A 41707-nucleotide genomic window follows, 5' to 3' on the forward strand; every position below is an offset into this window, starting at 1 on the left:
CCCACCCAACTGCCCCCACCCCCACCTCGCCGAACACCGATGCCAACCGCCCACCGCCGTCCTCTTTTAACCATTGGGAGACCCCGTGGAGCACGTCCGCCACAGAACGCCGCACGCCCCGGCGGACGAGGACCCCCTGACCCGGCCCACCCCCCGCGACGTCGAAGCCGAAGCGCTCATGACCGGGGTCATCATGTTCTCCGCCCAGGCGTACGCCGACTGCGCCGAGATCATCACTCGGGACGACATCTACCTCCCGGCCCACCAACTGATCTGGGACACCGTCGGCGGCATGATCGCCAGCGGGCGGGACCTCCACCCCGTCACCGTCAAAGCCGAGATCGGCAAGACCAAACGCCTCCGCGGAGTCGACGGTGGACGGCTCATCGACGCCCTCTCCCGCGAGACCATCACCGCGAGCATGGCCGGCGCCTTCGCCGAGCAGGTCGCCAACACCGCCCGCCTGCGCCGCCACCAGGAACACGCCACCCGCGTCCACGCCGCCGTACTACGCGGCGAGCAAGCCGACGTCCTCGACCAGATGCACGCCGAGTTCCAGCGCACCGAGACCGCCCGCACCACCGCCGACCCCGGCCACCTGACCACCGCGCTGCTGGACTGGCCCAGCTTCTTCGCCACCGACTTCGACACCGTCCAGCTCCTGCCCGGCCGTCTCCTGGCCCCCGGCCAGCAGATCACCCTCATCGGCGACGGCAAGGCGGGCAAGTCCCTGTTCACGCAGGAGTGGTGCTGGCGCATGGCCACCGGCCAGTCCTTCCTCGGCGACAAGCCGCAGGACCCGATCCCGGTGCTGTACGTGGACGCCGAGAACGGGCAGGAGCAGATCCAGGAACGGTTCCGCTCCTACGGCGCCGGGCCCGAGACCATGGGCCTGCTGCGCTACGCGTCCTTCCCCCATATCCGCCCCCTGGACACCGCCGCTGGCGGCGCGGACCTCCTCGCCCTCGCCCAGACGGCAGGCGCACAGGTCGTCGTGCTCGACACCGTCTCGCGGTTCATCTCCGGCGAGGAGAACTCCTCCGACACCTGGCTCGCCCTGTACCGGCACACGCTGCTGCCGCTGAAGCGCGCGGGGATCGCGTCCGTACGCCTGGACCACTTCGGGAAGGACAGCACCCGCGGCGGACGCGGCAGCAGCGCCAAGACCCAGGACGTGGATCACGTGTGGGAGTTGTCTGGGCAAGGCGGCGGGACGCTCGTCCTCAAGCGGACCCACACCCGTACCGGTATCGGCGCGGATCACTTCACGATCCTGCGCCGGGCCCTGCGCGACGGCGACGCCTGGCGGGCAGGCGGCACCCAGCACGTGCTGATGACGTGGGAGGACGAGCCCACCAGCGGGCTCGCCGCGGTGCCCGGCACGGTCGAGCACATCGTCGCGTCTCTGGACGCCGCTGGGATCCCGGATGGGGCGGGGAACAGGGTGGTGCGGCAGGCGCTCGCCGAGCGGCAGATACCCGGCGGCAGCGACAAGATCGCCGAGGCTGTCCGGCGCCGCAAAGCGCGGACCGAAATGCCCGGTATCGACGTTTCCGGAAACCGTTCCGCAGACCGTTCCGGACCACGTTTCCCGGAAACGTTTCCCGGAACGCACCCCGGAACGGAAGAAACCCCAGGTCAAACGTTTCCCGGAAACGTCCCGGAAAGATCAGGAACACCCCCCGTTCCTACCGTTCCCCCCTCGAAGAGGGGGAACGGAAGGGGAACGCCGGAACAGGTACACCCCGAAAAGCCCCTCTGCACCGTGTGCGAAACCACCCTCGACCCCGACTGGGCATCCCGCGGCCACGACACCCACATCGGCTGCGACCCCACCACAGGCAGCTACCCACCACCCGAGCCCGGCCCGTAGAACCGCGCCCGGCCCAGACCCGGTTCACCCCCGAACCGCACGCACGAGAGGACACCCGATGCCCGACCAGACCGGCACCACCCACACCGCGCGGCCCGCTCCCGAACCGCCCGCCGCCGCCCTTCCGCAGATCGCCATCGCCTGCCCGCCCGCGCCGGACGGCTGCGGCTCGCCCGCCGGCGTCCTGTGCACCAGCCACAGCGGCACCCGCCAGCGGAAGCGCAACGTCCACCAGGCGCGCACCGCTGCCTGGAACGCCGCCGTGACCGACACCAGCCCCAGCCCCACCGTCGAGGCACTGTCCGTGCGTGGCTACACGTCACGGCGCGCCTACCACCTGGATGTGCCGGACTACGCCCAGACCGTGCACGACGTGCCGGGCGCGGCGCCCATGCAGGAGCGTGCCGAGGCGCTGCGGGAGGAGATGAGGGAGCGGCGGCACGTGCGCTGGTACGGCATCCGCATCGTGCCCGTCACCAGCGAGGAGTCGACCCGATGACCGAGCCCTACTACCACGACGATCACGTCACCCTGCTCCTCGGTGACGCGCTCGACGTGCTCCGCACGCTGCCCGATGGCGCGGTCGACTGCATCGTCACCAGCCCGCCGTACTACGGGCTCCGCGACTACGGCACGCCCGGCCAGTACGGGCTGGAGCCCACCCCGGCCGAGTACGTCGAGCGGCTGCGGGCAGTGTTCGCGGAGGCCCGCCGTGTCCTCGCCGACGACGGGACGCTGTGGCTCAACGTGGGCGACAGCTACTACAGCGGCAAGGGTGCGCCGGTAGGCGTGGACAGACGGCAGCGGGCCCGCCGGTGGGGGGCCGTCCGCCCCCTGGACCGCGCCGGGATGGGCGTGCCTCGCAAGTCGCTGCTGATGGTCCCGGCCCGGGTCGCTCTCGCGCTGCAAGACGACTGGTGGACGCTCCGCTCAGAGATCATCTGGCGCCGTCCGGATGCTGCCCCCGAGCCCACTGCCCGAGATCGACCTGCCCGTACCACCGAGCGGATCTACCTGCTGACCCGCGGCCCCCGCTACGGGTACGAGCGCAGCGACACGGCCGCGACGGACGTGTGGACGATGTCCCCCGACCGGGGCCGTGAGTCCGGCGGCCACGTCGCGCCGTTCCCGATCGAGCTGCCGCTGCGCTGCATCAAGGCCGGCTGCAAACCCGGCGGGATCGTCCTCGACCCGTTCAGCGGGTCCGGTACGACCGGCGCGGCGGCCCGGCAGCTCGGCCGCCAGTACGTCGGCATCGACCTCAACGCCGATTACCACGACCTCGCCCGCAACCGCTTCGCACAGGGCATCCTCGACCTGGACGGCATCGCGTGACCGCCCGCCGCTGCGCGCACACCGACGCGCTCTACGGCCGCTGTGTCCGCCACCTCTACGACCACGACGGCGAATGCCTCCACGAACACCAGCCGCCCGACGGCGAGCAGCAGGCGGGTGAGGGCCGATGAACACCGAGCCCGACCTGTCCGTACTGACACCCCTCGCCAACGTCATCGCCCAGGCTGTGCATGCCACGCCCGTACGCCTCGGCGACCCGCGCGGCACTGATGACCTCGTCGCCGCCATCACCCTCGCCGTCGGCGCGTACATGGGCCGCCAGCTCGGCCCCTCGCCGGCCACACTCGCCCGGATCGCCAACGCCCTCGCCACCACACCCTTCGTAGACGGCGACCCACTCATGGAGGCACTGGCCACCGCGATCTGGGACCAGTGCCGCACCGAGGGCACCAGCCTCGTCATCGACGACCCCCGCAACATCGCCGCCGTCGCATCAGCAGTCGCCACCAACTGGCCCACCACACCCACCACGCAGGCCACACGGGCACCTGACGGCCCCATTGCGGCACAGGCGGACACGGAGACCTCCAGCACCCCCACAGGCCCGCAGACGGGCGCACAAGAGTTCAGAGTGGTCGACCGGGCCGCCGTGCTCGCCGAGCACCGTCCCGTCAACGTCGTCGCCTGCGCCGGCGCCGAGGAGCCGCCCGACTGCGCATGCGGCGCCAAATGGACACCCGCACATGCCAACTCCGAGGCGGGCGCACAGCGCCGCGAGCAGCTCGCCGTGCTCCTCTCCCGCATGCAGCGCGGTGTCCTGCTCCCGGCCGAACGCGGGCTGCTGCGCGCCGCTGTCGAGACGGAGCTGGCCGATGCGGACGCCGCGCACGCCCGCGCTGGCAGACCCCCGTGCTGAGCGTCCTCGGCCCACTCGTCGCCCTCGGCTGGCTGCCCGTCGCCATCTGCGCCGAGGTGTGGCGCTGGTGGCGACGAGACCCCGACCGCGCACTACGACGCCTCAACCGCCAACGAAGGGACCACCGATGACCCCCGCCGACGAGATCCGCACCGCAGCCGAGAAGCTGCGCACCCTCGCAGCCGCCGCAAGCACCAACTCCGACGGCACCCCCACCGCTCGCTGGAACACCGAACCAGTCCAGTCCGCCCGCGACGATGACAGCCGTCGCTTCCTCTACGGCGACTACCTCACCCGCGACGACGGTCGCCGCATCTCCTGGCCGCTCCTGCTACGCGGCGGCAGGCTGCACCAGCCGTCGTACATGCACAGCCAGCACGCCGAGTACGCCGCCGCCATGGGCCCGGCCGTCGGCGCCGCGCTCGCCGCCTGGCTGGAGAGCTGGACCGGCCTCGATGTCCGCGAGGACGCGGCCATGGCCGAAGACCTCCGCCACGCCCTCACCGTCGCCCGCGCCATCAACCAGCAGGACCCGACATGACCGATCACGCCCAGGCTCCTGACCCGATAACCGTCCTCGACGAACTCGAAGCCACCTGGACAGCAGCACAGCAAGCCCTCCCCGGCCGCGACACCCGACTCGACCACCACATCGATGAGTTCCTCACCGCCGCGCTCGTCCGCGTGGGTGTCGACCCCGACGAAGCGAAGCGGTCGATCTCCCGCACCCGGCAGACCGTCGAGGAACGGCACCGTCCCCACCCGCATCCGGAGTGATCATCGCTACGCACGAGGCCACAATCCGACCATGACGATCACCGTCCCGCGATGCCCCGCACGGCAACGCAACGGCCGCTACTGCTCCCAACCCGCAGGGCGCAGCACCAGCCACCCCGGCTACGGCTCCTGCGTCTGGCACCACGGAGCAGAACGCCACGTAGAGGAGATATGGGACATGGCGCACGAAGCCGCAGCCGAACAGGGCATCACCCCGCACGAGGCGCTGATCAGTCTGGTCGAGGTCGCCGCGGGGCGGGTCGCGTGGGTTGACACGATCATCCGCGAGGCCATGCGTGAGCACGTCGAGGGCGGGGGTGATCCGCTCAAGCCGCCCAAGGATGTCGCGCCGTGGCTGAAGGAGTCCCGCCTGGAGCGGACCCTCGCGGCACGCACTGCGAAGGCCGCGGTCGACGCCGGCGTCATGGTCGCCCTCGAACGCCGCCTCGACATGGAAGGGCAGCTCGTCGCCGACGCCCTGTCCGCCGCCCTCGATGTCCTCGGCCTCGACCAAGACCAGCGCATGGCCGCCCTCGGCGCCGCACAACAGCGCCTGCTGACCAGCGGCGACAGCTCCGGAACGACCAACGACTGAACGGTGCCACGATCCCGGCCATGCGGATCCTCCTCACCGGCGCCGCCGGCTTCGTCGGCTCCCACGTCCTCGCCCACCTGCTGGAGCACACCACCGCCGAGGTCGTCGTGCCGTGGACCCTGCGCCACCACGGCAACAGCCAGCGTCTCGCCGACGCCCTCGACTCGGTCGGCGCGGCCGACGCCGAGCGGGTCGTCACCTTCATGCACGACCTTGCCTGCCCCGTCCCGGAGACGCTCGCCGCCGACATCGGACCCGTGGACGCCATCCTCAACATCGCATCCGAGTCCCACGTCGACCGGTCCATCACCGACCCGGCCCCCTTCGTGCGGAACAACGTCGAGCTGATGCTGAACATCCTCGACCTGGCCCGCCAGGTGAAGCCCCGGATGCTGCTGCACATGGGCACCGACGAGGAGTACGGCCCGGCATACGGCGGCTACGCGCACCGCGAATGGGACACCGTCCTCCCCTCGAACCCCTACAGCGCGTCGAAGGCGGCGCAGTCCGCGCTAGCGACCGCGTGGTGGCGCACCTACGGGGTGCCCGTCGTCCTCACGCGCACCATGAACCTGATCGCCCCCCGCCAGTCCGGGGAGAAGTTCGTCCCCACCGTCATCCGGAAGATCCTCGCCGGAGAAACCGTGACCATCCACGCCTCCCCAGAGGGCGTGCCCGGGAGCAGGCACTGGATCGACGCCCGCGAGTTCGGCGCCGCCTGGCTCCACCTCCTCACCACCGTGACCCCGGCCATGTACCCGGACACCGACCGCCCCTCGATGTTCCACGTCGTCGGCGAAGAGCGCTCCAACCTGGAGATCGCCCAGACCATAGCGGGGCTCCTCGGCCGGCCGCTGAAGTACGAGCTGGAGTCCTTCCACAGCTCGCGGCCCGGCCACGACCTGCGCTACGCCCTCGACGGGGAGAAGCTCACCGACCACGGATGGAAGCCAGCCCGGCCACTGGAGGAGACCCTCGCCGACATCGTCGACTGGTACACCGCACGCCCCGCGTGGTTGGCAGCGTGAACGCCCCAACGTGGGCCGTGATCCCGAGTGACGGCCGGCCGTACCTGGCCGACTGCCTCTCCTCGCTGTCCGGTCAGGTCGACGGGATCGTCGTCGTTGCCAACGGCCCGCTCCGCGAGTCCGGTGTGCCGGGCACGGTCACCGTCGAGGACACCGGCACCGACCGCAACATCTCCCGCTGGTGGAACCTCGGCCTGGCCGCCGTCGAGCACGAGGCGCAGCGGGTCCGCGCGCCGCGTTGGAACGCGCTGGTGGTCAACGACGACATCATCGCCCCGCCCAACCTCGCGATCTCCCTGGCCGCTGCGCTGCGCTCCACCGGCGCCGCACTCGCCTACCCCAGCCAGCACGACAACGAAGCGCGGCTGCACACCGAGGCAGCCCCCGTCCCACTCGAACACCGCATCACCGGCTACGCATGGATGCTCCGCGGCGAGACCCAACTCCGCGCCGACGAGACCCTCGTGTGGTGGTACGGCGACGACGACCTCGACTGGCGAGCCCGCACCGCCGGCGGGGCCGCGCTGGTGCCCGGCTGTGCGGTCGAGCACCGCGCACCCAACGGTTACACCACGGCGTTCCCCGAACTGGCCGGGCAGGCTGGTCGGGACCGGGCCACGTTCATCACCAAGTGGCAGCAGGCGCCGCACTGATGCACCCCGAAGCCCACGCGGGACTCGCCCGCATGCTGGCCGACTCCGGCCTCACGCCCGACGCCCCCTGGCGCGTGCTCGACCTCGGCGGCCGGAACATCAACGGCTCGATACGAGCCCTGCTCCCCGCCGCCGAATGGACCGGCTGCGACATCGAACCCGGCCCCGGCGTCGACCTGCTCCACGACTGCACCACCCCCTGGCCCGCCCACGCCCCGCAGTTCGATGTGGTGGTGTGCACCGAGGTGTTGGAGCACGTCGAGCGGTGGCCTCTGCTGTTGGCGACGTGTGCCCAGGCTCTCGTCCGAGGCGGGCCGGAGCTGCTGCTGGTGACGTGCGCGTCGGACGGCCGGCCGCCGCACGGCGCCGCCGGGGCGCCCCAGCCAGCGGCTGGCGAGTGGTACCGCAACGTGCCGCCCCTCGCTCTGAACGCCACGCTGGGGCCCCTGTTCGAGATCGTGGTGGTGACGTACCAGGCGGTACCGGGGGATGCGTACGCGCGGGCCCAGCGGGTGATCCCTACGTGAGCAGCGGGCCGCAGGTATCCGTCGTCATCCCCTACCACCCGGCTCGTGCCGAGAACGGCATGCTCTATCGGGCCATGGACTCCGTGAGCCTCCAGACCGTCCCCAACGCGCTGGTCACCGTCGAGGATGAGCAGTGCCAGGGTGCGGCTCGTACGCGTCAGCGTGGCCTGGAGATGGTCACGACGGAGTGGATGGCGTTCCTCGACTCCGATGACGAGATGGACTACACGCACCTGGAGCAGCTCCTCGCCTGCGCCGAGCGCGAGCACGCCGACTACGTGTACCCCTGGTTCCGGGTGGCCGGCGGGGTGGATCCGTTCCCGATGTTCTTCGGTCGCCCGTGGGACGACGCAGCCCCACACCAGACAACGATCACGATCCTCGTCCGTACCGATCTCGCCCGGCAGGTGGGGTTCACCGACGTAGCGGCCGGGCCACCCCCGCCCGATGGCAACACGGGGGGCGAGGACTGGCACTTCACGCTCGGGTGCCTCGCGGCGGGAGCCCGCATCGTCCACCACCCCGCGCGCACCTGGACCTGGCACCACGGACCGCAGAACAGCAGCGGGCGCCCCGGTCGCGGAGACGCCCGCACCCCCTGAGCCCTCACACTCCGACCATGACCACCGAGGAGCAACAGATCGCCCGGCGCGCCGCCGCCGCGCTCGACACGCTCCTCAAACCCCCGCGCTGGTCCCCGCTCCCGCACCAGATCCCACCCCGCGACGACTGGTACGGATGGCTGCTCCTCGCGGGCCGAGGGGCTGGCAAAACGGACGCGTGCGCCTCGTACGTCGCGCGGCACGTCGCCGGACCGCCGTGCCTCCCCGGCCCCGTCCCGCACTGGGTGGGGATCATCGCGCCGACGCAGGGGGACGCGGTCATGGCGTGCGTCACCGGCCCGTCCGGCATCCGGGCCCACGACCCGACCGCGACGGGCCCGGTGTCCGCCCCGGGCGGCACGGTCGTCCGCTGGGCCAACGGCTCGCAGGCCAAGCTCTACGGCGCGAACAGCCCGGAGGACGTCGAGCGGCTTCGCGCCGGCGGCAACACCTGCTTGGTGTGGATGGAGGAGCTGGCCGCTTGGCGGTACTTGAGTGCGGCGTGGGATCAGATGCGGTTCGGTCTGCGCTCCGGGCGCCGCCCGCACTGGGTCGCCTCGACCACGCCGAAGCCGAAGCCCTTGATCCGTGACCTGACCGCCGGAAAGATCGCGGGCGTTGAGCGTACGCACGCCACGATGTACGACAACCCGCACCTCCCCGAGCACATCCGGCAGGCCATCGAGGACACGTACAGCGGGACGCAGCTCGGCGACCAGGAACTGCACGGCATCCTCCTCGACGAGGATGAGAACGCCCTGTGGAACCACCAGATGATCCGCGAGGCACGTGTCCAGGCCGACGCTGTACCGGACTTGATCCGTACGACGGTCGGCGTCGATCCCAGCGGCGGGGCCGGGGAGCAGGGCATCGTCGTCGCGGGCAAGTCGGGGCTGATCCTGCCGGGTGACGGCGGCCGCCCACAGCACCACGGGTATGTCCTGGACGATCGCACGTGCCACCTCCCACCCGACGGCTGGGGCCGGAGGACGGTGCAGGCCGCGATCGACTGGGAGGCGGACGACATCTGCGTGGAGACGAACTACGGCGGGGCCATGGCCACTGCGACGATCCGGGCGGCGGCGGACGCGCTCGGCGTGGACATCCCGGTGCGGCAGGTGACCGCGACGCGGGGCAAGGCCATCCGTGCGCAGCCCGTCAGCGCCCTGACTGCGCAGGGGCGTTGGCACCATGCCGGGGTGTTCGAGCAGTTGGAGGACCAGCTCTGCACCTGGTACCCGGAGATCGGCTGGTCCCCGGACCGGCTTGACGCGATGGTGTGGACGGCGTGGCACAACAAGCTCGCCCGCGCCACGAGCAGCGGGCAGGGCTCGCTGGGCGGGGACCTCGCCCGCCGTCAGATCGCCGGAACTCGACGGCGCTGAACGGGCCTACGCTCACGCGCATCAGCCCGCAGCGAGGAGCCCGCCCGTGATCTCCAGGATTCACGTCACCACCGGTATCGCCACTATGAGCAGCCCCGGCACCGAGGTACGCATCGACGGCGAACCGCTGCCCGGCGTCCGCTCCGTCGACATGTCCACGGCCTTCGACATCGTGCCCACGGTGACCGTGGAGCTGATGGCGCGGGAGGTGGTCGTGGACGGTGAGGCACAGGTGGAGTTGCCGGCCGGGATGGAGGACGCGTTGCGCAAGCTGGGGTGGACCCCGCCTGGTGAGACACGGGAGCCCTCAGCGTGAGCGGCGTCGTCATCAGCTACGTACACCCCGGCTGGGTGCAGCACACGTTCATGCAGTCGCTGTTCCTCGCCATGGACCACGACCGCAGATCGGACGAGCCACTCGTCGCCGGACTCCTGCCCGTACGCTTCCGCCCGGCCGGGATCGCCGACGCCCGCAACCAGGCCGCCGCCGCGTTCCTCGCAGGCGACGGCGACTGGCTCTGGCTCGTGGACACCGACATGGGCTTCCGCCCCGACACGCTGCCCGCGCTGCTGGCCTCCGCCGACCCCGATGTGCGGCCCGTCGTCGGAGCCCTCTGCTGGGGTGTGCTGGAGGAAGAGCCCGACGACATGGGCGGCTACACCACGCGGGTGGTGCCAACGCTGCACGGCTGGGCCGACGAGGCGGGCGTGTTCACCGAGTGGGAGGGGCCGGTTCCGTCTGGGCTGGTGCGCGTGGCTGGCACGGGGGCGGCGTGCCTGCTGGTCCACCGCTCGGCTCTGGAACGGGGCGAGGCGGGGGCGTGGTTCGATCCGGTCCTCGACGGCGCGGGCACGCTGGTCGGCGAAGACCTGTCGTTCTGCCTACGACTCGCGCGCTCAGGGGCCCCGGTCCACGTGGATACCCGGGTTGCGACGACCCATCAGAAGTCGGTCTGGATCAACGGAGGTTCCCTCTGATGCCGCTCTGGCTGCTGCTCCTCGTGATGGCCCTCGCCACGTATCGGGCCACACGCTTGGTCGTAGACGACACCTTCCCGCCAGTGCTGTGGGCCCGGCACCGGCTCGCTGGAGGCTGGACCGGGCCCGATGAGGACGTGCCCGTCTACCGGTCCCGCTGGGTGCCGCAGTGGCTCGCGGACCTGGTGTCGTGCCCGTGGTGTGCGTCGGGCTGGGTGGCGCTCGGCGTGACGGGCGGGGTGTGGGCCACGGGCGGGCTGCCGGTGCCGCTGCTGGTGTGGCTCGCGGTGTGGGCAGGCGGAGCACTGCTCGCCGCGCAGGAGTGGGCGTGAGCACCTCCGTCGCCGGGCACTGCCCGATGGGGTGCGGCGAGACCCTGATGCTCGGCGAAGGCGGCTGCGTCACCTGCCGCAAGCTCAACTGCCCCCAGCCCGACGCCGTCACCACGCTGCTCGATGACAGCGAGACCGAGCACCTCGTGGAGTTCAGAGAGACCGGGTTCACCATCCGGCACCCGCTGCGCGAGCGCCTGGGCGACGCGCTGATGGAGTGCGAGCTGCACGAGTGGTGCGCGAGCTTCAACAGGCCGCCGGTGGCGCCCGGTCGATATCGGGTATCGCGGCTGCCGAACGCGTGGGACATCGAGCGCCTGTCTCCGGAATGATCACCCGGCGTGCGTCCCTACCCTGACCGCAACTCGCGGACAGGAGAGCCCTCATGGCCTGGTACCACGCCCTCGGCATCGGCCGACGGCCACGGCTGCCCACAGTCACACCCTCCGCCGACGAACCCCAAGCGCTGACCGCATCCGCCGCGACCGTCCCCCAACCCCGCTCCGAACTCCTCCGCAGCACCGACGGTTGGCAGCACGAGGCGTGGCAGTTCTACGACGACCTCGGCGAGTTCCGCTACGGCGTCGAATGGGTCAGCGCCATGCTCTCCCGCGTCCGCCTCTACGCCGCGAAGCTGGAGCCGGGCGAGGACGAGCCGGTACGCCAGGAGGCCGGCGCCGCCGTCGAGATGATGACCACCCTCGGCGGAGGCGTCGCCGGACAGGCCACCCTCATGTCCGGGCTCGCCTCCCAGCTCGCGGTGCCCGGCGAGGGCTATCTCGTTGGCGAGACCGCCTCTGGAGTCGAGCGCTGGTCAGTCCGCTCCACCGATGAAATCCGTGCCGCGCGGGGCCACTTCGAAGTCATGGACGAGACCGCCGCGAACAACGGGGGAAAGTGGCGCCCTCTCGGGGACGCGCTAGTGACCCGCGTGTGGCGCCCGCACAAACGGTATTCCTACCTGGCGGATAGCCCGGCCCGTGCGGCGCGGGGGACGATGCGCGAGCTGGAGCTGGTGAACAGGCACATCTTGTCCCAGTACCTGAGCCGGTTGGCGTCCGCCGGGGTGGTGGCGTTCCCCGACGAGGTCACCTTCCCCACTCGCCCCGAGTTCGAGGACGCCCCGGACCCGTTCATGGCCGAGTTCATCGAGATCGCGGCGGAGGCGATCCGTACGCCCGGCACGGCCGCGTCAGTGGTGCCCATTCCGCTCCGGATGCCCGGCGAGTACATCGACAAGGTCAAGCACATCGACTTCACGCTGAAGCTCGACGAGAAGATCTTGGAGAAGCGGGAGTCGGCGATCAAGCGGCTCGCCACCCAGCTCAACATCCCCGCCGAGATCCTGCTGGGCATGGGCGACGTGAACCACTGGGGCGCCTGGCAGTTGGAAGAGTCCAGTCTCAAGACGCACATCGCTCCGGAAGCGGAGATCATCTGCCAGGCCCTCACCACCGGCTACCTTCAGCCGAGGCTTGCCGCCTCCGGCGTCGAGGACCCCGAACGGTGGGTCGTCTGGTATGACATGTCCGAGCTGACGCTGCGCCCCGACCGGTCCGACAACGCTATCCAGCTCTACGACCGGCTGGAGGTCGGCGGCGCCGCGCTCCGCCGCGAGACGGGCTTCGACGAGGCGGACAAGCCGACCGACGAGGACCTGAAGGCCCAGGCCCTGAAGATCATCATCAAGACGCTGCCCAGCGGTGCGGGCAGCGCGCTGTCCGCGCTCATCGGCGAAGAGGTCTCAATCACCCCCGTCGCCGCCTCCACCCCACAAGAAGCCGAAGCCGCCGCCGAATCCGACGACCAGCACGTCGAGAACGAACGCAGCCTGCCCGACACCCTCGACGAGCCACCGCCCGACGCTGCCGCGACAGCCCGCGCAGAGCGGCTGATCGAGCAGGCCAAGGCGCTGCACGCCGTGCGCTTCACTCTGGACGGGGGCCCTGAACTGCTGCACCCCAAGGGCTGTGCCTCACACCTGTACTCGTGCCCCTTCACCCACGCTGCGGCCCGCTCGCTGGCAGACCTGCCGCGCCCCGGGAGGAGCGGCGCGTACGAGCTGAGGCTCGACCCGTTCGGGCGGCTGACGATCGGTGCCGCGGCCCCGCACATGAACCTGACGAGCTACCTCAAGACCAGGAGTGCGCTCAATGGCCACGCTCACAGCAGCCGCTGAAGGCGAGCACACGGGCGCGATGATCGCGCTCATACCCACCGGCGAGGACGCCGCGCGGCTCGCCATCGAAGGCGGCGAGCCCGCCGACGAGCTGCACCTGACGCTGTACTACCTCGGCGACGCCGTCGACTGGAGCGAGGACCAGCGCGCCGAACTGGCCGCTGGCCTCCGCGCCCGGGTCGAAGCAGTGGAACTGTCAGCCGTCGCCGCCCGCGTGTTCGGCGCCGCCCACTGGAACGGGGGCGGAGATGAGCCCTGCTGGGTCTGGTCGGTGGGCGACGAGCGTGAAGGGCCTGCTGGTGCGACGCTCGGTGAGGTTCACAGCCTCGCCACTGAGGCGTTGGAGGACCGGCACGGCCCGGAGATCCCAGCGCAGCACACCCCGTGGGCCGCGCATATCTGTGCCGCGTACTCCGCCGACCCTGCACTCCTGGCCGCCCTGGAGTCCCGGCTCGGCCCGGTCACCTTCGACCGCGTACGGCTCGCGTTCGGCGGGGATCACACCGACGTCCCCCTCACGGTCGGCGCCGTCACCGCGGCGGGATCCCTGCGGCGCCAGCCCCGACCATACGAGCTTGCCGCCCGTACCGACTTCACCGCGATGGATGCCGCATGGCAGGAGGCCCTCGACGGCGCTCTCGACGCCTGGCAGAAGATCGAGGCAGCCCAGCGGACCGAGATCACCGCCGCAGTTACCGCGGCCGTCACCGCCGACGACCTGGACCAGCTCGCCCGGCTCAGTCTCGACACCACCCCCGGGGCCGACCTCCTCACCGCACGGCTGACGGCGTACGCCGAGGAGGCCGGCCGAGCGCAGCAGGCCGAGGCCGAAGCCCAGGGCGTCACTGTGCCCGCCTGGTCTCTCGATGACGAGGCGCTCACCGCAGCGGCGTTCCGGGACCGGCTGCGGCAGGTCGCCGCGACTACCGCGCGGGTCCTTGGTGTTGGTCTGGTGCAGTCGGCCGTGCGCCGTGCGATGCGGGTGTGGGGCTCCGGGGCGGTGGCCGACGACGTTGAGGCGCATCTGGCGGGTCTGTCGGATGCGGCGACGCGGCTGGAGCTGGGCGGGGCGATGTCGGCAGCGCAGAACGCGGGGCGGTTCGCCGTGCTCGCTGTCGCTCCGCCTGCGACGTACATGGCCACGGAGATCTTGGACGACAACTCGTGCAAGCCGTGCAACAAAGTCGACGGCGCCAGCTACAGCACCCTCGCCAAAGCTCAGGCCGCGTACCCGGCCGGCGGTTACACCGGCTGTCTGGGCGGTGCGCGGTGCCGGGGCACGGTCGTCGCGGTGTGGGACGAGGACGCCGCCGGAACAGATGGTGTGGCAGCCGGGGCCACAATGCCGCAGCAGCAGACCAAGGAGGCGGACACCGTGCCGTACAGCATCGTGCAGGACCACCCGGACTGTGCGGCGGACATGCCGTTCGCGGTGGTCGAGGGTGACGACGAGGGCGGGGAGCTGAAGGGCTGCCACGCCTCGCGCTCCGACGCGGAGAAGCAGATCGTCGGGCTGAAGGCCGAGGACGGCGAGGAGGAGAAGCCGGACGAGGACGAGCCGGACGACTTGTCGATGACCGGGGAGACCGCGCCGTGGGAGGGCGTCCTCGCGGTCGAGGGCGTAACGACCGGCGACGGACGCGAGTTCGCACCGGAGGCGCTGACGTGGGCGGATCTGCCGGTGCCGCTGCGCTGGAACAAGGAGGACTCCCACGGAGGGGAGCCGCGCACTCTCGCGGTCAACGTCGGCCGCATCGACCGGATCTGGCGGGACGAGGGCCGGATCATGGGCTCTGGTGTCCTGAACCTCGCTGAGCCGGACGGGCAGCGCGTACACGACCTGATCAAGGGCGACTTCATCCGGGGCGTGTCCATCGACGCCGACAGCATCGGCGACGCGGACACCGAGTTCGTCTGGCCCGATGAGGTCAACGAGGGCGAGGCCGAAGGCGACGGCGACGGCGACGGCGACCTGTTCGAGATGCTCTTCGCCCAGCCGGAGAAGATCGTTTTCCACGGCGGCCGGATCAGGGCCGCGACGTTGGTGGATATCCCCGCGTTCGCCGAGGCGTATGTCGCGCTCACCGACGAAGCAGGCGCGGTCGTGGCCGGCGGCACCCCCGTGACCGCCGACGAGCTGCGCGTGCTCGCTGCGGGTGAGGATGCCGAGCCGAGCCGGTCGATACCGGCACTCCACGCGTCCGCAGAGCTGTGGCGGCCACCCGCCGCATGGTTCTCCGACCCGGGTCTGTCGGTGCCGACCGGCATCACCATCGACGAGTCCGGGCGGATCTACGGGCACGCCGCGCAGTGGGGCTCTTGCCACATCGGGCAGGAAGGGCAGTGTGTTTCACCGCCGCGTGAGGGTGAGCACCCGTACTACATGACGGGCGAGGTCCTCACCGACGACGGGACACGGGTCGCGGTCGGACAGATCACCGTGGGGACGGGGCATGCCCCGCTGTCGTACGGCGCGGCTCCGGCCGCCGAGCACTACGACAACACGGGTGCGGCCGTCGCGGACGTGGCGGTGGGCAACGACCGTCATGGCATCTGGGTCGCCGGCGCCGTACGCCCTGGCGCTGACCCGCTGCGGGTCTACGAACTCCAGGCCGCCGGCCAGGTATCGGGCGACTGGCGCCGGATCGGCGGGCAACTCCGCCTAGTCGGACTGCTGGCCGTCAACGTGCCCGGCTTCCCGGTGCCCCGGATGCGCGCCCGGGTCGCCAGCGGTGCGCAGCAGGCCCTCGTCGCGGCCGGTCGCCCGTCGGTGGCCTGGGGCCGGTCGGTAGAGGAGGAGGAGCGTCACGCGGTGCGTGTGGTGATGGAGATGCTGCGCGGCCGAGTCCACAAGGGAGGTGAGTAAACGTGTGCGGATGCAATAAGCGGAAGCCCCCGCCGCCGCCCCAGGCGCCCAACTGAACGCGCTGACCATTAGGTTCACCGATCCGGTAAAGGTTGTTGACCTTTACCGGATCGAGTGCTAGTGCTACTTTGACGCTGTGTGGCGTCGGCTGCGGCGCACCATCCGCTTACCTTTCGGAGGCCGCCGTGCCGGAGGAACTCTTCACAGCCCCAGCCGATCTCACCCTCGTCGGAGACGACGAACTGCGAGCGCTGGAGACCCAAGGCACCACCGAGTTCGACCGCGTCAGCGGCATCGACGACGTCGACCCCCAGACCCTCCAGTACGCGATGCGGCTGACCGACGACCTCGACCGCATACGCGCCGAACTCAGCGTGCGCGACACCCGCGCCGAGCGCGAAGCCGAACTGGCCCGCAACCGCGCCGCCGACCAACTCGCCTCACTTCAGACCCGCGTGCATGGACCGGCCACCCCCGCCGCAGGCGACCCCGCCGCCGCGCCGGCAGTCGACGCCGAGTCCATCGCCGTAGCCGCGGCCCGCGGCGTGACCGCCGGAATGATCGCCATGATGGGCGAGAAGCGCGGCAGCGGCTTCGACCCGGAGGCCCTCGCCCGCCGCGCCACCGCCAGCCTGGCCGAGACCGCCCAGCACGCGCCCACTCCGCGAGTGCCCGAGCAGCGCCTCGCCGTCACAGCCTCTGTGGACATCCCCGGTGTTGCCCATGGTGGCGAGCTGACCACCCTGGCGTCCCTGTCCGACGTGGTCGCACGCAAGGCCAAGAGCATGCCGGTCACGTCCGGCTCGCCGAACCACCAGCTGGTCGCCTCCATACGCAATGACTTCGAGCACTCGGTCGACGACCGCACCAGCCCGGCGCAGATGTCCGAGCTGATCAACTACCTGCGCAGCAAGGACAAGCAAGACGCGCTCGTCGCGGGTGGCGGATGGTGCGCACCCAGCGAGATCCGCTACGACTTCTTCAACATCGCCTGCGAGGACGGGCTGATCGACCTGCCGACCTTCGGCGTCACCCGCGGCGGCGTGCAGTTCCCCGTCAGCCCGAGCTTGGCCGACGCGCTCGGTGGCGGAACCGCCTTCGCGGGATTCACCAGCGAGTTCTCCGTCACCAGCCAGCCCTGGCTGTGGACCGAGGCCGACGACATCGCCGCCGTCACCGGCTCACCCACCAAGCCCTGTATCAGGGTGCCTTGCCCCTCCTTCGAGGAGGAGCGGCTGGAGTGCTACGGATACTGCCTGACGGCCGGCAACTTGAGCGACGACGCCTATCCCGAGGCGACGCAGCACATGCTTCAGCTGCTGATGTCGGCGCACGCGCACGTCATCAACGCCCGCCTCATCGCGCTGATGCTCCAGGCGTCCACCTCGCCAATCAGCATCTCGGGCGGTGCCGCTACCGACAGCGCCGCGCCCCGTATCTACAACGCGGCCGGGCTCGCCGCTGCCGATTACCGCGCGCGGTACGGCATGTGCGAGTCCGACGTGCTCGAACTCGTCATCCCCTTCTGGGTGCGTGAGGTCATCCGCGCAGACCTTGCCTGGAAGGCGGGCGTCGAGTTGCAGGATGTGCCGAATGTGCAGATCGACGGCTATTTCTCGGCACGCAACATCCGCGCCCAGTGGGTCAACGACTGGCAGGTCAGGGGCGCGAGCCAGTTCGGGCACGCCTCGGCGATGACGGCCTGGCCGACCAGTGTCGACTTCCTCCTGTACGCGGCGGGCACGTTCCTCCACGGCAACGGCATGTCGCTTGACCTCGGTGTGGTGCGCGACTCCGTCCTGAACTCTGAAAACGATCACACGGCGGCGTGGAGCGAGGAGTGCCACCTCGTCGCCAAGGTCGGCCATGAAAGCAGGCGCTACCGGGTCGGCTTCAACGTCAACGGCTCTACCTCGGCCCTGCACGCCGGCACCGTCCGCGTCTGACCATGACCCGCCACCGCACGCAGAGGAGGTGACCGATGGCCGGAGCACGCCAGATCGTCGACAGTCCGTCGGTCACCCCGCTGCCCCACGGGCTGTGGGACGCCGCTCAACAGCCGACGGCACAGGGACCGCACTGGCAGCAGGGCATCACCTGGTCCGAGCGCTGCCCCGGCGGCACGACGACCTACGACGAGTGCCTGACCGAGACCGGCGGCGGCACCCCGCCGCCCGCCCCGGCCACCAAGGCGGCGACGTTCGGGCAGCGCCTGCGCGGCGCCACCCCCTTCACCGTCGTAACGGAATTCGACTGCGCCACGGTCGGCCTGACCGACGCGGCCACCGTCGCCTCCGACGCGCTCGCCCGCGTCGAGGCGCAGCAGCTTGAGGCCGCGTTCTGGACCGGGTCCGCCGGTGGCCAAGACGTGGTCTTCCCCCACCTGGCCGCCGACGCCGAAGTCCTCGACGGCCAGGACGCCATCCTCCAGTCCGCCGCCAGCCCGGTTGTCACCGGCGCCGCCGACATCGCCACCGCCCTCGGCGTCCTCGAACAGGAACTCGCGGACTGCTATACGGGACAGGGCGTCATCCACATCCCCCGGAGCGCCCTGCCCACCCTCGCCGCGTGGAACCTCGCCCGACTGGTCGGCGGGCGTCTGGTGACCCCGGCGGGGAACGTGCTCGCGGTCGGGAGCGGCTACCCGGGAACGGGCTCCGATGGTGCCACCCCGGCCGCGGGCACCACCTGGATCTACGCGACCGGCAGCGTGTGGGGATACCGCTCGGAGCCGCGAGTCTCCCAGCCGCGGGAGTCCCTGGATCGCGCCTCGAACACGTACCGCATGTTGGCCGAGCGGACGTACGTGATCGCTTACGACTGCTGTCTTCTCGCTGCTCACGTCAAGCTCGGCGTGCCCACGGAATAGGAGTTTGACCATGGCCCCCTCGTTCTGTGCCACGCCGATCAAGGGCACTCATTTGAGGATCGTCTCGCTGGATTTCTGCGGGATTCCGGTGACCGGCGCGTCCGGTCTCGTCGTCGTCAGCAAGGGCTTCGTGCAGGTCCAGCAGGAACCGGACTACGAGGACGGCGAAGAGTTCTTCGAGCGCACCGCTGATGGCACGCCGTGCGTGAACCAGAAGGACGACCCGACGCTGAAGCGCGTGCAGTTGACGACACAGTTCTGTGAGGTCAACGCGGCAGGCACTGCCTACATCTCCTCCGCCCGCCCACTGCTGGCCGGAGGCACCACGACAGGTTTTGCGGTCGCGGAGGGCAACCCCGTCAACCGCTACAGCCTGGAGGTATGGCAGCAGGTGGCCGGGTCCGGTGCGTGTGACTCCGGTGGCCAGCAGCGCTACATCTACAACGCGTGGCCCAACGTAGGCGCCTCGAAGATCGGCAACTACACCGTCGAAAACGCGAGGAGCACGCTGGAGGTGGCCTCGGAGACGCGGGCCGCCTCCGATCGGTGGCTCGCGTCGGTCGGCGCTTCCTGGCTGCCGGGCGAGACCGTGGAGACCGACGAGCACTGGCTGTGGAACATCACCACCACGCCGCCTCCGTCCGCGCAGTGTGACCCGACGACCCTCGCCGCATAGCGGCCCCTGGCCGTGGCCATCGTCCGCTACGACGAACTGTTCTGGACCCCCGACGGCAGCATCGCCGCCGGGGTCCAGGCTGTTGTCTACGAGCACGACACCAACACCAAGACGACGCTGTGGGCAGACGCCAGCGGCACGGTGCTCCAGGCCAACCCGCTCAACACAGACGCTGACGGCCGACTGACGTTCTTCATTGAGGAGGGCGCCTACTGGCTGCACCTCGACTCCGAGGCGTTCGAGCTGCTGCTCGGCAGTGCGGCCCCCGCCTCAACGACCGCCATCACCACAGCAGTCGCCACGCACAACGCCGCCACCGCAAACGTCCACGGCATCCCCGACACCGCGACGCTGGAGACCCAGGCAGGGGCGCAGCAGAAGGCGGACGCGGCGCAGGCCGACGCCGAGGCCGCCGCAGCGGGTGCCCTTTCGGCCCATGCCGTGGACACCACGGCGGTGCACGGCATCCCAGATACCGGCGTGCTGGAGACCCAGAGCGGCGCCCAGTCCAAGGCGACCGCCGCGCAGTCGGCGGCCGAGTCGACGGCGGCTTCCGCGCTCGGCACGCACGCGGCGGACACGACGGCGGTGCACGGGATCGCTAACACGGCCGCGCTCGCCACCGGTGCCAACGTCGACTCCGCCGTCGCGGCTCACAGCGCGGCTACGACGGCCGTGCACGGCATCGTGGACACCGCGCGCCTTGCCGTCGCCGAGGGTTGGCCCCGCCCGTCCGACTACGGATACCGGGCGTGGGCGTACGACCCGGCGACCGCGAGCAGCGCGGCCATGCCGACGGGCGGAGCGCTGCACCTAGTCGCGCTGCGGCCGAACACGTCCGGCTCTTCGGCCTCCGTGCACTGGGGTGTGTCGGTCGCTGGGGTGACGCCGACGGCGGGCGCGAACTGGGTGGGCCTGTACGACTCGTCGGGGGTGCGGCTGGCACAGGCCGGGGTGGACGGGGACCTCACTTCGACCGGGCTCAAGACGACGCTCTTGGTCGCCTCCCTCAGCGCTGGAGCTCTCTACTGGGTAGGGCTGCTCCTCAATGCCTCGACCCTGCCGCAGGTCTTCCGGAGTTCGGGGCAGGCGGCAGTGACCGCGTTTCTCAACGGCGGCCTGACTGCGGACGCCCTGCGGTTCGCGTCGAACGGAGCCGCACTCACCACGCTGCCGAGCAGCATCGTCCCCGGGAGCAATGTGCCGGCCACCGCCTTCTGGGCCGCGATCAAGTAGAAGGTGGGCTATGCCGGTCATCAATCCGATCATCGTCACGGGGTCGGGCTACCCGCCCGGCGAGGGCGCGGACTTCGGGCCGTGCGCGGACTGGCCCGTCCGGTGGACGTGCGACGTGGACACCCTCAACCCAGCCATCACCGGACTCGCCGTCTCCATGGCCACTGCCACCCTGTGGGCCCTGACCGGGCGCCAGTTCGGCCTGTGCTCGATCACCCTCCGCCCGTGCGCTCGCGACTGCGGGGACGGCCGCATGTACGACGACGCCGGGCCGCCGTGGACCGCCCGCTCGTGGCCCTCGGCCGCGCTGGGCGGCGGCCTGTGGGTCAACCTCGCGTGCGGGGGCTGCGGGTCAGGCTGCTCGTGCTCGCGCGTGCCGGAGTTCGTGCTCCCTGCTCCGGTTTCCTCCGTGGACGAGATTCGTATCGACGGTGCCGCCCTGCCCGCCTCGGCGTACCGGCTGGACAACAACAGGATCGTGGTGCGTACGGACGGTGGGGCGTGGCCGCGCTGCAACGACCTGTCTCTTGACGACGGGCCCGGCACGTGGTCGGTCACGGCCACGTACGGGCAGGCTGTCCCGGACGGCGCCGCCCTGGCGATGGGTGAGCTGGCGTGCGAGATCGGCCGTGCCGCTGACGGCGGTGACTGCCGACTCCCGCCCGGCGTGCAGCAACTCGCGCGGCAGGGTGTGACCATCTCCTACCCGGACGTGGGCGCCCTCTTCGAGAAGGGCCGCACCGGGCTGTACCTCGTCGACTTGTTCATCTCCACCTGGAACCCCGGACACCTGCGACAACGGTCCCGGGTCTACCGAGTGGACGCGCCGACAGTACGGAGACCAGGCACATGATCCATGGCCCGCTGCGCTGGTACGAGGTCGCCGAGCGGCTCCGCGCCGCCGTGCACGATGCGCTCACCGACAAGCCCCAGCGGTCCGGCGTCGTGCCCGGCGCCATCGCCTGGGACGAGTGCGACTGCGGCCTCCTCGCCGTGTCCGTCGGCCCCATCGTCTGGTCCGACGAGTTCCCCGACGAGGCCACCACCCGCACCGCCAACTGCAACCCCGTCTACGAGGCGGCGGAGATCATCGTGCAGGTCGCGCGGTGCGCCCCCTCCCCACAGGGCCAGGACATGGCGCCCACCGTCGCCGCCCTCGACGCCGCCGCCCAGGCCGTGGCCCGCGACGCGTACGAGACGCGCTGCGCCGTCCTCACCGCGCTCGTCGGCATGGTGGACGAAGACATCCGCGACTACTTCCTCCGCCCGCAGACTCCGCAGGGGCCGGCCGGTGGCTGCGTCGGAACCGAGCTGCGCGTCTCGGTCGCGCTGTAGGGAGAGGACGATGGCGGAGATCCGGATCGACTGGGGCGCGGTAGATCGGATGCTGCGCTCGCCGACGGGCATGGTGGGCCGGGATCTGCGGCGCCGTGCGGACCGGGCTGCCGCATCGGCGCGGCGGGACGCTCCGGGCAGCATGCCGTCGCAGATCGCGGGGCCGGCCATCGGGCGCCGTGGCGGTGAGCTGTCGGCCACGATCACGTCTCGGCACCCGGCCACGGTGTACGTGGTGAACGGGACGGTTCCGCACATCATCCGGCCTGTGAGCCGGAAGGCGCTGCGGTTCAACGTCGGCGGTCGGACGGTGTTCGCGAAGGTCGTGAACCATCCGGGGACGCGGCCCAACGACTTCCTGACCAAGGCGCTGAGGACCGCAATCTAGCTCCGGAAAGATCTTGAGCCGGGCGGTCCTACCGTCACCGCATGACCGAGACCAGCCACGCCGCAGGGCCCGAGGCCGCCGCAGGTCCCCGCGACTTCAGCCGCCCCCGCGAGCGCAAACAGTTCGTCATCGACGACGACACCTTCGAGGCATGCCGCGCGCTGCCCGGTGAGGACTTCGTCGTCTTCATCGGCCACTTCGAAGAGTTCGACGGCGCTGGCTCCTGGAGGGACAACTTCAAAGCCGTAGTGGCAGCCCTGGAACTGGTGCTCCTCCCCGACTCCTTCGCCCGGGCCCGGGCCCGACTGTCCGACAAGGAACACCCCATCGAGCTGGACCAGATCGTCGAGGTCCTGGAATGGCTCGTTGGTGAGTACGCCGACCGCCCTACCCAGCCGTCGTCGGACTCATCGGATGGGTCCGACGACCAGGAGTCTGGCACCAGCTCGACGGAGAGTACGCCGCCCGAGGAACCGATCTCGGTGGCCTCCGTGCCGACCGGTTCCTGAACGCGGTCTACCACGAGATGCTCCAGCGGCTGATCGTTCGCGAGGGACAGACCGAGGAAGCGGCCCGTCGAGAGTTCGACACCGCCCTCGGCGTCTCGGCATGGCGCACGCCCGGCCACCGGGTCGTGGTGCCTGTCGCAGTCGAGCCCCGTGACCCGGCCGCCCCCGACTGGTGGCACGGCGACGACGACGCCTCCAACAGCTTCCTGGCGTCGATGGGGGTGACCCTCGATGCCTGACCTGGTGGGCACGGCCGAGATCCGCGTCGACATGAACACGCGGGATGCCGCGCGCTCGATCCGCGCCATGGTCTCCCGCTCCGACGGCCCACTACGCACGTTCAAGGACCGCATCGGCGACGTCGGCCAAGAGTTGGAACGCGTCCGCGCCGTCGCCCGCGACATCACCATCACCGCCGACCTCGACAACCGACTGACCGCCGGCGCCACCGCCGTACGCGACGCCGTCAACGACCTTCAACGCCTCGGCCCGGTCCGCATCCCGGCCGAGATCGACGATGACACCGGTCCCGGAATGGGGAGGGTCCGCGCCTCCGTCGATCGCCTCCGGCAGCTCGGCGCCGTACGCATCCCCGCCGTCCTCGACGACGTCACCGCAGCCGGTGCCACCGCTGTCCGCAGCACCGTCGCCCGACTTCAGGGCCTGGGACCGGTCACGGTCCCCGTACAGGTCGACGATGACACGGGCGCGGGGGCTGCTGCGGTGCGGGCGGCGGTCGCGCGGCTGGAGGGCCTGGGGCCGATCCGCATCGCGGTCGATGTCGATGCGCGGGCGGCAGACCTCGCGTCGGCTGCGCAGGCGATGGGCACGCTGCAACAGCGCGCCACCACCACCTCGCGGGCACTGACGTCGCTGGCGACACGGGCGACTGCTGCCGCTGCCGCGCTCACCGCCGTCAAGGAGGCGGCTCAGGATGCCGGCCGGGCGCTGCGTACGCTGCGCGGCCGGGTCCAGGCGGCGGCTGACGCCATGGGCAACCTGCGCACCAGCGCAGCCGCCGCGGCGACCACCCTGCGCACCATCACCAACCGAGCCGACGGCGCCAACCAGCGCCTAGGAGATCTGGGCGGCAGCACGCGGACGCTGCGCTCGGACATGGACGACCTGGACGGCAGCCTCACCCGGGTCGGCGGCCGGCTGGGCGGCCTGCGCGGCAGGCTCGGCACGTTGGGCAACTCCGCCGGTGGTGCGGGCGACCGCATGAAGGACGTAACCGGCGCCCTCATGTCCCTCGGGTTGGCCGCGATCCCGGTGGCCGCGTCGATAGCCCCGATCGCAGCGGCAGCAGGTGCGGCCGGGCTGGCCGTGGCGGCCTTCGGGGCGGCGGCTGCGGGGCAGGTAGCGGCGCTGTCGAAGGCGTCTGAGGCGGAGACCAAGTACAAGGACGCGGTCAAGGAACACGGGCGCACCTCCCAGCAGGCGGCAGAGGCGTCGTCTGCGTACGCGCGGACCATGTCGCAGTTGCCGGCGCCGACGCGTACGGCTGCGGCGGCGCTGTCCTCGTTGAAGGCCACGTACACCGGGTGGTCGAACGCCCTCGCGCGCGACACGATGCCCGTGTTCACGCGCGGGTTGCAGACGGTCAGTGCCGTACTGCCGAAGCTGAACCCGCTGGTGCGTACGGCGGCGGCCGGCTTCAACCGGCTGATCACGATCGCGGCTGGTGGTATCGCGTCGCCGGGCATGGACGCACTGATCCAGAAGGTCAACACCCTGGCGGGCGGGGCGCTTCGGCGCGCGACGGACGGCCTGTTGTCCTTCATCCGCTCCGCGCAGTCCGGGGCCGTCGGCGGAAACGTTACTGCGTTCATGGCGTACGCGCGGGCGAACGGGCCGCTGGTCGGCGAGACGCTGAGGAATCTGGGCAGCGTCCTGATGAAGCTGCTCTCGGCCGCTGCGGACGCTGGTGTCGGCATGCTGAGTGTGGTCAACGCGTTCGCCAGCCTGGTCAACGCCATCCCACAGGGCCTGTTGTCGAATCTCGTGCAGGTCTACGTCGCCTTCCGGCTGATCAAGCTCGCGGGGGTGGGCATGGTCGCGATGAACGCGGGGCTCGCCGCGGTGGCCGGGCACATCACGGCGATGCGTACGGCGGCGGCTGGGGCGACGGGCCGGATGGCGTCGCTGCGTGCGGGACTGGCCGCGATGCCCGGCGGCGCCAAGTTCGCACTGGCGGCGATCGGCGTCGCGGTGCTGACGGTCGGCATCTCCAAGCTGGTCAGCAAGTTGGATGAGGCGCCACCGTCGGCGGAAAAGCTCAGCCAGTCGATGGTCAAGTTCGCCCGCACAGGGCGGATCGGCGGGGAGGCGGCGCGCGCGTTCGGCAAGGACTTGGGCGGGTTCGGCGACGCGGTCGCACGGGTCGGTCACCCGAGCGTGATGGAGCGGATCAAGGACGTCGGCCACACGATCGTGACCCTCGGCATGGACACGGAGGCCGGGCTCGACAAGGCGCAGAAGGGCACGCAGGCCGTCGACAAGTCCTTGGCTGACCTGGTGTCCAAGGGGCACAGCGACATCGCGGCGGTGGCGTTCCGCCGGTACGCGAAAGCAGCGGAGAAGGGCGGCACGTCCACCGACAAGCTGCGCGGGATGCTGCCGAAGTACAAGGAGGCACTGGCCAACGCCAAGATGGAGCAGGAACTCGTCGCGCAGAGCATGGGCCTGTTCGGCTCCCAGGCCATGAAGACCAAGAACAAGCTGGAGGCGCAGAAAGCCTCGGCGGACGGGTTGCGGCAGGCGATCCAGGCGTTGAACGACGTCAACCGCGCTGGGTTGGGCGGGATGATCGGTTTCGAGGCGGCGATCGATGCGGCGACGAAAGCCGCGAAGGACAACGCCGGCGCGTTGTCGATGTCCGGCGGGCGGCTCAACCTCAACTCGGAGAAGGCCCGTGCTGGCGCGACCGCGCTGAACGATCTCGCGCAGAAGACGGACGAGGCGGCGGGCAGCGCACGGGAGTCGGGCAAGTCGTGGAGCACCGTGTCCGGGATCTACGAGCGGGGCCGTCAGGCGCTGGTCCGCAACGCGATGCAGATGGGGCTGACGCGGGCTGAGGCGACGAAGCTGGCCGGGCAGATCCTGAAGATCCCCAACAAGAAGACGACGCTCAAGGGCGACGTCACCGACCTCTCCAGCAAGATCGCCAAGGCGAAAGCGCAGCTCTCCGACAAGAACATCCCCAAGGAGAAACGGGCCAAGCTCACTGCCGACATCAAGCGCTGGAACAACCAGCTCGCCGTGGCAAAAGCGCGCCTACTGATGACGCCGACGAAGCGGGAGGCGAAGCTCACCGGCAACATCAAGGACTGGCGCGCGAAGATCGCGGCGGCGGAGAAGCAGCTCAAGACCGCCAAGGGGACGAAGCGCGCCAAGCTGACCGGTGACATCAAGGACTGGAAGGCGAAGGTCTCGGCTGCTGAGCGGCAGTTGAAGAGGGCCAAGGCCACCAAGACGGCGAAATTGTCGGCCAACATCCGCGACTGGACCTCCAAGTTGGAGGCCGCCAAACGGCGGCTCAAGTCGGTCCCAGCATCGAAGCGTTCCGCGCTGCGCGCCACCATCGCTGACCTGCAATCAAAGGTGTCCGCAGCCAAGCGCGCCATCAACTCGGTCAAGGGGAAGACCGTCACCATCCGCACGAATTACGTCACCTCGCGGAAAGCCACCAAGGGCGCAACCTTCGGGCAGGGCGGCAGCTACTACCAGAAGAACGCGCGAGGCGGTCCAATTCGCCGACTCGCAAGCGGCGGCCCGGTCCAGGGCTTCCCCGGCGGCGGGCTCCTCCGGGGGCCGGGCACTGGCACCAGCGACAGCATTCCGCTGCTGGGCTCGGCTGGCGAGTACATGGTGAAGGCGCGCGCCGTCGACAAGTACGGCGAGCCGTTCATGGAGTCCATCAACTCGATGCAGTTGCCCGTTGGTACGGCGACGAGCGCCGGCCGGTCGGCAGGACGGGGCGGGGCATCCACGGTCGTCAACAACTATTACAACGTCCAGTTCACCAACGAGGGCCCGATCGGCTCTCAGCAGGAGCTGGACGACTGGCTGACCAGCAGCATGGACCGACTCAAGCAACAGCGGCGTCTTCCGATAGCGGTGGGTGGTCGCTGATGGCCAGGTTGTGGACGTGCGGCTTCGAACTTCAGTCGCTGGCGCCTGAGGTCGAGGTCATGTCCCTCACCGGGACCGGGTCGATCAGCACGACGATCCACCGCGAGGGCGCCGCGAGCTTCCGCTCGAACCCCGCAGCGGCGACGGGCTTCATCGAGAACCGGCTCGATGCGAGCGGCATCAACGCCAGGACCTTCCACCGCTTCTACCTGTACATCGCGGCACTGCCCTCGGCCACGACGACCGTCTACTCCCTGGGGCAGAGCGGGTACTTCCCGGTTCACGTCCGCGTCACCCCCGCCGGGATGCTCCAGCTCCGCGACAACCAGAACACCGTCGACGTAGGCACCGCGAGCGCGCCGTTGGCGACCGGCCGCTGGTACCGCGTCGAGATCGACGCAGCCGAGTCCGGCGCCATCGCCACCCCCCGCAACGTCGTGGGCTATCTCGATGGCGTCAACTTCTCCGGCACCGCGAGCATCGCCGGGTCCACCGGCTTCAGTCGCATCCGCGCCGGCGTACAGACCACCGCGACCGTCGACCTCCACATCGACGACATCGCGATCAACACCACCACCGGCACAGCACAGAACGGCCTGCCAGGGCCGGGCTCTGTCGTCCACCTCCACCCCGACAGCGCCGGAGACGCCAACGGCTGGGCCACCGCCGTCGGCGGCACGGCTGGGGCGGCGAACAACTACACGAGGGTCTCCGAGGCCACGCCGGACGACACCACCAGCTACAACCAGACCACCGCCGCGGGCACGACCACGATCGACGACTACAACCTCCAGACCGCCGCCTCCGCAGGCATCGGCGCGAACGACACGATCAACCTCGTCGCCGTCGGCGGACGGGTCGGCTCCAACGCGGTCACCGCGGCGTCGCTCGTCTACCGGCTCAAGAGCCAGCCGGCCGGGGCCACGGTCGAATCCGGCTCGGTGTCCGTCGCGCTGAACGGCTGGGCCACCCACAAGGCCGCGGCTCCGTACCTGCCACAGCTCACCTCGTACACCAACCCCCAGACCGGCGGCGCCTGGACTCCGGCGCTGCTGGACACTGCGCAGATCGGTGTACGTGGCGACGTCTCCCAGGCCACCCAGCGGCGCGTCAGCACGCTGTGGGCGCTGGTCGAGTTCGTGCCCTCGCCAGGCGCCCCGCTCGCCAGCCTGGTCGACGACTTCGAGGACGGCACCGTCGACCCGGTGAAATGGTCCGGCTCGTACGGCACGTACAGCGAGACCGGCGGCCGGGCCCGCGTCGCCTGCGACACCGGATACAGCGCCGTCGCCTCGGCTCCGGCCTACCACCTGCGCGACAGCCATGCCCGCTGTCGTCTGTATCCGCCGGCGGCAGGCGGCGCCGTCGCGGAGGCATGGGCTCAGCTACTCATCACTACGCAGACCCTGGGTACCGACGCGGTCATCGAGGTCAACTCGGTCGGCGGGAGCCTCGGGATACAGATGCGCTCGGGCTATGCGGACCCGGACGCTGTCTCACTTCCATATGACCCGGTCGCGCACGCGTGGGTGCAGATCCGTGAGACGGCCGGCTCCTTGTACTGGGAGACCTCCGCCGATGGTCTCGCGTGGACGGTGAGGCGTACGGACTCGTCGCCGGCGTGGGTGGCCAACGGCTACCTGCAAGTGCAGTTGATCTCTCATCGTGATGGCGGTGTCGCCGACGTCGCCGAGTACGAGAGCTTCAACATCACGCCTGTGGCGCCGGGGACAGGGATCCCGCTGGCTGAGTTGGCCGATGACTGCTCCTCGCCGGTCGTGGACACGGCGCGCTGGCCGGACAACTACAACGAAGCACCCGGCGGGCCGCTGCCTGATCAGCCGGATGGCCGGGCGCGGGTGCCGTGTACGGCAGGGGCGTTCGCAGCGTTCGCCTCGGCTGAGGACTACACGCTGGCTGGGTCGCACGCGGCGGTGCAGGTGGTGCCTGCGGAGCGTGCGGGTGCGGTCGGGGATGTGTTCACGCAGCTCATCATCCGCAGCTCGGTGGTGGGCACACAGGTCGTGTTCGAGGTCAACGCGTCCACGAATCTCCTGCTGATGGTGATCCACGTCGGCTACATCGACGAGGTCGGCGCGTCCATCCCGTACGACCCGGTTGAGCACGCGTGGCTCCGTGTCCGCGAGGACGCCGGGACTCTGTACTGGGAGACCAGCGCGGACGGCCGGGCGTGGACGGTGCGGCACTCCGTGGCCTCCCCACCGTGGGTATCCGCTGGGAACCTCGCGTTGCAGCTGCTCGCCTACCGGGACGACGGCTCGGGCAACTACGCGTACTTCGACAACGTCAACGTCACCCCGACTCTGGCCGATGGCTACTTCGTCGGCGTCGACTGGGCCAGCAGCGGCGCCTTCGACGGCGAGCACGACGACGTCACCTCGCAGGTCCTCGCCCGGAACCCGGTCAGCTTCTCCTACGGCCGCGACCAATCCCGCCAGCTCGCACCGCCGGCCATCGGCAGTCTCAGCTTCTCCGTGTGCAACGCAGAGCGGATCTACTCCCCGGAGAACCCTGACAGCCCACTCGCGGACGACCTCTCGCCCGCCTCCCCGATCCGCGTGGACGTCACCCTCGACGACGTCGTCTACCCACTGATGCGAGGGCGGGTCGACGACTTCGAGGTCCACCCCGACCGCACCGACCGCTCCGTGGACATCACCGGCCTCGACGACCTCAGCCTGCTCCAGACCGACATCAGCACCGAGGTCTACGAAGCGCGCCGCACCGGCTTTCTGATCGGGGTCATCCTCGACTCGGTCGGCTGGACCGCCCCGCGCGACCTCGACCTCGGCGCCACCCACGTGCCGTGGTGGTGGGCCGAGGGCAAGGACGCGTTCACCGCGTTGACTGAACTCCTCGATTCCGAGGGACCGCCGAGCATCGCGTACGTCGCTCCGGACGGGACGTTCACCTACCGCGACCGGCACCACCGCCTCCTGCGCGAGAACTCCCTCATCCCGCAAGCGACGTTCGCCGCCCGTCTGGTCGACTGCGAGTCCCCGCCCGTCAGCGGCTTCTCCTACCTGCCGCCGTTCGAGTACAGCCACGGCTGGCGCGACATCATCAACGACGCCACCTTCGACATCGAAGAACGGCGGCCCGACGAGCCCAGCGTCGTATGGGAGTCCGACGACACCATCAGCCTCACCATCGGCCAGTCCACCCAGGTCCACATCCAGACCTCGGACCCCGTCCGCGACGTCCTGGACCTCGTGCCCGGCACCGACATCATCTACAGCGGACCCGGCGTCATCACCTCCACAGTCTCCCGCCGCGCCGGACAGGCCATCACCGTCAACCTCATGGCGCACGGCGGGCCAGTGACCATCACCCGCCTTCAGGTCCGGGCGCAGCCCATACCCGTGGTGCGCACCGTGCAGGTGACGGCTGAGGACGCGGTCAGCATCCAGCAGCACCGCAGGCGTACGTACCCGGAGAGCGCCCCGTGGGCAGGACAGCACGACGCGTATGCGATCGCGCAGCTCCTGTTCGCGCAGTACGCGCAGCGCCGGCCGACCGTGCAGCTGCACCTCGTCTCGGCCGACCGCGATCACCTGCTCCAGATCCTGACCAGGGGCATCTCCGACCTGATCACCATCAAGAACGGTGAGCTGGGCCTGGACGCCGACTTCCACATCGAGCGGGTGCAGCACACGCTGCGCCGCATGCGCGACGGTGACCCCGACTGCGGGGCCGGGCCGGTGCATTACGCGGTCCTCGGCTGCGAGCGCTACGGACAGCAGTACGCCGCCAACCCCTTCACCTTCGACAAGGTCGGCGCGGGCTTCGACGACGGCGTGTTCGACCCCATCGCCACCGACGACCCCAGCCGGATCTTCATCTTCGACCACCCCGTGCAGGGCTGTTTCGACGTGGGCGTGTTCGCCACGTGAGGAGAGAAATGGATATCACCCAGCTCGCGACACTGGCGCGGGCCTACGTCTACAGCGGGGACTGGGTCGCCGACTGCCCCCGGCCCGGCTGCGCGAACACCGAGCACGTCTACGGCCGGCTCAATAGGCGCGACCCGCGCAGCCCGCGCGTGGTCCAGTTGCCCGCGTTCTCGTGCAGTTACTGCCACATGGACGCGATCATCGACTGGCCGCAGCACATGACCGAGATCATGGCCGTGCTCGCGCTGCGGCCCGTGCCGAGCACCCGCAACTGGTACCCCGAGCAGCACGAGACCGCGGTACGGTTCGGCATCCCTCACGGGCAGAGCGCGCAGCAGCTGCGCGATGAGAACGCCGCGCACGACGTCGAGCCGGGCCCGACTCTTCAGGGGGTGGGCTGAGATGGCGTGGTCAGCGCCCATGACAGCCGTGGCGGGCTCAGTGTTCACGGCGGCCCAGTTCAACCAGTTCCTGCGCGACAACCTCAACGAGACCGCCGTCGCCAAGGCCACCGCTTCGGGTAGCCACTTCGTCGCCACGGGCATCAACTCCCTTGCGGAGCGCCGGGCCGACAGCAGCATCGATCTCGCGTCCGGCACCACCACCGCCACCTCCTTCGGGGACCTCAACGCCCCTGCGAGCGCCGGGCCCACGGTGACCGTGGAGACGGGGCCGATGGCAATGGTCTTCGTCCACGCGACCCTTCAAAATTCCGGCGCCGGCAGCAGCCGCATGGGCTATGACGTGGGTGGCGCCTCCAGCTTGGCCGCCGCCGACAACAGGGCGGTGGGCTTTTTCGGGCTGGCTGACGGGGCGCTGATCGCCACCACGATGGCACTGCACACGGCCGGCACCGGCCTCACACCCGGCACGAACACTTTCGTGGCCAAGTACCGCGTCAGCTCCGGCACCGGGACTTTCTCCTCGCGTCGCCTGACCGTCTTCCCCCTGTAGGAGGTCCATGTATGCCTGTCCACGTCTGCTCACTGATCAACAATGAGCCGCAGACCGTCCCCGGCGGCGGCGCCTACTACCCGCTGCACTTCCCCTTCGGTACGGGCGAGTCGGCCGACGAACACGTCATGCACCAGATGGCGCAGCCCGACGGGCATCAGATCGACAACTGGCGTACCGACGACCGGGCCGGTCTGATCTGGCCCACGGTCGATGGGTGGGGCTCGCTGACCGCCAACATCCATTGGGAGGCCGGGGACTACTCGGAGTTGAGGGACCGGTTCGTTCGGGATCCGCTCGGCCTGTCCACCGGGGCGGATACGACGGCGACGGATCACCGGGCGCCGTCGTACGGGATGCAGTGCTTCACCAAGCACCACGCCATCTTCGTGCATCCGGGGACGCCGATCGCGCTGTACGTCGCGCACACCGACCACGTCCCACGCCGGGTGATGCACGCCCAGTTCAAGCTCGCCATCCACACCTGACGGAGGACCCGATGGCCACACCCCTCACCGCCGCGAAGTTCCTCGCCGCACTCAAGGCCGAGGGCATCGCCGTCGTCGAGCACGACGGCTGGCGCACCCACACCCGCACCGCCAAAAGCCGCCCCTGGGGCCCCGTCCACGGCGTCATGCTCCACCACACCGGACCCGGCACCGAGAAGGGCCTCATCGACCTGTGCCGACGCGGCAGAGCCGACCTGCCCGGCCCCCTCGTACCCGGTGTCATCACCAAGAGCGGCACCGTCCACCTCGTCGGCTACGGCCGCTGCAACCACGCCGGATCCGGCGACGACGACGTCCTGCGAGCTGTCATCGCCGAGTCTGCGCTGCCCCGCCCGAACGAGCAGACCACAGACGGCAACGCGCGCTTCTACGGCTTCGAGGCGATCAACAAGGGCGACGGCAAGGACCCATGGCCCGACGCCCAGCGCGACGCCATGGTCCGCGTCTCCGCCGCCCTGCTCCGTGCCCACGCCTGGGGCGGTGACGGCAAGACCAGCGTGATCGCGCACAAGGAATGGACCAACCAGAAGCCGGACCCGCGCACTTCCCCGGGCGGCGCCGACGTGAGCATGGCCGCGATCCGCGCCCTGGTGGCCGAGCGGCTCACCCACCCCGCCGCATGGTCACCGGGCGGCGCGACGCACACCGTCGTGCCCGGCGAGACGCTCTCCTCCATCGCCCGCGACCACGGCACCGCCTGGCTCAAGCTCGCCCAGCTCAACGGCCTCAAGACCCCGTACCGGATCTACCCCGGCAACACCATCAAGCTGAAGTGAGGACCCCATGGCCATGACCACCCGTGCCTTCTGGCGTGCCACCTCCGAGCGCGCCATACGCACCGCCGCACAGACCCTCGTCGCCGCCCTCGGCCTCGACGCCACCGGCGTCCTCGACGTCGACTGGACCGGCGGGCTCTCCCTCGCGGGCAGTGCTGCGATCCTCGCCGTCCTCACCGCGCTCGCCACCTCCGGCGCCGGAGGCCCGGGCCCGGGCGTCACCGAGACCACGCGGCGGGTGTCCTGATGTCTCTGGAAGCACGCCTTCAGACGGTGGCCCGGGAGGAGGCCGGCAGCCAAGTGGCGGGCCTTCAGGAGCAGATCACCGACCTGCACGAGCACCTCCATGTGGCCATGACCCGCATCGCCAAGCTGGAGGCATCAGCGGGGGACGGCGCCGCCCCGCACCCCGAGCCAGACGAAGCACCCGCGCCCCCTCCGGCTCGCCGTACCACCAAGAAGGCGAGCAGCGGATGAAGGTCGTCGTCTACCCCGCCGACCGCTACGGCTGCGGCCACTTCCGCATGATCTGGCCCGCCCAGCAGCTCGCTGCGACCGGGCACGACGTGCGGGTCGTCACGCCGGAGCAGCGGCGCGTGCGGATGGTCATGGACGGCGACCGCGTCACGGACGTCCTCGTCGAGGCGGACGTGGTGGTGATGCAGCGGGTCACGCACCGGTGGCAGGCCGACGCGGTCGCGGTGATGCGGGCCAAGGGCATCGCGGTGGTGGTCGACATCGACGATGACCTCACCGCCGTGCACCCCTCGAATCCAGCGTGGGCGTCGCTGCATCCGGCCGCCGGCGTCCGCGCCGGGGCGGGGGTAGCACCGTCACCGCACTCGTGGCGGAACCTCACCACCGCGTGCAGGAACGCGAGCCTGGTGACGGTGTCCACCCCGGCCCTGCTTCCCGTGTACTCCGCGCACGGCCGCGGGCACGTCCTGCCCAACTACCTGCCGCCCTCGTACTTCGGGCTGCCGCGTACGGACTCCGACACGATCGGCTGGCCCGCCGCACTGCACTCCCACCCGAACGACCCCGAGGTCCTCGGCGGCGCCATCGCACGGCTCGTCGGAGAGGGCGGCGAGTTCGTGATGCGCGGTGACCCCCGCGGCGCCGGCCGCGCACTCGGCCTGTCCTCGGACCCGCCCGGCGCAGCGGTGCCCGTCGAGGAGTGGCCGCGGGCGGTCGCCGAGTTGGGTATCGGTATCGCCCCGCTCGCCGACACGAAGTTCAACGCCGCCAAGTCCTGGCTGAAGCCGTTGGAGATGTCGGCGCTCGGTGTCCCGTGGGTCGCCTCGCCGCGGGCCGAGTACCGGCGCCTGCACGAGCTGGGTGCCGGCCTGCTCGCTGACCGATCCCGTACCTGGCACCGCGAGCTGAAGCGCCTGCGCGAATCCGCCGCCCTGCGCGCGGAGTTGAGCGAGGCCGGGCGGCAGGTCGCCGACGGGCTACGGCTTGCCGACCACGCCTGGCGCTGGGCAGATGCGTGGCAACGGGCCGCAGACATCCAGGCGGCTACGCCACGGCCGACGGTGCCGGTGTAGCCGCGAGGGGCTCCAGCCGTACGTCGCGTACCCACGAGGCGCCGCAGGCGACGCACATCTCGTGGGTGCCGACCATCGTCAGCGAAGTGCTCGTGCACAGAGGGCACTTCGCGCGCGTACGCACGCGTACGAGCTGGGCGCGCTGGTAGGTGCTGGTGCCGCCCCAGTACCCCTCAGCGCCATGGAGGGTGGCCCACATCAGGCAGGGCTGGCGGACGGGGCAGGTGTCGCACGTGGCCGCCGCTGTGGTGAGGCCCTCGGCGGTCTCCTCGTCCGGCACGAACTGCTCCAGCGGCATGTCCGCGCAGGCACCCTCGGGCTGCCAGCTCACATCGTCGGGGTCGATGTACTGCCGTGCGGTGCTCACGGGCAGGGGGTGCCGTCGGCGTGGGCCCAGACGATGACGCCGTCGCGGACGCACTGGCGGATGCGGCCTGCGGTGCGGAGCCTCGCGAGGGCAAGGTAGACGATGCTCTTCTCCAGCCCTGTGGCGGCGGCGAGTTCATTGCGGGAGAGGGGCCCGTCGGCGAGCAGCGTGTAGATCCGATCGTCACGGCTGATCGTCTCGGAGGGCCGGGGCCGGCCTCTGCGTGGGGCGGGAGCTGTCGTGATAGACATCGCGGCTCGCATTCGTTGATCCGATCGTATGGATCTATTGTGCCGCGTGGCGTGGCCAGTTGGGCAGAACCCGACCCCGATCTTCGAGGAGCGAACACGCCCGGCCGCCCCGGACCAGCAGAGCACCCTCTACGGGAGGTCGCCGCCGTGCTCGCGGCTGATGCGCACCGCGTCCTCCCACGCCATCGCTCGGCGCCCGTACACGGTCTCGGCGTCGCCGTCGAGCACGTGCTGGATGTGGCGGCTCGCCTGCTCCCGTGCCGCCTGCGCTGCTTGCTCGGCGTGCCACTCGATCAGTTCGTCCGGCGAGGCACCCGCGACGATGATCGTGTCCGTGGTGGTCGAGAACACCGCGAGCGACCCGTCCGGCTGCCGGATGATCTGCTGGCCCATGGGCGTGGTCATCCTCTCGCGAGCAGGATCGGTGCGACCGCGAGGTACACGGCCACGAGGGCGAAGGCGAAGCACCAGGTGATCCGGTCGTAGTGGTGGGCTAGCCAGCGGAAGAGACTCGCCATCATGCCCCGGGCAGCCAGACCTTGTCGGCGCCCACCATGTCGGCGGCGTCCTCGATCGGGTCCCGCCGCATCCATGTCTCCAGCGGGGTGACGCTGATCTCTTCGCCGTGCGCCCGTTCGGCTTCGACGAGCCAGGCCATCAGGTCCGGCGTGTCCGCCTCGGCCGGAGGCGTGAGGTCGGCGAGGAACGGATGCTGCTGGATCAGCGCTGGCTTGCACGCGTCGGCAACGGACGGAAGCTGATGGGTGAACACATCCTGCCCGGTCATGTGCCCCAGCAGGGCGTAGAGCCCGTCCATGTGGGAGCGGGACAGCAGGATGTCGGTGGTGACGCTGAGTACGTCGGCCAGCGGGATCATTCGGGCATCGGCCATGGGGTCATCCTCTCGCGGTCGGGCGGCAGTTGCAGGCGTACGGGTGGGCCCGCTCCAGCAGGGGGATACCGGAGCGGGCCCGGGGAAGGGCCGCCGCACGGGCAGGTGCACGGCGGCCCGAGGTCTTCAGGCGAGCTGCGCGGGAGTAACACGCAGACCCGGCGTCGGGCGGCTGTCGACAGGCGGCGGGTACACGGTCACACCCTCGCCGGTCGGCGCGTGCCGATCGTCCGCATCGCGCAGCATGCCCGGGACGGCAGCCGCATCGTCGTCGCCCGCCTGGTCGATGAGGACCCACTCGCCGGGGTTGCGCAGCGAGATGTCGTTACTCGCGGCGTCGAGTTCGTCCGCGGTGGGCTGGCGGAACACGTCGACCGCGAACTCCGCCGCCCTGCTCTCGGGCGCGTGGGTGGCGACAACGAGGACGTCACCGACACGGGCCGCGGAGAGGACTGTCCGCTCGGCGCCGGCCATGCCCCAGGCGGCGAGCGCCTCGCGGGCCTGCCTGCGGACCGCGTTGGCCTGCTCCAGGTTGTACAGCTCGGTGGCGCAGCCGGAGCAGGTGCGCATGAAACGCCCGGCGGCGGGGTGGCGGCGGCAGGACTGCATGGCGGTCTCCTTCAGTCGTCGGGCTCGTGCTCGTGCTCGTACCGGTCGTTCCAGTAGTCGCGATCCGCCTGCGCCTCGTCCGCCACGGTGGGCTCGGTGGCGTCCATCAGGCGGCGAGCAAGAGGCGGGCGGCGAGCTGGTGGTAGCAGGGCCGGACGGCCTTGCGGCCGGCGGGGCAGGCGCAGTTGGCCGGGTGGCAGAGGTAGCTCTCGCTGCCGTCGGTGGAGACGGCGCGGAATACCCGCGATCGGATGGCGACGATGGCGCCGTCCTCGATCAGCTCGTGGGCGGACGCGACCTGGTGGGCCTGGAAGTCGGCGAGGTCGGCGCTGGCGTGGCGGACCTTGGCGGCGCAGCCACGGCCGTAGCCGCGTGCCTGGCTGGCGGTGGCGGTGAGCTTGCGTCCGCAGCGGAGGCAGTTGGTGTGCGGTGTGGTCTGCATCGTGTCCCCCTCGTAAACCGTGTACCCACACAGTAAAGGGAAACCGTGTGGGTACACAAGAGGCTGTGCGGCAAAACCGTGTGGGAACATCAGGGCATGCCAGAAGCCTCCGACCACACCTACGCCACACGCTTCCGCATCCCCAAGATCATCTGGGAGGCGTACGGCCGCGTCGTTCCCAACCGCAACGCCGACCTCCTCGACCACGTCCGTACCGTCATCGCAGAACACGGCACCGACCAGGACCGAGCCGACCTCGAAGCCGGAGAACGCGAACTCACCGAACGCCGCTCACGCAAAGGCGGCCGACCGCGACGTTCCCCGACGAAGGAGTGACGCCCAGCAGGTGAGGCAGCGCCAGCACTGGCCGGCGCCCGACGGCGCGGTGCCAGTAGTGCGTGGCGCGAGGCAGCCCCACCCAGTGTCCGGGCAGGGCCCCTCGCGCGCAGCGGTCACATGTCGAAGTACGGGCCCGCGTGGCGCGGATCATCGGCGGGCTCGCGCGCCCAGTCCTCGGCCACCCGCTGTTCGCGCTCGTGCTCCTCGCAGTGGTCACAGCGGTTGCGGCGTTCCGGGTCGGTGTCGCGGTTCGGGCAGTCGTGCCAGTGAGGCTCAGTGGGGATGCAGTCGGCCATGCTGCTGACCTTCCTCTCGCAGTGAGTGGTCCTCCTATAAGGCAGCCCGCGCAGTGCGGCCCGTGAACGTCCGGCGGAACCATCCATGTGCCGCCAGAGCTACCCCCATTCGCAGCCGATTCCGTCGCCCTCGCGGTCCAAGTGCTCCCCATACCCCGGGTCGCCTCGATGCACGGGTGTCGCATCGTCCGCGCGTGCCTCCGCGCAGTTGGCGTACTCCCGCTCGGCCTGGCCTCCAGGGCTCAGCTCAACTGTGACCGTGGCCTCCCCCTGGGCTGTCTCGGGATGGCCCTTCAGCTTCACCTTGTAGGTGACCGTGGCTTCGCCTTCGAAGCCCGGGGTCGGCGTGAAGATGGCAGTGCCGTCGAGTTGCGCCGGTGAGACGACGCCGTGGCTCGCCCCGAGCTGGCTGATCCGCACGTCCCGTGCGGTCAGGCCATCATCATCGTCAAGGTCATCGACTGCGCCGGAGCGCCGGTCCTCCGCACTCAGGCCGGCCAGCAGGTCCAATCGCACCGACTTGTCCATGTCGGTCCACAGCATCTCGTCCTGGCCTGCGAAGCCGTGCTCTTCGAGCCGCCACTCGGCTTTCGCGGCCTTCGTGGCCCTGGGCTTGGCCTCGGCGGTGTCCTCGTCCCCGCCTGAGCAGGACACCCAGATACCCGTTCCCAGCACGATCAGTGCCAGCACCCCGCAGCAGCCTCTCCCGAAATCATCCGCCATCGTCGCCCCCTCGGATGGTTGGTGAGGCCCCGCCGCGCTGGGGGCTTGGCGGGGCCTCGGCATGGGGCGGTCAGCGCTTGGTGAGGGGTTCGCAGCCTTGCACGGAGACGGTGCCGTCCTCCGCAGCGAGCGTGATGATGATCCGTTCGTTCTTGTTGCCGCTCTTGATCTGCGGCATCGTCGTCTCACCGGACGGCTCTGTGGTGATCGCGCACACGTCGAACACGTCGGAAGAGGCGCCCGCCGACTCGTACGTTCCCGCCGGGATGTCCTGGCCGACGATGTAGTCGCCGTCGCCGTACTGCCCGTCTTTGGCCGCCTCGCGGTCGGCTTTGTCCTTGAGCTTTTTGCGGCCTTTCTCGTTGTCCTTCTGGATGTCGTCGAGTTCCTTGTCCAGGGCGTCGGCGGCCTTGTCGCCCTCTTCGATGGTCTCATCGATCTCGTCTTGCGTCGGCTTGGCTTCGACGGTGGTGCTGGGCTTCTTGGCTGGGGCCGGGTCGTCGCCGAGTGCGGCGCCGAGCGCTGCGAGGAGGATGAATCCGCCGATGATGCCGCCTGCGACCTTCAGCCCGGTGTGCTTCTTTTTCGGTGGCAGCGGCTGGAATTGTTGCGGCTGCTGAGGCGGGTACTGCTGGTATTGGCTCATGGGTCCCCCTGGGATGTGAGAGCGGGAGCGTAGCGCCGGATGTAGGTGGTACATCGGTGAACTACATGATGTGTCCGGTTCTGGTGGTACTCGTCAGGTCATGTGGGGGCAGTTGCGTACCCACCAGCCGCAGTCTGCGCAGTACGTGTGAGGGGCGGCGCGGGTGAAGAACGCTCGCAGTCGGGGCATCATGTTGATCTCCTGTCTCCTGCTGGGGATGGGTGACCGGGGTCGGCCTAGTGCAGCCACACGGGCGGCCGGCCCCGGGATTCAGCGGCCGTACTCCTCGGCGGCGGCACGCGCGCAGCGCAATGCCTCCTCTGTCACGAGCCACTCGGCCTCGGGCTGCTCTTCGCCCTCGTCAAGCCCGACGCTGGCCGCGTCGGTGATCGCACGCCGAGCCGCATCGACGAGGAGGCTCTCCGCGGTGTCGGCCACGGGCGTAGGGGTGCCGGGGTTGCCGTAGACGACGAATCGGATCGCGGCGTCCGCGTCGAGGTTGGGGTGCCGCTCCAGGGCGCTGACGACTTGCGTCAGCACGGCGGCGATCTGGTGACGGGTGGGCTGCATCGCGGGGTCTCCTATCTCTTGTGTTCGGGGTGTAGTTGGCCTGTAGTCGAGGTGTGGTTCCGCAGGTCACGCCGCGTGTAGTCGTGGATCGGGGTCACCTTGGCCTTCGGGCTCGGGGAGGGGCCCGGAAGGGGCTCCGGCGGGGGCCGGGAGGTCATCGCGGTGGACCCCGACGGTGACCCCCAGACCCCGCACCCGGACGCGCTTACGGACGGGGATGTCCCACCGCTCCAGGGCGGCCCGGAAGTCGCCCAACTCCAGGCCCTTGAAGAGGCCGTTGTGTTGGGCGTTGGCGAGGAGGTCACGGAGGTGCACGCCCTGCCGCTCGCCGATGGCCTCGCGGACCCACGCGAGGAGCGCCTCGTAGGTGTCCTCCGGGGACCGCTTGGCTGCGTCTGTGGGGCTGGACTGGGGAGCGTCAGCGGCGCGCTCCTGCTCGGCGCTTGTGGGGGTGCCTGCCCGCCAGGCGGCCCAGCACCATCCGGCGGTGAGCGCCCACATCAGCCACGGCAGCACCCGCACGATCTGGTAGCCGATCCAGGCGAGGACGGCGAGGCCAAGCAGTCGTGCGAGGGGGTCGAGAGCTGCACGCCACCCGGTGAGGTCGGCGCGGCGCCCCCGCTTCACCCAGTCGGCGAGCGCCGCCGCGCGGCGGCGGGCGACGATCGCCGATCCACGGGCGAGCCGGTCGGTGATGCCAGCACGGTGCGCCCACGCTGCGGCGGCACGAGCCTTCACAGCCAGCTCCCCGCATGCTCCAGCGCCTCGCGGCCCTTCGCGCCGGCGGCGTTGACGAGGTCGGGCCACCAGCCGAGGAGGGAGGCAATACCGGGCAGGAAGCCGAGGATGGCGAAGGTGACGAAGCCACCGGCGATGCGGCGCTTGTCGTTCTTTCCGGCCGCCTTGAACAGGGCGATCACACCCAACAGGAGGAGCACGGTGACGGCGCCGCCGGCTTCGGTGAGGGTGCCCATGCGGCCGGTAGCCATGGCTGAACTGCCGGTGCCGGTGACGCCGTTGATGCCTTTGTCGCCCGCTTTGGAGCCGAGACCGGCGATGCCGGAGGCGCCCCAGCCGAGGAGCCCGCCGACGCAAATCGTCGCGAGGGAGCCGATCCCCGCGCCGGACGCGTAGGGGATCAGCGCCTTCGGGTCACGGCCGCCCTTGAGCCACGGGCGGAGGTTGAACCACAGGATGGCGAGGGCGACGACGACACCGCCGAGGCTGAGCGCGACGTTCACGATGACCTCACTCCTGTGAGCCAGGTGACGGGGTCGTACCAGCCGAGGGCGCCGGTGCCGCCGACGAGGGCGACGACGAGGAGCGTGCGCGCCCACCATGTGCGGCGGCGGTCGAGGAGCAGGGCGATGGCGAGGAGGCCACCGGCGAGCGCGTAGGGCATGCCGAGCCCGTTGGTGCGTTCCTCGTGGAGGACCGCGGACCACGCGCTGGTGAGACTGTGCCCGTAGGCGGGTGACGGCATGAGGGCGATGGCGGCGGCGATGAGGGTCTGCCACGGCCGCAGCCATGCGCGGAGCCAGCCGAACCGCCAGCGGGGCGCTTCGGGTTCGGGCTCGGGTGTGAGGACGACGTGCACGGTGTGGTGCACCTCGACCGGGGCCGGAGGCGGGGGCGGCGGCGGGGCGGCTGGTACTGCGGGCGGGCTCGGCGGCATGGGCGGAGGTGCGGCCGGCGGGGGTGGCGGGGGTGGCGGC

Annotated in this window: 51 protein-coding genes; 38 read left to right on the forward strand and 13 right to left on the reverse strand. The window is 70.4% G+C overall.

The window, feature by feature from the left end; genetic code table 11:
• Positions 1-85 precede the first annotated feature (85 nt).
• The 37 genes from NMN56_RS39295 (at position 86) to NMN56_RS39475 (ending at position 34857) form a co-directional block, all read left to right on the forward strand.
• Positions 86-1873, forward strand: coding sequence for an AAA family ATPase (locus NMN56_RS39295; RefSeq protein WP_274038993.1), 1788 nt, complete (start codon positions 86-88; stop codon positions 1871-1873).
• Between the two features lie 58 nt (positions 1874-1931).
• Complete coding sequence (locus NMN56_RS39300; protein WP_274038994.1) at positions 1932-2372, forward strand: hypothetical protein; 441 nt, start codon at positions 1932-1934, stop codon at positions 2370-2372.
• A complete protein-coding gene (locus NMN56_RS39305) occupies positions 2369-3208 on the forward strand; it encodes a DNA-methyltransferase (protein WP_274038995.1) in 840 nt (279 codons plus the stop codon). The genes NMN56_RS39300 and NMN56_RS39305 overlap by 4 nt, the downstream gene beginning before the upstream one ends.
• Positions 3205-3339, forward strand: a complete 135-nt coding sequence (locus tag NMN56_RS39310) for a hypothetical protein (RefSeq protein ID WP_274038996.1) — start codon at positions 3205-3207, stop codon at positions 3337-3339. The genes NMN56_RS39305 and NMN56_RS39310 overlap by 4 nt, the downstream gene beginning before the upstream one ends.
• Positions 3336-4085 carry a hypothetical protein gene (locus tag NMN56_RS39315; protein ID WP_274038997.1) on the forward strand — a complete coding sequence of 250 codons (750 nt, stop codon included), beginning with the start codon at positions 3336-3338 and terminating at the stop codon, positions 4083-4085. Before NMN56_RS39310 ends, NMN56_RS39315 begins: the two co-directional genes overlap by 4 nt.
• A 127-nt stretch (positions 4086-4212) precedes the next feature.
• Positions 4213-4626 (forward strand): hypothetical protein, encoded by a 414-nt coding sequence (locus NMN56_RS39320; RefSeq protein ID WP_274038998.1) that lies wholly within the window; start codon positions 4213-4215, stop codon positions 4624-4626.
• On the forward strand, positions 4623-4862 hold the full coding sequence (locus NMN56_RS39325) for a hypothetical protein (RefSeq protein ID WP_274038999.1): 240 nt from the start codon (positions 4623-4625) through the stop codon (positions 4860-4862). The genes NMN56_RS39320 and NMN56_RS39325 overlap by 4 nt, the downstream gene beginning before the upstream one ends.
• 31 nt (positions 4863-4893) lie before the next feature.
• On the forward strand, positions 4894-5457 hold the full coding sequence (locus NMN56_RS39330; protein ID WP_274039000.1) for a hypothetical protein: 564 nt from the start codon (positions 4894-4896) through the stop codon (positions 5455-5457).
• 20 nt (positions 5458-5477) lie between these two features.
• Positions 5478-6485, forward strand: a complete 1008-nt coding sequence (locus NMN56_RS39335) for a dTDP-glucose 4,6-dehydratase (protein ID WP_274039001.1) — start codon at positions 5478-5480, stop codon at positions 6483-6485.
• A complete protein-coding gene (locus NMN56_RS39340) occupies positions 6482-7138 on the forward strand; it encodes a glycosyltransferase family 2 protein (RefSeq protein WP_274039002.1) in 657 nt (218 codons plus the stop codon). The genes NMN56_RS39335 and NMN56_RS39340 overlap by 4 nt, the downstream gene beginning before the upstream one ends.
• On the forward strand, positions 7138-7665 hold the full coding sequence (locus tag NMN56_RS39345; RefSeq protein WP_274039003.1) for a class I SAM-dependent methyltransferase: 528 nt from the start codon (positions 7138-7140) through the stop codon (positions 7663-7665). Before NMN56_RS39340 ends, NMN56_RS39345 begins: the two co-directional genes overlap by 1 nt.
• Positions 7662-8267 (forward strand): glycosyltransferase family 2 protein, encoded by a 606-nt coding sequence (locus tag NMN56_RS39350; protein ID WP_274039004.1) that lies wholly within the window; start codon positions 7662-7664, stop codon positions 8265-8267. The genes NMN56_RS39345 and NMN56_RS39350 overlap by 4 nt, the downstream gene beginning before the upstream one ends.
• 17 nt (positions 8268-8284) lie before the next feature.
• A complete protein-coding gene (locus tag NMN56_RS39355) occupies positions 8285-9652 on the forward strand; it encodes a terminase large subunit domain-containing protein (RefSeq protein WP_274039005.1) in 1368 nt (455 codons plus the stop codon).
• 46 nt (positions 9653-9698) lie between these two features.
• Entirely contained in the window at positions 9699-9968 is a 270-nt protein-coding gene (locus tag NMN56_RS39360; protein WP_274039006.1) for a hypothetical protein, read from the forward strand.
• Entirely contained in the window at positions 9965-10630 is a 666-nt protein-coding gene (locus NMN56_RS39365) for a glycosyltransferase family 2 protein (RefSeq protein WP_274039007.1), read from the forward strand. The genes NMN56_RS39360 and NMN56_RS39365 overlap by 4 nt, the downstream gene beginning before the upstream one ends.
• Positions 10630-10962, forward strand: coding sequence for a DUF1360 domain-containing protein (locus NMN56_RS39370; RefSeq protein WP_280842590.1), 333 nt, complete (start codon positions 10630-10632; stop codon positions 10960-10962). Before NMN56_RS39365 ends, NMN56_RS39370 begins: the two co-directional genes overlap by 1 nt.
• Entirely contained in the window at positions 10959-11294 is a 336-nt protein-coding gene (locus NMN56_RS39375) for a DUF6085 family protein (protein ID WP_274039008.1), read from the forward strand. The genes NMN56_RS39370 and NMN56_RS39375 overlap by 4 nt, the downstream gene beginning before the upstream one ends.
• Before the next feature lie 53 nt (positions 11295-11347).
• Entirely contained in the window at positions 11348-13141 is a 1794-nt protein-coding gene (locus NMN56_RS39380; protein WP_274039009.1) for a hypothetical protein, read from the forward strand.
• Complete coding sequence (locus tag NMN56_RS39385; protein WP_274039010.1) at positions 13116-16007, forward strand: hypothetical protein; 2892 nt, start codon at positions 13116-13118, stop codon at positions 16005-16007. The genes NMN56_RS39380 and NMN56_RS39385 overlap by 26 nt, the downstream gene beginning before the upstream one ends.
• Positions 16008-16192: 185 nt before the next feature.
• Positions 16193-17953 carry a major capsid protein gene (locus tag NMN56_RS39390; protein ID WP_274039011.1) on the forward strand — a complete coding sequence of 587 codons (1761 nt, stop codon included), beginning with the start codon at positions 16193-16195 and terminating at the stop codon, positions 17951-17953.
• Positions 17954-17988: 35 nt separating this feature from the next.
• Positions 17989-18876, forward strand: a complete 888-nt coding sequence (locus tag NMN56_RS39395; RefSeq protein WP_274039012.1) for a hypothetical protein — start codon at positions 17989-17991, stop codon at positions 18874-18876.
• Positions 18877-18886: 10 nt separating this feature from the next.
• A complete protein-coding gene (locus tag NMN56_RS39400) occupies positions 18887-19552 on the forward strand; it encodes a hypothetical protein (protein ID WP_274039013.1) in 666 nt (221 codons plus the stop codon).
• A 12-nt stretch (positions 19553-19564) separates the two neighbouring features.
• Positions 19565-20788 carry a hypothetical protein gene (locus tag NMN56_RS39405; protein WP_274039014.1) on the forward strand — a complete coding sequence of 408 codons (1224 nt, stop codon included), beginning with the start codon at positions 19565-19567 and terminating at the stop codon, positions 20786-20788.
• A 10-nt stretch (positions 20789-20798) separates the two neighbouring features.
• Positions 20799-21641 (forward strand): hypothetical protein, encoded by an 843-nt coding sequence (locus tag NMN56_RS39410; RefSeq protein WP_274039015.1) that lies wholly within the window; start codon positions 20799-20801, stop codon positions 21639-21641.
• Positions 21638-22123: a hypothetical protein gene (locus NMN56_RS39415; protein WP_274039016.1), complete on the forward strand. Its 486-nt coding sequence runs from the start codon at positions 21638-21640 to the stop codon at positions 22121-22123. Before NMN56_RS39410 ends, NMN56_RS39415 begins: the two co-directional genes overlap by 4 nt.
• Positions 22124-22133: 10 nt before the next feature.
• The gene (locus NMN56_RS39420; protein WP_274039017.1) at positions 22134-22511 is read left to right on the forward strand and encodes a hypothetical protein; all 378 of its coding nucleotides are present in this window, start codon (positions 22134-22136) and stop codon (positions 22509-22511) included.
• 41 nt (positions 22512-22552) lie between these two features.
• On the forward strand, positions 22553-23020 hold the full coding sequence (locus NMN56_RS39425; RefSeq protein WP_274039018.1) for a hypothetical protein: 468 nt from the start codon (positions 22553-22555) through the stop codon (positions 23018-23020).
• A 17-nt stretch (positions 23021-23037) separates the two neighbouring features.
• Entirely contained in the window at positions 23038-23259 is a 222-nt protein-coding gene (locus NMN56_RS39430; protein WP_274039019.1) for a hypothetical protein, read from the forward strand.
• On the forward strand, positions 23252-27154 hold the full coding sequence (locus tag NMN56_RS39435) for a hypothetical protein (RefSeq protein WP_274039020.1): 3903 nt from the start codon (positions 23252-23254) through the stop codon (positions 27152-27154). The genes NMN56_RS39430 and NMN56_RS39435 overlap by 8 nt, the downstream gene beginning before the upstream one ends.
• Positions 27154-31068, forward strand: coding sequence for a hypothetical protein (locus NMN56_RS39440; protein WP_274039021.1), 3915 nt, complete (start codon positions 27154-27156; stop codon positions 31066-31068). The genes NMN56_RS39435 and NMN56_RS39440 overlap by 1 nt, the downstream gene beginning before the upstream one ends.
• Before the next feature lie 8 nt (positions 31069-31076).
• Positions 31077-31469, forward strand: a complete 393-nt coding sequence (locus tag NMN56_RS39445; protein ID WP_280842591.1) for a hypothetical protein — start codon at positions 31077-31079, stop codon at positions 31467-31469.
• A gap of 19 nt (positions 31470-31488) precedes the next feature.
• Positions 31489-32022: a hypothetical protein gene (locus tag NMN56_RS39450; protein WP_280842592.1), complete on the forward strand. Its 534-nt coding sequence runs from the start codon at positions 31489-31491 to the stop codon at positions 32020-32022.
• Between the two features lie 11 nt (positions 32023-32033).
• Positions 32034-32510, forward strand: coding sequence for a hypothetical protein (locus NMN56_RS39455; RefSeq protein ID WP_274039024.1), 477 nt, complete (start codon positions 32034-32036; stop codon positions 32508-32510).
• Positions 32511-32521: 11 nt separating this feature from the next.
• Entirely contained in the window at positions 32522-33307 is a 786-nt protein-coding gene (locus NMN56_RS39460) for an N-acetylmuramoyl-L-alanine amidase (RefSeq protein ID WP_274039025.1), read from the forward strand.
• 7 nt (positions 33308-33314) lie between these two features.
• Positions 33315-33554: a holin gene (locus NMN56_RS39465; RefSeq protein ID WP_274039026.1), complete on the forward strand. Its 240-nt coding sequence runs from the start codon at positions 33315-33317 to the stop codon at positions 33552-33554.
• Positions 33554-33784, forward strand: coding sequence for a hypothetical protein (locus NMN56_RS39470; RefSeq protein WP_274039027.1), 231 nt, complete (start codon positions 33554-33556; stop codon positions 33782-33784). The genes NMN56_RS39465 and NMN56_RS39470 overlap by 1 nt, the downstream gene beginning before the upstream one ends.
• Entirely contained in the window at positions 33781-34857 is a 1077-nt protein-coding gene (locus NMN56_RS39475; RefSeq protein WP_274039028.1) for a glycosyltransferase family protein, read from the forward strand. The genes NMN56_RS39470 and NMN56_RS39475 overlap by 4 nt, the downstream gene beginning before the upstream one ends.
• On the opposite strand, the gene NMN56_RS39480 is transcribed toward NMN56_RS39475, so the two are convergent.
• From NMN56_RS39480 to NMN56_RS39505, 6 genes are all read right to left on the reverse strand, one after another.
• Entirely contained in the window at positions 34829-35224 is a 396-nt protein-coding gene (locus tag NMN56_RS39480; RefSeq protein ID WP_274039029.1) for a WhiB family transcriptional regulator, read from the reverse strand. The two genes, NMN56_RS39475 and NMN56_RS39480, sit on opposite strands and share 29 nt — an antisense overlap.
• Positions 35221-35475 carry a helix-turn-helix domain-containing protein gene (locus NMN56_RS39485; RefSeq protein ID WP_274039030.1) on the reverse strand — a complete coding sequence of 85 codons (255 nt, stop codon included), beginning with the start codon at positions 35473-35475 and terminating at the stop codon, positions 35221-35223. Before NMN56_RS39485 ends, NMN56_RS39480 begins: the two co-directional genes overlap by 4 nt.
• Before the next feature lie 129 nt (positions 35476-35604).
• Positions 35605-35868, reverse strand: coding sequence for a hypothetical protein (locus NMN56_RS39490; protein WP_274039031.1), 264 nt, complete (start codon positions 35866-35868; stop codon positions 35605-35607).
• 124 nt (positions 35869-35992) lie between these two features.
• On the reverse strand, positions 35993-36367 hold the full coding sequence (locus NMN56_RS39495; RefSeq protein WP_274039032.1) for a DUF7736 domain-containing protein: 375 nt from the start codon (positions 36365-36367) through the stop codon (positions 35993-35995).
• 126 nt (positions 36368-36493) lie between these two features.
• Positions 36494-36976, reverse strand: coding sequence for a hypothetical protein (locus tag NMN56_RS39500; protein ID WP_274039033.1), 483 nt, complete (start codon positions 36974-36976; stop codon positions 36494-36496).
• A gap of 106 nt (positions 36977-37082) precedes the next feature.
• Entirely contained in the window at positions 37083-37418 is a 336-nt protein-coding gene (locus tag NMN56_RS39505; protein WP_274039034.1) for a DUF6011 domain-containing protein, read from the reverse strand.
• 96 nt (positions 37419-37514) lie between these two features.
• Between NMN56_RS39505 and NMN56_RS39510 the strand changes: the two genes are divergently transcribed.
• A complete protein-coding gene (locus NMN56_RS39510; protein WP_274039035.1) occupies positions 37515-37754 on the forward strand; it encodes a hypothetical protein in 240 nt (79 codons plus the stop codon).
• Between the two features lie 116 nt (positions 37755-37870).
• Here the strand turns inward: NMN56_RS39510 and NMN56_RS39515 are convergent, their stop codons facing one another.
• The 7 genes from NMN56_RS39515 to NMN56_RS39545 all read right to left on the reverse strand — a co-directional run.
• Positions 37871-38053: a hypothetical protein gene (locus tag NMN56_RS39515; protein ID WP_274039036.1), complete on the reverse strand. Its 183-nt coding sequence runs from the start codon at positions 38051-38053 to the stop codon at positions 37871-37873.
• Between the two features lie 99 nt (positions 38054-38152).
• The gene (locus tag NMN56_RS39520) at positions 38153-38743 is read right to left on the reverse strand and encodes an excalibur calcium-binding domain-containing protein (protein ID WP_280842593.1); all 591 of its coding nucleotides are present in this window, start codon (positions 38741-38743) and stop codon (positions 38153-38155) included.
• Positions 38744-38846: 103 nt separating this feature from the next.
• Positions 38847-39422 (reverse strand): Rv1352/Rv1906c domain-containing protein, encoded by a 576-nt coding sequence (locus NMN56_RS39525; protein ID WP_274039039.1) that lies wholly within the window; start codon positions 39420-39422, stop codon positions 38847-38849.
• Between the two features lie 270 nt (positions 39423-39692).
• On the reverse strand, positions 39693-39992 hold the full coding sequence (locus tag NMN56_RS39530; RefSeq protein WP_280842594.1) for a hypothetical protein: 300 nt from the start codon (positions 39990-39992) through the stop codon (positions 39693-39695).
• Positions 39993-40058: 66 nt separating this feature from the next.
• Positions 40059-40730, reverse strand: a complete 672-nt coding sequence (locus NMN56_RS39535) for a hypothetical protein (protein ID WP_274039041.1) — start codon at positions 40728-40730, stop codon at positions 40059-40061.
• A complete protein-coding gene (locus tag NMN56_RS39540; RefSeq protein ID WP_274039042.1) occupies positions 40727-41233 on the reverse strand; it encodes a hypothetical protein in 507 nt (168 codons plus the stop codon). The genes NMN56_RS39535 and NMN56_RS39540 overlap by 4 nt, the downstream gene beginning before the upstream one ends.
• A partial coding sequence (locus NMN56_RS39545; RefSeq protein WP_283742555.1) for a hypothetical protein occupies positions 41230-41707 on the reverse strand: 478 nt, incomplete at its 5' end. The genes NMN56_RS39545 and NMN56_RS39540, both read right to left, overlap by 4 nt.

It is taken from the genome of Streptomyces iconiensis (assembly GCF_028657195.3).
GTDB lineage: Bacteria > Actinomycetota > Actinomycetes > Streptomycetales > Streptomycetaceae > Streptomyces > Streptomyces iconiensis.

What these genes read in the sequence shown, in the direction of transcription:
- NMN56_RS39305 (WP_274038995.1), top strand. Translation starts at nt 2,369, where the DNA reads ATGACCGAGCCCTACTACCACGACGATCACGTCACCCTGCTCCTCGGT.
- NMN56_RS39370 (WP_280842590.1), top strand. Translation starts at nt 10,630, where the DNA reads ATGCCGCTCTGGCTGCTGCTCCTCGTGATGGCCCTCGCCACGTATCGG.
- NMN56_RS39325 (WP_274038999.1), top strand. Translation starts at nt 4,623, where the DNA reads ATGACCGATCACGCCCAGGCTCCTGACCCGATAACCGTCCTCGACGAA.
- NMN56_RS39415 (WP_274039016.1), top strand. Translation starts at nt 21,638, where the DNA reads ATGATCCATGGCCCGCTGCGCTGGTACGAGGTCGCCGAGCGGCTCCGC.
- NMN56_RS39335 (WP_274039001.1), top strand. Translation starts at nt 5,478, where the DNA reads ATGCGGATCCTCCTCACCGGCGCCGCCGGCTTCGTCGGCTCCCACGTC.
- NMN56_RS39475 (WP_274039028.1), top strand. Translation starts at nt 33,781, where the DNA reads ATGAAGGTCGTCGTCTACCCCGCCGACCGCTACGGCTGCGGCCACTTC.
- NMN56_RS39490 (WP_274039031.1), bottom strand. Translation starts at nt 35,868, where the DNA reads ATGGGCCAGCAGATCATCCGGCAGCCGGACGGGTCGCTCGCGGTGTTC.
- NMN56_RS39410 (WP_274039015.1), top strand. Translation starts at nt 20,799, where the DNA reads ATGCCGGTCATCAATCCGATCATCGTCACGGGGTCGGGCTACCCGCCC.
- NMN56_RS39505 (WP_274039034.1), bottom strand. Translation starts at nt 37,418, where the DNA reads ATGCAGACCACACCGCACACCAACTGCCTCCGCTGCGGACGCAAGCTC.
- NMN56_RS39435 (WP_274039020.1), top strand. Translation starts at nt 23,252, where the DNA reads ATGCCTGACCTGGTGGGCACGGCCGAGATCCGCGTCGACATGAACACG.
- NMN56_RS39455 (WP_274039024.1), top strand. Translation starts at nt 32,034, where the DNA reads ATGCCTGTCCACGTCTGCTCACTGATCAACAATGAGCCGCAGACCGTC.
- NMN56_RS39445 (WP_280842591.1), top strand. Translation starts at nt 31,077, where the DNA reads ATGGATATCACCCAGCTCGCGACACTGGCGCGGGCCTACGTCTACAGC.
- NMN56_RS39485 (WP_274039030.1), bottom strand. Translation starts at nt 35,475, where the DNA reads ATGTCTATCACGACAGCTCCCGCCCCACGCAGAGGCCGGCCCCGGCCC.
- NMN56_RS39470 (WP_274039027.1), top strand. Translation starts at nt 33,554, where the DNA reads ATGTCTCTGGAAGCACGCCTTCAGACGGTGGCCCGGGAGGAGGCCGGC.
- NMN56_RS39450 (WP_280842592.1), top strand. Translation starts at nt 31,489, where the DNA reads ATGACAGCCGTGGCGGGCTCAGTGTTCACGGCGGCCCAGTTCAACCAG.
- NMN56_RS39495 (WP_274039032.1), bottom strand. Translation starts at nt 36,367, where the DNA reads ATGGCCGATGCCCGAATGATCCCGCTGGCCGACGTACTCAGCGTCACC.
- NMN56_RS39385 (WP_274039010.1), top strand. Translation starts at nt 13,116, where the DNA reads ATGGCCACGCTCACAGCAGCCGCTGAAGGCGAGCACACGGGCGCGATG.
- NMN56_RS39330 (WP_274039000.1), top strand. Translation starts at nt 4,894, where the DNA reads ATGACGATCACCGTCCCGCGATGCCCCGCACGGCAACGCAACGGCCGC.
- NMN56_RS39440 (WP_274039021.1), top strand. Translation starts at nt 27,154, where the DNA reads ATGGCCAGGTTGTGGACGTGCGGCTTCGAACTTCAGTCGCTGGCGCCT.
- NMN56_RS39530 (WP_280842594.1), bottom strand. Translation starts at nt 39,992, where the DNA reads ATGCAGCCCACCCGTCACCAGATCGCCGCCGTGCTGACGCAAGTCGTC.
- NMN56_RS39320 (WP_274038998.1), top strand. Translation starts at nt 4,213, where the DNA reads ATGACCCCCGCCGACGAGATCCGCACCGCAGCCGAGAAGCTGCGCACC.
- NMN56_RS39515 (WP_274039036.1), bottom strand. Translation starts at nt 38,053, where the DNA reads ATGGCCGACTGCATCCCCACTGAGCCTCACTGGCACGACTGCCCGAAC.
- NMN56_RS39420 (WP_274039017.1), top strand. Translation starts at nt 22,134, where the DNA reads ATGGCGGAGATCCGGATCGACTGGGGCGCGGTAGATCGGATGCTGCGC.
- NMN56_RS39430 (WP_274039019.1), top strand. Translation starts at nt 23,038, where the DNA reads ATGCTCCAGCGGCTGATCGTTCGCGAGGGACAGACCGAGGAAGCGGCC.
- NMN56_RS39395 (WP_274039012.1), top strand. Translation starts at nt 17,989, where the DNA reads ATGGCCGGAGCACGCCAGATCGTCGACAGTCCGTCGGTCACCCCGCTG.
- NMN56_RS39425 (WP_274039018.1), top strand. Translation starts at nt 22,553, where the DNA reads ATGACCGAGACCAGCCACGCCGCAGGGCCCGAGGCCGCCGCAGGTCCC.
- NMN56_RS39525 (WP_274039039.1), bottom strand. Translation starts at nt 39,422, where the DNA reads ATGAGCCAATACCAGCAGTACCCGCCTCAGCAGCCGCAACAATTCCAG.
- NMN56_RS39355 (WP_274039005.1), top strand. Translation starts at nt 8,285, where the DNA reads ATGACCACCGAGGAGCAACAGATCGCCCGGCGCGCCGCCGCCGCGCTC.
- NMN56_RS39345 (WP_274039003.1), top strand. Translation starts at nt 7,138, where the DNA reads ATGCACCCCGAAGCCCACGCGGGACTCGCCCGCATGCTGGCCGACTCC.
- NMN56_RS39380 (WP_274039009.1), top strand. Translation starts at nt 11,348, where the DNA reads ATGGCCTGGTACCACGCCCTCGGCATCGGCCGACGGCCACGGCTGCCC.
- NMN56_RS39500 (WP_274039033.1), bottom strand. Translation starts at nt 36,976, where the DNA reads ATGCAGTCCTGCCGCCGCCACCCCGCCGCCGGGCGTTTCATGCGCACC.
- NMN56_RS39400 (WP_274039013.1), top strand. Translation starts at nt 18,887, where the DNA reads ATGGCCCCCTCGTTCTGTGCCACGCCGATCAAGGGCACTCATTTGAGG.
- NMN56_RS39465 (WP_274039026.1), top strand. Translation starts at nt 33,315, where the DNA reads ATGGCCATGACCACCCGTGCCTTCTGGCGTGCCACCTCCGAGCGCGCC.
- NMN56_RS39300 (WP_274038994.1), top strand. Translation starts at nt 1,932, where the DNA reads ATGCCCGACCAGACCGGCACCACCCACACCGCGCGGCCCGCTCCCGAA.
- NMN56_RS39510 (WP_274039035.1), top strand. Translation starts at nt 37,515, where the DNA reads ATGCCAGAAGCCTCCGACCACACCTACGCCACACGCTTCCGCATCCCC.
- NMN56_RS39315 (WP_274038997.1), top strand. Translation starts at nt 3,336, where the DNA reads ATGAACACCGAGCCCGACCTGTCCGTACTGACACCCCTCGCCAACGTC.
- NMN56_RS39460 (WP_274039025.1), top strand. Translation starts at nt 32,522, where the DNA reads ATGGCCACACCCCTCACCGCCGCGAAGTTCCTCGCCGCACTCAAGGCC.